The sequence below is a fragment of the Priestia sp. P5_B4 genome (genome assembly GCF_056400385.1).
Window position 1 is genome coordinate 1 of sequence record NZ_JBFULJ010000004.1, and the last position, 52042, is coordinate 52042.

44 protein-coding genes and 1 pseudogene are annotated in these 52042 nt (G+C 37.9%); 22 read left to right on the forward strand and 23 right to left on the reverse strand.

Annotation, left to right across the window (positions count from 1 at the left end):
- Positions 1-19 precede the first annotated feature (19 nt).
- Both AC1DRF_RS01135 and AC1DRF_RS01140 read left to right on the forward strand, forming a co-directional pair.
- Positions 20-1219: a class I SAM-dependent rRNA methyltransferase gene (locus tag AC1DRF_RS01135; RefSeq protein ID WP_043977586.1), complete on the forward strand. Its 1200-nt coding sequence runs from the start codon at positions 20-22 to the stop codon at positions 1217-1219.
- Between the two features lie 279 nt (positions 1220-1498).
- Positions 1499-2932, forward strand: a complete 1434-nt coding sequence (locus tag AC1DRF_RS01140; protein ID WP_427076654.1) for an anion permease — start codon at positions 1499-1501, stop codon at positions 2930-2932.
- A gap of 29 nt (positions 2933-2961) precedes the next feature.
- Here the strand turns inward: AC1DRF_RS01140 and AC1DRF_RS01145 are convergent, their stop codons facing one another.
- Complete coding sequence (locus AC1DRF_RS01145) at positions 2962-4413, reverse strand: alpha-amylase (RefSeq protein ID WP_014457695.1); 1452 nt, start codon at positions 4411-4413, stop codon at positions 2962-2964.
- A 250-nt stretch (positions 4414-4663) separates the two neighbouring features.
- Here AC1DRF_RS01145 and AC1DRF_RS01150 point away from each other — a divergent pair, with 250 nt between their 5' ends.
- A complete protein-coding gene (locus AC1DRF_RS01150; protein ID WP_477740252.1) occupies positions 4664-5353 on the forward strand; it encodes a response regulator transcription factor in 690 nt (229 codons plus the stop codon).
- Entirely contained in the window at positions 5331-7580 is a 2250-nt protein-coding gene (locus AC1DRF_RS01155; RefSeq protein ID WP_427076652.1) for a sensor histidine kinase, read from the forward strand. The genes AC1DRF_RS01150 and AC1DRF_RS01155 overlap by 23 nt, the downstream gene beginning before the upstream one ends.
- A 325-nt stretch (positions 7581-7905) precedes the next feature.
- On the opposite strand, the gene katA is transcribed toward AC1DRF_RS01155, so the two are convergent.
- On the reverse strand, positions 7906-9366 hold the full coding sequence (gene katA / locus AC1DRF_RS01160; RefSeq protein ID WP_427076651.1) for a catalase KatA: 1461 nt from the start codon (positions 9364-9366) through the stop codon (positions 7906-7908).
- A 279-nt stretch (positions 9367-9645) separates the two neighbouring features.
- On the reverse strand, positions 9646-11454 hold the full coding sequence (cstA, locus tag AC1DRF_RS01165; RefSeq protein WP_477740253.1) for a carbon starvation protein CstA: 1809 nt from the start codon (positions 11452-11454) through the stop codon (positions 9646-9648).
- A 243-nt stretch (positions 11455-11697) separates the two neighbouring features.
- Here cstA and proB point away from each other — a divergent pair, with 243 nt between their 5' ends.
- From proB to AC1DRF_RS01220, 11 genes are all read left to right on the forward strand, one after another.
- Positions 11698-12531 (forward strand): glutamate 5-kinase, encoded by an 834-nt coding sequence (gene proB, locus AC1DRF_RS01170; RefSeq protein WP_043977576.1) that lies wholly within the window; start codon positions 11698-11700, stop codon positions 12529-12531.
- Positions 12528-13772: a glutamate-5-semialdehyde dehydrogenase gene (locus tag AC1DRF_RS01175; protein ID WP_230184056.1), complete on the forward strand. Its 1245-nt coding sequence runs from the start codon at positions 12528-12530 to the stop codon at positions 13770-13772. The genes proB and AC1DRF_RS01175 overlap by 4 nt, the downstream gene beginning before the upstream one ends.
- A gap of 290 nt (positions 13773-14062) precedes the next feature.
- Positions 14063-14839 (forward strand): alpha/beta hydrolase, encoded by a 777-nt coding sequence (locus AC1DRF_RS01180; protein ID WP_230184055.1) that lies wholly within the window; start codon positions 14063-14065, stop codon positions 14837-14839.
- Positions 14840-14934: 95 nt separating this feature from the next.
- Entirely contained in the window at positions 14935-15945 is a 1011-nt protein-coding gene (locus tag AC1DRF_RS01185; protein ID WP_427076650.1) for a LacI family DNA-binding transcriptional regulator, read from the forward strand.
- 144 nt (positions 15946-16089) lie between these two features.
- A complete protein-coding gene (locus AC1DRF_RS01190; RefSeq protein ID WP_013085528.1) occupies positions 16090-16851 on the forward strand; it encodes a threonine/serine exporter family protein in 762 nt (253 codons plus the stop codon).
- A gap of 14 nt (positions 16852-16865) precedes the next feature.
- Positions 16866-17321 carry a threonine/serine exporter family protein gene (locus AC1DRF_RS01195; RefSeq protein WP_013059882.1) on the forward strand — a complete coding sequence of 152 codons (456 nt, stop codon included), beginning with the start codon at positions 16866-16868 and terminating at the stop codon, positions 17319-17321.
- 324 nt (positions 17322-17645) lie between these two features.
- On the forward strand, positions 17646-19052 hold the full coding sequence (locus AC1DRF_RS01200; RefSeq protein ID WP_025752440.1) for a cytochrome ubiquinol oxidase subunit I: 1407 nt from the start codon (positions 17646-17648) through the stop codon (positions 19050-19052).
- Positions 19039-20055, forward strand: a complete 1017-nt coding sequence (gene cydB, locus AC1DRF_RS01205; protein WP_328244218.1) for a cytochrome d ubiquinol oxidase subunit II — start codon at positions 19039-19041, stop codon at positions 20053-20055. Before AC1DRF_RS01200 ends, cydB begins: the two co-directional genes overlap by 14 nt.
- Complete coding sequence (gene cydD / locus AC1DRF_RS01210; RefSeq protein WP_427076649.1) at positions 20055-21767, forward strand: thiol reductant ABC exporter subunit CydD; 1713 nt, start codon at positions 20055-20057, stop codon at positions 21765-21767. Before cydB ends, cydD begins: the two co-directional genes overlap by 1 nt.
- Entirely contained in the window at positions 21767-23512 is a 1746-nt protein-coding gene (gene cydC / locus AC1DRF_RS01215; protein ID WP_477740254.1) for a thiol reductant ABC exporter subunit CydC, read from the forward strand. The genes cydD and cydC overlap by 1 nt, the downstream gene beginning before the upstream one ends.
- A gap of 226 nt (positions 23513-23738) precedes the next feature.
- Positions 23739-25538, forward strand: coding sequence for a cation:proton antiporter (locus AC1DRF_RS01220; protein ID WP_097824939.1), 1800 nt, complete (start codon positions 23739-23741; stop codon positions 25536-25538).
- Between the two features lie 28 nt (positions 25539-25566).
- Here the strand turns inward: AC1DRF_RS01220 and AC1DRF_RS01225 are convergent, their stop codons facing one another.
- From AC1DRF_RS01225 to AC1DRF_RS01265, 9 genes are all read right to left on the reverse strand, one after another.
- On the reverse strand, positions 25567-26937 hold the full coding sequence (locus tag AC1DRF_RS01225; protein WP_477740255.1) for an O-antigen ligase family protein: 1371 nt from the start codon (positions 26935-26937) through the stop codon (positions 25567-25569).
- A 25-nt stretch (positions 26938-26962) separates the two neighbouring features.
- A complete protein-coding gene (murJ, locus tag AC1DRF_RS01230) occupies positions 26963-28465 on the reverse strand; it encodes a murein biosynthesis integral membrane protein MurJ (RefSeq protein WP_016765962.1) in 1503 nt (500 codons plus the stop codon).
- 30 nt (positions 28466-28495) lie between these two features.
- On the reverse strand, positions 28496-28828 hold the full coding sequence (locus tag AC1DRF_RS01235; RefSeq protein ID WP_016765961.1) for an EamA family transporter: 333 nt from the start codon (positions 28826-28828) through the stop codon (positions 28496-28498).
- Entirely contained in the window at positions 28821-29156 is a 336-nt protein-coding gene (locus AC1DRF_RS01240; RefSeq protein WP_013059873.1) for an EamA family transporter, read from the reverse strand. The genes AC1DRF_RS01235 and AC1DRF_RS01240 overlap by 8 nt, the downstream gene beginning before the upstream one ends.
- A complete protein-coding gene (locus AC1DRF_RS01245) occupies positions 29156-30871 on the reverse strand; it encodes a DUF6020 family protein (protein WP_427076646.1) in 1716 nt (571 codons plus the stop codon). Before AC1DRF_RS01245 ends, AC1DRF_RS01240 begins: the two co-directional genes overlap by 1 nt.
- 5 nt (positions 30872-30876) lie before the next feature.
- Positions 30877-31815 carry a glycosyltransferase family 2 protein gene (locus AC1DRF_RS01250; protein ID WP_013059871.1) on the reverse strand — a complete coding sequence of 313 codons (939 nt, stop codon included), beginning with the start codon at positions 31813-31815 and terminating at the stop codon, positions 30877-30879.
- A complete protein-coding gene (locus AC1DRF_RS01255) occupies positions 31812-32912 on the reverse strand; it encodes a glycosyltransferase family 4 protein (protein WP_477740256.1) in 1101 nt (366 codons plus the stop codon). The genes AC1DRF_RS01250 and AC1DRF_RS01255 overlap by 4 nt, the downstream gene beginning before the upstream one ends.
- Positions 32913-33203: 291 nt before the next feature.
- Positions 33204-33989, reverse strand: a complete 786-nt coding sequence (locus AC1DRF_RS01260; protein ID WP_013059869.1) for an endonuclease/exonuclease/phosphatase family protein — start codon at positions 33987-33989, stop codon at positions 33204-33206.
- Between the two features lie 4 nt (positions 33990-33993).
- Entirely contained in the window at positions 33994-35631 is a 1638-nt protein-coding gene (locus tag AC1DRF_RS01265) for a PTS transporter subunit IIBC (RefSeq protein ID WP_427076645.1), read from the reverse strand.
- A 275-nt stretch (positions 35632-35906) separates the two neighbouring features.
- Here AC1DRF_RS01265 and pgmB point away from each other — a divergent pair, with 275 nt between their 5' ends.
- Together pgmB and AC1DRF_RS01275 are read left to right on the forward strand one after the other, a co-directional pair.
- A complete protein-coding gene (gene pgmB, locus AC1DRF_RS01270; RefSeq protein WP_043977541.1) occupies positions 35907-36614 on the forward strand; it encodes a beta-phosphoglucomutase in 708 nt (235 codons plus the stop codon).
- Between the two features lie 88 nt (positions 36615-36702).
- Entirely contained in the window at positions 36703-37572 is an 870-nt protein-coding gene (locus AC1DRF_RS01275; protein ID WP_427076644.1) for a Cof-type HAD-IIB family hydrolase, read from the forward strand.
- Positions 37573-37605: 33 nt separating this feature from the next.
- Here AC1DRF_RS01275 and pdxK read toward each other — a convergent pair whose 3' ends face one another.
- Positions 37606-38430 carry a pyridoxine/pyridoxal/pyridoxamine kinase gene (pdxK, locus tag AC1DRF_RS01280; RefSeq protein ID WP_013085513.1) on the reverse strand — a complete coding sequence of 275 codons (825 nt, stop codon included), beginning with the start codon at positions 38428-38430 and terminating at the stop codon, positions 37606-37608.
- A 364-nt stretch (positions 38431-38794) separates the two neighbouring features.
- On the opposite strand from pdxK, the gene AC1DRF_RS01285 reads away from it, so the two are divergent.
- On the forward strand, positions 38795-39484 hold the full coding sequence (locus AC1DRF_RS01285) for a hypothetical protein (protein WP_427076643.1): 690 nt from the start codon (positions 38795-38797) through the stop codon (positions 39482-39484).
- A 62-nt stretch (positions 39485-39546) separates the two neighbouring features.
- Here the strand turns inward: AC1DRF_RS01285 and ald are convergent, their stop codons facing one another.
- Together ald and AC1DRF_RS01295 are read right to left on the reverse strand one after the other, a co-directional pair.
- A complete protein-coding gene (gene ald / locus AC1DRF_RS01290; protein WP_013059863.1) occupies positions 39547-40680 on the reverse strand; it encodes an alanine dehydrogenase in 1134 nt (377 codons plus the stop codon).
- Between the two features lie 251 nt (positions 40681-40931).
- The gene (locus AC1DRF_RS01295; protein ID WP_028409727.1) at positions 40932-42167 is read right to left on the reverse strand and encodes a PucR family transcriptional regulator; all 1236 of its coding nucleotides are present in this window, start codon (positions 42165-42167) and stop codon (positions 40932-40934) included.
- A 395-nt stretch (positions 42168-42562) separates the two neighbouring features.
- Here AC1DRF_RS01295 and gndA point away from each other — a divergent pair, with 395 nt between their 5' ends.
- Positions 42563-43975, forward strand: a complete 1413-nt coding sequence (gene gndA, locus AC1DRF_RS01300) for an NADP-dependent phosphogluconate dehydrogenase (RefSeq protein ID WP_013059861.1) — start codon at positions 42563-42565, stop codon at positions 43973-43975.
- Between the two features lie 42 nt (positions 43976-44017).
- Here gndA and zwf read toward each other — a convergent pair whose 3' ends face one another.
- Entirely contained in the window at positions 44018-45520 is a 1503-nt protein-coding gene (gene zwf, locus AC1DRF_RS01305; RefSeq protein ID WP_013059860.1) for a glucose-6-phosphate dehydrogenase, read from the reverse strand.
- 305 nt (positions 45521-45825) lie between these two features.
- Entirely contained in the window at positions 45826-46272 is a 447-nt protein-coding gene (locus AC1DRF_RS01310; RefSeq protein ID WP_025752460.1) for a staygreen family protein, read from the reverse strand.
- Positions 46273-46449: 177 nt separating this feature from the next.
- On the opposite strand from AC1DRF_RS01310, the gene AC1DRF_RS01315 reads away from it, so the two are divergent.
- From AC1DRF_RS01315 to AC1DRF_RS01325, 3 genes are all read left to right on the forward strand, one after another.
- A complete protein-coding gene (locus tag AC1DRF_RS01315; RefSeq protein WP_097824932.1) occupies positions 46450-47124 on the forward strand; it encodes a uracil-DNA glycosylase in 675 nt (224 codons plus the stop codon).
- Between the two features lie 103 nt (positions 47125-47227).
- Positions 47228-47545, forward strand: a complete 318-nt coding sequence (locus AC1DRF_RS01320) for a YwdI family protein (protein ID WP_043977526.1) — start codon at positions 47228-47230, stop codon at positions 47543-47545.
- Between the two features lie 15 nt (positions 47546-47560).
- Entirely contained in the window at positions 47561-47932 is a 372-nt protein-coding gene (locus tag AC1DRF_RS01325) for a DUF423 domain-containing protein (RefSeq protein WP_013059856.1), read from the forward strand.
- Between the two features lie 24 nt (positions 47933-47956).
- Here the strand turns inward: AC1DRF_RS01325 and gerQ are convergent, their stop codons facing one another.
- The 6 genes and pseudogenes from gerQ to AC1DRF_RS01355 all read right to left on the reverse strand — a co-directional run.
- Entirely contained in the window at positions 47957-48436 is a 480-nt protein-coding gene (gene gerQ, locus AC1DRF_RS01330) for a spore coat protein GerQ (RefSeq protein ID WP_097824931.1), read from the reverse strand.
- 26 nt (positions 48437-48462) lie between these two features.
- A pseudogene (locus AC1DRF_RS01335) lies at positions 48463-48558 on the reverse strand (cell wall hydrolase); the annotation flags it as partial.
- 153 nt (positions 48559-48711) lie between these two features.
- A complete protein-coding gene (locus AC1DRF_RS01340; protein ID WP_427076479.1) occupies positions 48712-49707 on the reverse strand; it encodes a 5-oxoprolinase subunit C family protein in 996 nt (331 codons plus the stop codon).
- Positions 49704-50459 carry a 5-oxoprolinase subunit PxpB gene (gene pxpB, locus AC1DRF_RS01345; RefSeq protein WP_427076478.1) on the reverse strand — a complete coding sequence of 252 codons (756 nt, stop codon included), beginning with the start codon at positions 50457-50459 and terminating at the stop codon, positions 49704-49706. The genes AC1DRF_RS01340 and pxpB overlap by 4 nt, the downstream gene beginning before the upstream one ends.
- Positions 50460-50476: 17 nt before the next feature.
- Positions 50477-51268 (reverse strand): putative hydro-lyase, encoded by a 792-nt coding sequence (locus tag AC1DRF_RS01350; protein WP_274156720.1) that lies wholly within the window; start codon positions 51266-51268, stop codon positions 50477-50479.
- 52 nt (positions 51269-51320) lie between these two features.
- A partial coding sequence (locus AC1DRF_RS01355) for an NRAMP family divalent metal transporter (RefSeq protein WP_477740257.1) occupies positions 51321-52042 on the reverse strand: 722 nt, incomplete at its 5' end.

Below are 52042 nucleotides of genomic sequence, written 5' to 3' on the forward strand. Positions count from 1 at the left end.
AAATAGATAGGGTGTACACATGAGAAAAGAAGTACAAGTTATAGCCAAAGAAGCTTTTATTAAAAAAGTGAACAAGGGTTATCCACTCATTGAAAAAGATGCGCTTGTTGATGGTCATAAACTGCAAGAAGAAGGGGTTATTATTAACTTAGTCACTCCCAAGAATCAATTTTTAGCCAAAGGCTATTATGGAAAACAAAACAAAGGCTACGGATGGATTCTTACGAAGAAGAAAAATGAGCAAATTGACGCGGCGTTTTTTGCTAGAAAAATTCAGCAAGCTATTTCATCTCGTCATGACTTTTATGCGTCTGAAGACACAACTGCTTTTCGCGTATTTAATAGTGAAGGTGACGGAATCGGCGGCTTGATTATTGATTATTATGACGGATATTACGTCATGAGTTGGTATAGTGAAGGAATTTATCAATTTAAAGAATACGTCATTGAAGCCTTAAAGTCTGCGCCTAACTTTAAAGGGCTGTACCAGAAAAAACGTTTTAACGTAAAGGGTCAGTATATTGAAGAAGATGATTTTGTAGCAGGGGATAAAGGTGAATTCCCTTTAATTGTAAAAGAAAATGGTATTCGTTTTGCCGTTTACTTAAATGACGGAGCGATGGTGGGAGTCTTTTTAGATCAGCGAGACGTCCGTAAAACGATTCGAGATAAATATGCAAAAGGAAAGACCGTGCTAAATATGTTTTCGTATACAGGAGCATTTTCAGTGGCGGCCGCTCTTGGAGGAGCTGCGAAAACAACAAGTGTCGATTTAGCCAATCGCAGCTTGGCTAAAACAATTGAGCAATTTAGTGTAAATGGAATTGATCACGAAGCACAGGACATTATCGTAGAAGATGTTTTCAAGTATTTTAAATATGCGGTCAAGAAGAACATGACCTTCGATCTTGTGGTGCTAGATCCGCCGAGCTTTGCCAAGTCGAAAAAGCATACGTTCAGCGCGGCAAAAGACTACAAAGATTTATTAAAAGAAGCTATTGCTCTTACAAAGCCAAATGGTGTCATTGTAGCATCTACAAACGCAAGCAATTTTGATATGAAAAAATTCCATTCGTTTATTGAAAAAGCTTTTAATGAAAAAGGGGAACAGTACAAAATGATGGAGCAGTTCGCTCTTCCAGCTGATTTTAAAACAATAAAAGAATTTAAGTCAGGTAATTATTTAAAAGTCGTGTTTATTCAAAAAGTAAATCGCTAAATGCAAGGCTGCATGATGAATTCATGCAGTTTATTTATTTTCAAAAAAATAACGCTTACAAGCTATTTTGAAGGGAATAAAATGAAGGTAAGAGATAAATATTGTCAATATATATGATAAAATAATAAAGGAATTATGCTCAACACTTCACAATTTTACAATATCATCCTTACGAAACGTATTTTTACAATTATTTTATTTTAAATGGGATAAGTATTGAGTACGAAGTGGAAAGAGCATACTATTACTATTATTTAAAAACATGAAAGGAGAAAGATTATGGCTGAAACAACAAAAAAGCCTGCCGGCGAAGTGAAATTTATTCCTTTATTAATTTGTCTGGCAATCGGACTTATTTTATGGTTTATTACACCTCCGTCCGGACTTGATTTGAAGGCTTGGCACTTATTCGCTATTTTTGTGGCTACTATCGTAGGGCTTATCATTAAACCATTGCCATTGGGCAGTGTAGCTATTTTATCTTTAACCACTATTGTATTAACTAATACATTAACGCTTGAACAATCGCTCAGCGGTTTTCAAAATACGACGATTTGGTTAATCGTTATTGCATTCTTTATTTCTAGAGGTTTTATTAAGACTGGTCTAGGAACAAGGGTTGCCTATATCTTCGTTCGTTTGTTCGGTAAAAAGACGTTGGGACTATCGTATTCTCTTATCGTAAGTGACTTACTTTTATCACCTGCAATGCCGTCTAATACAGCACGGGCTGGAGGAATTATTCTTCCAATCATTCGTTCTTTATCCGAAACATACGGATCGAGAACTGGTGACGGTACGGAGCGCAGAGTCGGTGCTTTCTTAACAAAAGTATCGTTTCAAGGAGATATGATCACATCCGCTATGTTCGTAACAGCAATGGCGGCCAATCCTCTTGCGGTTAAAATGACGGAACAAATTACAGGCAAAACTATTTCATGGGTTGGCTGGGCAGCGGCTGCAATCGTACCTGGAATTATTAGTTTAATCGTTATTCCGCTCGTTATTTATAAGCTGTATCCGCCAGAATTAAAAGAAACGCCGGAAGCATCTGAAATTGCAGCAAAAAAACTAAATGAAATGGGTCCGCTAAAGAAAGAAGAATGGTACATGATTGGCGTATTTTTACTTCTTCTTGTGCTGTGGATTTTTGGCGCTAATTTAAATATTAATGCAACAACAACTGCTTTTATTGGTCTATGTGCGCTGCTTTTAACGCAAGTGTTAAGCTGGTCGGACATCAAAAAAGAACAGGGAGCATGGGATACATTAGTCTGGTTTGCTGTTTTGGTTATGATGGCAACTTTCTTAAATGATCTAGGCATGATTCCTTGGTTCAGTGATCTGATGAAAGGCACTGTTAGCCATATGTCTTGGATGACGGCGTTGATTGTATTAGCTATTGCATATTTTTATTCTCACTACTTTTTTGCGAGTAACACGGCTCACGTCAGCGCTATGTACGCAGCATTTTTATCTGTCATCGTGGCCGCTGGTGCGCCTCCGTTACTGTCAGCATTAATTTTAGCGTTCTTTAGCAATTTATTTGGCTGTTTAACTCACTACGGAAGTGGACCGGCACCGGTGTTCTTCGGTAGTGGATATGTAACGCAGCAAAAATGGTGGTCGCTCGGCTTTTTAATTTCAATTATTCATATTATCATTTGGATTGGAATTGGCGGCTTGTGGTGGAAACTGCTAGGTCTATGGTAAAAAAACAGTGGCGCAGGCCACTGTTTTTTTTATGCTTCAGCCCAAACGGATACAGAGCCGCCATTTACAGGGAACTGTCCGTAGCCATCTTCTTCAATCACAACTTGGTCCTCTCGGTTGTTTGTGAAGTCAATCCACGTTTGTCCACTTCGGTGTTCACCGACGAACATTCTCTTTTCGCCATCTTCACCGTTTGACATCACCACAGCGCATCCAGACTTCTCAAATTCCTCTACACCATGCCTTACCCATCCAATAGTATTCGGGTGATCAAAATAATCGTCTTGCTGGCCGTATGCTTTGTCATAGCGTACATGCAAGAGAGCGGAAATATCTTTTTCTTTTCCTTCAATTGGGTGCTCTCCGCCTATTCCAAAATAGTCTCCGTAAAACACACAAGGATAACCGTCTTCACGAAGTAAAATTAGAGCGTAAGCACTCTGTTTGAACCAATCTTCTACCCAAGATTCTAAAGATTCATTTGGCTGAGAGTCATGGTTATCTACAAATGTGACAACATTCAAAGGGTGAGTCTTGACTAATGTATCATCAAAAATCGTGGTTAAATCAAAATCTCTTCCTTGCTGAGAGGCTTCATGCAGTTTATAGTGCAGCGATACGTCAAACAAATCGATTTGATAATCAATCACGTCTAGGAATTCCTGACAGGCTGTTAACTCTGGATTCCAAAACTCTCCCACAAAATAAAAGGGCTTTTCTTGAGAAGAGGACAATTCATGGGCAAACTCTTTAATAAAATCGTGGTTAATATGTTTAATGGCGTCTAATCGATAACCGTCGCACTGCAGAGTGTCTGCTAACCATTTTCCCCATTTGATCATTTCTTCTCGAACTTCAGGATGATCGTAATCAATATTCGCAAACATTAAATAATCGTAGTTGCCAAACTCTTGATCCACATTTTCGTTCCAGCTTTTGTTTTCTCCGGCAATACGAAAAACGCCTTCTTTTCCATTTTTATCATCGTAATCAGTGCCGTTAAAATGATTAAAGTTCCATTTGAAAGAAGAATATTGATCGCCGCGCCCTTCAAATGTAAACTTTGTCCACCCTTCAATTTCAAAAGGTTCAGAAATTTCTTCTGTTCGGTTCATGGGGTCCACTTCAATGACGTGAAACGTTTCTTTTTCATCTGCTGCAGCTTTATGGTTCATTACAATATCCACATAGACATTAATTCCATGATTATGACAGGCATCAATCGCTTCATGCAGCTCTTGCTTGGTTCCATACTTTGTACGAACGGTTCCTTTTTGATCAAATTCGCCGAGATCGTATAAGTCGTAAACGCCGTAGCCATTATCCTCTGATGAAACACCTTTTGTAACCGGGGGAATCCACACGGAATCAATTCCTTGTTCTTTTAGTTGAGGAGCGAGCTCTTTAAGGCGTTGCCAATGCTCGCCATCAGCTGGCACATGCCATTCGAAAAATTGCATAATTGTATGATTCCGTTCCAAGTTAAATCATCCTCCTTTTAAATAAAAAGATATAATCGCTCACGGATAGTTCTTTAGAATCAAATGAGGAATTGATTATATTTTTTCTTTTAACGTTCCTGTTATCCCTATTCTTTAAACCTTTTTCAACATATGAAGCTTAAGAAAATCTTAAGATTTCCCCTTCCTTTTTCTTAAGAAATGCAGTTTACAATAAAATCCATAGACGAAATGACCCATGATATACTTTTGAAAGGAGGGTGAGAAATCAATGAACGAATATGTGGTTTTAGTCGTAGACGATGAGCAAGAAATCTGTAATGGCATTGCTATTTATTTAAAAAATGAAGGTATTAAAGTCTTTACGGCCAAAGATGGAATCGAMGCCATAGAGATACTAAATAAAGAAAAAGTTCACTTAATTATTCTTGATATTATGATGCCAAGGCAAGACGGCATTTCAACGACGTTTAAAATCCGAGAACAAAAAAATATCCCGATTATTATGCTGAGCGCTAAAAGCGAAGATGCAGATAAAGTGCTCGGTCTGCAGGTAGGAGCAGATGATTATGTGACAAAGCCTTTTAATCCATTAGAACTGATAGCGAGAGTTAAATCACAGTTAAGAAGATATGTAACATTAGGTACATATCAGGAAACAAAGACGATTGATATCCGAGGTCTCGTACTTGATATTGAGGCTAAGTCCGTCACTCTTGACGGGGTGTTCATTAAGCTGACTCCCATTGAGTATAAAATTGTAGAGTTATTAATGAAAAATGCAGGGAGAGTTTTTTCTATACATGATATTTATGAACGCGTATGGAATGAACCAGGCTACAACGCAGAAAATACAGTAGCGGTACACATTAGAAAAATAAGAGAAAAAATTGAGATTGAACCAAAAAATCCGAGGTATGTAAAGGTTGTGTGGGGACTTGGATACAAAATGGAAAAGTAGCGTCATTTCAGCTATAGGGATTATCTTGTTTTTATTTGGTTTAGGAGCAACTATTTCTTCAATTAGCAACGTGCATAATCTATTAAAAACAAACTATTTACAAAAAAGCAGCTATGTAAAATCAGAAGACTTCAAAAAGCAAATAAGTCGTTTTACAAATGATCTCTACCTTTTAGAATTGACACAAAAAGATAAGAATACCGTTAATGCAAATAAGATAACAGGAGAAGAGATTGAGTCGTATCGATATACGGAAGGAACATTAACAGAACAAATAAAAAACGTGCACGATAAATATGAAGAAAAAATAGAAGACGCTAAGCAGGCAAAGAGTAAAAACGTTGAAGATGCCTATATAAAGCAGCAGGATCTAGAAGTTAAAAACATTCAAAAAAAGTTTCAAGATGATCAATTCGTTCGAGAAGAAATAGAGAAAAACAAAAAACTCGAAATGAAGAAACTATATGACGAAGCTTTTGATCGACAAGAAACATTATCTCAATATAAAAAAGACATCGTGTATTATTTAAAAGATAGGAACACAAACAAAATATACACGAACATCCAAAACGCAGGCAAAGAAGATGTTAATCAATTAGTAAAAAAGAAAAATATATTGTATAAACATACTTATTCAGCTCAATCACCGCTTGTGTTCCAAGCAGATGAATATAAAAATTCATCGTTAAGCAGTGAGGTAGACTCAGAGATCCCAACCTGGTATTTAAAGCAGAAGTTTACGGGTATAATTGCTGTTCCTGAAAAAGAAACCTTCATTAGTCCTTTATTTGATGAATATAACTATTATCATCATCAAAATGTAGCGTTTCTCGTGTATGCATTTTCAGGGATACTAGCTCTGTTAATAGATTACTTTATTTACAAAAAAACAATAACTGGACATTTAAAAGAAATAACAAGACAAACTGCAGTACAGAGAGTTTATAAAAAAATACCTTTAGATATTTGTATAATTGTTTTTCTTTTATACTCATTTTTTACATTAAGTCTAGTTCTGAACGGCTATCCTGCTTCTGTATTAGAATCATATAAGCATGTTGCTACGTTCTTCTTTTATATGATAGCAATATCTATAACTATTTCTCTATGGGCACTTCAATTATTTCTACTGTTTCAGCGTATACGTACAATAGATGATATAAAAGAAGAATATAAAAGAACGTGTGTTTATCAAGTAATTTATTTTCTTCAATCTATTTTTATTATCAGACATATTGGCATGCATATAATGGTTGTAGTGCTGCTTTTAGTGTTTGCCGTGTTTGCTGTTGCAGCTCTATTGACTAGTGGATCTATGTTTGCAGAACAAGTATCCATACTGTACTTAGCTATAGGCAGTGTTGTAGGAGTGGTTACTTTGATACTGCTTATGCTACGAGTTAATTATTTAAATAAAATTATTATCTCAATTGATCAAATTGCCACAGCCGAGTGGAAAGAGCCGTTACCTATCAAAGGAAAATCAGCTTTGACTCAAGCAGCACTAAACATAAATCATATCCAGCAGCAGATTCAAACATCTCAGCATGTTCAAGTTAAAAGTGAACGCTTGAAAACAGAGTTAATTACCAACGTCAGTCACGATTTAAGAACACCATTGACTTCTATTATGACATATACAGCGTTGCTAAAGTCACAAGATCTTACTTCGGACGAACAACATGCTTACGTTGAAATTATTGACCGTAAATCAAAACGTTTACAGACACTTATTGATGATTTATTTGAAGTGTCAAAAATGGCAAGTGGAAATGTAGAATTGCATAAAGACAAAATTGATATTAACCAGCTTCTTCATCAGGCTTTAGCTGAATATAATGAAGCAATTGAAGATTCAACTCTGCAATTTCGTATTCAATCTCTCGAAAAGCCGATATTTGCTACTGTAGATGGTCAAAAATTATGGAGAGTATTTGACAATTTGATAGAGAATATATTGAAATATTCACTTGAACAAACGCGTGTCTATATTTCTGTTCAAGAAATAAACGAACAAGTGAAACTAACCTTTAAAAATGTAAGTAAATATGAACTAAATGAGCAGGCAGATGAGCTGTTTGAACGATTTAAAAGAGGAGACACTTCAAGACAAACCGATGGCTCCGGACTTGGGTTAGCTATTGCTAAGTCAATTATTGATTTGCACGGAGGAGAACTGAATATTGAAATTGACGGAGATTTATTTAAAGTAACGATTACTCTTTAATGTCAGTGAATATAAACAGCATATCTAGTAAAAAAGAGAAGCAACCTCATTATGCTGGTGGCTTCTCTTTTTTTAGCGTTCGTAATTTTATTCCGCAACCGCAAAGTGTACTGTGTTTTAGTACTTTTATTTCTCTATCACACTGATTACATCTTATTTCTTGTCCAATCATTTCTTCATCCCTTCCTCTTTTTACAAGAATTTAAATAAGTATCCATAAAATATGGATACTTATTTATTGATAAAATGTTAACCTAATTGAGAATAAATGATAATCTAAAATGAGAAAAATATTCTTATTTTTTCATTTAGAAAACAGATAAATTTATTTTACTTGCTGCGGAACAGATAATCCTAAACCGTCTGCAATGCGTGTTCCATACTCTGAATCCGCTTTGTAGAAGTGTTGAATTTGACGCAGTTTAATCTCTTCTTTTTCTACAGGTTTCATAGCTTCAACGATATTTGCAACTAGTCGTGTACGCTCGTCTTTGCTTAGAAGGCGGTATAAGTCACCAGCTTGCGTGTAATGGTCGTTATGATCATATGCAACACTATCGGCAACGCCTGAAACAGGGTATGCTGCTTGTTTGTTTTCCTGTGATTCTGTCGGGCCGCCAAAGCTGTTTGGCTCATAATAAACAGAACGGCCGCCGTTATCGTCAAAGCGCATTTGGCCGTCACGCTGATAGTTATTTACTTCGCTGCGCGGACGGTTAATCGGTAGCGCTTGATGGTTAGCACCCACGCGGTAGCGATGTGCATCGCTGTATGCGAATAGTCGACCTTGCAGCATTTTATCAGGTGATACGTCAATTCCCGGCACAAGCGTTCCAGGTGAGAATGTAGCTTGCTCCACTTCGGCAAAATAATTTTCTGGATTGCGGTCCAAGACCATGCGACCTACTTCAATTAACGGGTAGTCTTTTTGTGACCAAACCTTTGTTACGTCAAACGGATCAAAGCGATACGTATCAGCGTCTTCTAATGGCATAATCTGAACGTACAGCTTCCATGAAGGGAAATCGCCTTTTTCAATGGCATTAAATAAATCTTCAGTATGATAATCTGGATTTTCACCAGCTAGCTTTGCAGCTACGTCTGGAGACAGATTTTTTACGCCTTGCTCTGTTTTGAAGTGATATTTTACCCAAACGCCATCTCCTTCGGCATTAACCCATTTAAATGTGTGGCTGCCAAATCCATGCATATGGCGTAAAGTTGCGGGGATACCGCGGTCAGACATTAAAATAGAAACTTGATGCAAAGATTCAGGAGATAAAGACCAGAAATCCCAAACGGCCGTCGGGTTTTTTAAATGTGTGCGTGGATCGCGTTTTTGTGTATGAATAAAGTCAGGGAATTTAATCGCATCTCGGATGAAAAATACAGGTGTATTATTTCCGACTAAGTCGTAGTTTCCTTCTTCTGTATAAAATTTAACAGCAAATCCGCGAGGGTCGCGAACGGTATCTGCTGACCCGTTTTCACCAGCTACTGTTGAAAAACGAGCAAATAGAGGCGTTCGTTTTCCTACTTCAGAAAGGAAAGCTGCTTTTGTATAGGCTGAAACATCATTTGTCACTTCAAAATAGCCGTGGGCACCGGCGCCTTTTGCGTGTACGACGCGTTCAGGAACTCGCTCTCGGTTAAAATGGGCTAATTTCTCTAAAAGGTGAACATCTTGAATTAAAGTAGGTCCGCGTGAACCAGCGGTCATTGAATTTTGATTATCTCCAACCGGAGCTCCCCAACTAGTCGTCAGGTTATTCTTGTTTGTTGTCATCTTAGAACCACCTCTTATTTGAATTTTATTATGTTAGAAATAATAATAACATTTTTAAATAAAAAATCAATACTAAATTATAATTATTATAATTTAAATTGTTAATTTTGAGATGTAGTCAATGGGGTATATAACATATGAAGTGTACGAACTATTTTAAAAATTTTCTGTATAGTATATTTAGTTTAATAATAAAAATGCCTGGTGTGCAATTATTTTGACCGGCTATTACCATATCAAAAACACGCTTGCTTATTTAAATAAGCAAGCGTGTTCGTTTTATATATTTTGTGATAAGTTTGCTTTCGCTGCCAGTTCAGCCTGAGGCGTGCGCCAAAGCTGCGTCCATTTTTGAATCGCAGCAATCATAATAATGAGACCGAGTATAAGCATGATGATTGAAAGAGTTGCATTTAATATGCTGTAACCTGCCGCAGCTTCATTTAAATAGACATTCTTAACCATCCAATAACCTGCGTAGTTAACCGTTACGTAAAGGTAGGCTAGCGGAATAAGGCAAGTAAGCATATAGGAGCGTTTATCTGCAATTCTAAGAATAACGGTTGCCCCAATAATTAAACCAATAGAGGCCATTAACTGATTCGATACGCCGAACAGCGCCCAAACTGAGCCAATATCTCCTGAGAACAATAAATACCCCCACATAAAACAGGCTAGGGCGCTTGCAAAAATGGACCCCGGAAGCCAGTCTACTCGCTTCAATGGCTTATAAAATTCACCAAAAAAGTCTTGAATTAAATAGCGGGAAACGCGTGTACCCGCGTCGATAGCAGTTAAAATAAACACTGCTTCAAACATAATGACGAATTGGAAAAAGTAAGAAGACAGGTGGCTGAACCAAGGAATTTCTGTGAAGATATATGTCATTCCTACGGCCAGTGTAACAGCCCCGCCTGTACGGCCTTCTAAGTTTAGACCAATCTCTTGGCTAAGCTGAGGAAGAGCTGTCACGTTCATGCCGAGCGTTTTGAACACTTCAGGTGTAGAGTTGATTGCAAAATAGTCTCCAGGATGTAAAGCTGTTGCTGCAATTAATGCCATAATTCCTACCAAGCATTCGACTAACATCGCCCCGAAGCCTACAACTTTAATGTCACTCCAACGGTCGAGCATCTTAGGGGTTGTCCCTGAACCAACAAATGCATGGAAGCCGGAAATAGCACCGCAGGCGATCGTAATGGAAATGAACGGCCACACGGGTCCTGCTAAAATAGGGCCGCCTCCGTGAATAAATTCAGTAACTGCAGGAAATGGAATTGCTGGATTTACGAAAAACACGCCTACAATCAGCGCGATAAAGACACCAATTTTCATAAAGCTGCTTAAATAATCTCGAGGTGCTAAAAGCAGYCAAACGGGCAAGGCCGCTGCGAAAAATGCATAAACGGGAAGAATAATTGAAAGTGTTTTAATATCTAGCGTTAAAAAATCTCCTAAAGCTGTTCCTTGAATATAAGGACCGCTAAATACGGCGATTAAAATTAAAATGAAGCCGACGGTAGAAGCCGCTTTTAAATTACCGGTTTTTTTGTGGTAAATACCTACCCCCATTGCGATCGGAATCGTAATTCCAACAGCGAATGTACCCCAAGGGTTTTTCTCAAGTGCGTGTAGCACGACCATAGATAAACCGGCCATTGTGATGGTAATGATAAAAAGCATAGCTAAGCCTGTACAAAAACCAGCGACAGGTCCTAGCTCTTTTTTAGCCACTTCGGAAAGCGACTGGCCTTTTTGGCGCATAGATGCAAATAACACAACCGCATCGTGAACGGCTCCTCCGATTACAGCTCCTATTAAAAGCCAGAGCAGTCCGGGCAAATAGCCAAACTGAGCTGCTAAAATAGGTCCAACAAGCGGACCAGCAGCTGCAATAGCTGCAAAGTGATGACCAAATGTTACCCATCGGTTGGTTGGCACATAATCTTTCCCATCTTCAAGTTCATGTGCTGGTGTTTTTTGCGAATCGTTTAGTTTCAAGACCTTAACAGCCATGAATGTTCCGTATAGCCGATACGCAATCATTAAAATACAGATAGATCCAATAACAATCGTAACCGCATTCATTACAAATCCCCCTATCCCTTAGTTGTCTGACGTTTGTACTACTACACAACGTTATGTAATTGTGTGTTCCCCTTACAACTTTCATTATAAAAGAAGAAAGCGCTTTTATCACCAGTTTTTCCCTTAATTATTTAAAAAATTAGAAAGTTCAAATTCCCTTTGAAAAACTATAAGACTTTTCGCATAATCTCTGCTATAATTTTTAAAAAAATTAGTACGCATTTAGGTGTTTTAGTTAGGGAGATGAAAAGAGTGAACCATCGTCAAGAGTTACAAAATAGCAAGCGTATCGTAGTCAAAGTAGGGACATCTACGTTGACCTATGATAATGGAGATATTAACTTAGCACGCATTGAAAAACTAGCGCGTGTTTTATCCGATTTAATGAATGCAGGAAAAGAAGTTGTGCTTGTTACATCAGGTGCCGTTCAAGTGGGAGTAAAAAAACTAAAGTTAAAGGAAAAGCCAACTTCTATTCGAGAAAAACAAGCAGCGGCCTCTGTCGGGCAATGTGAGCTTATGCATATCTATAGTAAATTCTTTGGTGAGTACAGCCACATCGTTGGTCAAGTACTGTTAACGAAGGATGTAATCGAAGATGAACATGTGCGCAATAACGTTGTGAATACGTTTGAAAAATTAATTGAAGACAAAGTAATTCCTATTGTGAATGAAAACGATACGGTTGCAATCGATGAAATTGAAAACATCGTGCGCTTCGGCGATAACGATAATTTATCTGCCATTGTTTCAGTTTTGATTCACGCAGATTTACTTGTTATTTTATCTGATATTGACGGTTTCTTTGATTCAGATCCCACAAAAAACCCTAACTCTAAATTAATGAAAGTAATAGATGGCATCACACCGGAGCTTGAGAATTTTGCTGGAGATAGCGGAACGGATGTTGGAACAGGCGGAATGGTCACAAAGCTTACCGCTGCTAAAACAGCTACAAGTGCAGGCGTGAGCTTAATCCTAGCAAATGGTAAAGAACCAAATATTTTGCGAGATATTATTGAGGGCCAAGAAATTGGAACGTTATTCTTAAAACAAGCTGAAGGAGTAATGAAATGAGTGAATTGCAGCTTAAAGGAAAGCAGGCAAAAGATGCCTCTTATTTCTTAGGAAATGTAACGAGCGAACAAAAACAGCAGGCACTTTATAAAATGGCGGCTGCTTTATTGAATCAGCAAGAAGCGATTTTAAAAGCCAATGAATTAGACATAGAAAAAGCCGTTCAAAAAGGCACATCAAAAGCGATGTTGGATCGCCTATCTTTAAATAAAGAGCGGATTCACGGAATGGCAGACGGCCTGCGCCAAGTAGCTGCGCTTGCGGATCCAGTAGGAGAAGTGCTGTCTATGGCGAAGCGACCAAATGGCTTACAAATTGGGCAGCAGCGTGTACCTATTGGTGTCATAGGAATTATTTATGAAGCGCGTCCAAACGTTACGTGTGATGCAGCAGGCTTATGCTTAAAAGCAGGAAATGCAGTTATCTTGCGCGGAGGCAGCGAGGCGTTTTATTCGAATCAAGCGATTGTTTCTGTATTATCTCAAGCTGCGGCAAGTGCAGGGTTGCCTGAGCATAGCGTACAGCTTATTGAAGATACGTCGAGAGAAACAGCACTGGAGTTAATGAAATTAAATGAATATATCGATGTATTAATTCCTCGAGGCGGTGCTGGTTTAATTGAAGCAGTGGTAAAAAATGCAACGGTTCCCGTTATTGAGACAGGAACTGGGAACTGCCACATTTATGTCGATGAAGAATATGACGGTGACATGGCGGCCAATATTGTCATTAATGCAAAAACATCTCGTCCAGCGGTGTGTAACTCAGCCGAAAAGCTGATTATCCATAAACGAGCGGCTCATGAATTTTTGCCGATTATTGTTCAAGCGCTACGAGAGAAAGATGTAGAAGTACGCGGTGATGAACGTGCGGTAACAATCGTTCCAGATCTTGTTCCCGCAGGGGATGAGGATTGGAAAAAAGAATACTTGGATTTCATCATGGCGGTTAAAATCGTAGATGATATCGATGAAGCGGTTTCTCATATTAATGTTCATAGTTCACATCACTCTGAAGCGATTGTAACAACAAATTATGCTCATGCTCAGCGTTTTTTACAGCGCGTTAATTCAGCCGCTGTTTATGTGAATGCTTCAACGAGATTTACGGACGGAGAAGAGTTTGGTTTCGGGGCAGAAATCGGAATTAGTACACAAAAGCTTCATGCGCGTGGACCGATGGGATTAAAGGAATTAACAACGCTAAAATATATTATTTACGGAGATGGACAAATTCGATAAAAAGAAGAGGCTGGGACGAAAGTATTTCAGACAAAGTAAAAACGAACCACTGATCAAAATTTTTGATCAGTGGTTCGTTTTTTTTTGTTAGGGTGAACATAGTTTTCACTTTCTTTAAATCACCGTCACTATTTCAATTTAAAAAACGTTATACGTAAAACGTTTTCATAAAAGATGTTTTTATGTTAAACTAAAAATTGTAAATAATCAAACTATTTTTCAACTTTTATATGAATGATGTACGTTTTGTTATCAACCGATAGGGAAGAAAAAATAGGGGGAAGAGAAATATGGCGTTTATGCAATGTGATTTTTTTTCAGAAGTATTGCAAATAAGTACTTCAATGAACGTTTTGATACCGCAGCACACAAAATCTCAAATTGGTTTACAAACCAATACAAGAAGTGAGAAACACCCTACGCTCTATTTATTACACGGTCTTTCTGATGATCATACGATATGGATGAGAAGAACTTCGATTGAACGCTATGCATCAGAATTAGGACTTGCAGTTGTAATGCCAAATGTAGATCGCAGCTTTTATAGAGATATGGCTTATGGAAAGAAGTATTGGACGTTTGTAACAGAAGAGCTTCCTCACTTGGCTAGATCATTCTTTCCGTTATCGGAAAAAAGAGAAGATAATTTTGTAGCTGGCCTTTCTATGGGAGGGTACGGCGCTTTAAAATGGGCGTTTCGCAAACCACATCAATTTTCTGCAGCTGCCAGTTTATCAGGAGTGATGGAAGTTGAAGGGCTTGGAGGGCGAGGAGAAGTTCAGTTCTTAGATTATCCTTTGATTTTTGGCATGCCCCCTGTTATTAGACCTGAGGATGATCTTTTCTGGCTGCTTGAAAATCGCCGGCGCTACGGAGAAGTGACTCCGCGTATTTATCAATGCTGTGGAACGGAAGATTTTTTATATCAGGAAAATAAACGTTTTTCCGAGCGTTGTAAGCAAGAGCCTATTTGTTTTACATATGAAGAAGGAAAAGGAAGTCACGACTGGGCATATTGGGATCAAAAAATTCAAGATGTGTTAAAGTGGCTGTTTAGTGAAAAGTAGAGAAGGTAGTTTTCAGTGGTGCCGGCTTCTAGTAGTATAATAAAGAAAAATGTTTACTTGGTCGATAGACTAAAAGGAAATGGGAGTCGGTACGAATGGGGAGAAAAAAAGTCACGATTACAGAAGTAGCAAAAGAAGCGGGTGTTTCATTAGCTACGGTATCAAGAATCTTCAATAATAAAGAAGGTAAAATTAAAATTAGTGAAACAACTAAACAAAAAGTGCTAAAAGCAGCAGCTCATTTGGGGTATCAGACGAATCCATTTGCGGCAGCTCTTCGGGCCCAAAAAACAGGGATTATCGGGATATTAATTAGAGATTTAAAAGATCCGTTTCTAATTGAACTATTAAAAAAGGTACAGCAACAAGTCCAAAGTCGAGGGATGGACGTTCTTATTGGACACACGGATTACGAAGAAACAACGGCTGAGCGTCAATTAAATGTTATGATGAACCATTGGTTTGATGGAGTCATTTTATTAGACTATGTAGTTGCTCAGCATCCGTTTGTAGATGTATTAAAACAATATCAAACGCCTTACGTTTCTCTTACAGGAGACGCCTCTTCTGCACTTTGGCCGATTGTACATGTAGATGATGCGGTGGGAATGCAATTAGCTGTTGCTCACTTAACGGACCTTGGTCATAAGAATATAGGGTTCGTTGGAAAAGCTGTAAGCGGAGTCGAGCACCGTCTGTCCCTTTTTTATCAGTATGTACCGTCAGCAAACGCAAAGTTTGTGAAAGAAGATATGAATAACTCAGATGAACTATATCAGTTTATAAATGAGCTAGCTCATCATCCAGAGCCTCCAACTGCGCTTATTTGTGCTACAGATTACATTGCTCTGAAAGTGATACACTGTGCGTGGCAAAACGGGCTTCACGTTCCAGCAGATTTATCTGTTATAGGGTTTGATGATATTACAGAAGCTAGTGAAGCGCATCCTCCACTAACAACTATCCGTCAACCGATGGAAAAAATGGCTGAAAAAGCAGTAAACCTCTTACTTCAACAAATTCAGGATCAGCAAGAAATAGATCAGATACAGTATAAAATGGCACCTTTATTAGTAGAGCGCGAGACCACAAAACGTATGAATTGATAAGGAATGTATATACTATTCCTGAAAGTGTGAGACAAAAAGTCCACACTTTTTTGCATTAACCATTGCGTCCACTTCCCTCTTTCTTATACACTGTATGCTGTAGGGGAAAAAACCAAGCTTTAATATGTTTGGAGCGATTTGATGACACAACAAAAATTAGATAAATATGAAATTATGGACGTTAGCTTACTAGCAGGTAAAATTATGTTAGAAAGCGGAGCAGAAACGTATCGAGTAGAAGACACAATGATGCGGATTGCAGCGTCTTACGGTATAAAAAAATCCCACAGCTATGTGACGCCAACAGGGATTATGTTTTCACTTGAAACGAAAGAACCGACGAAAACGAAGTTAATTCGTATTTCCGAACGAACGACAGATTTAAAAAAAGTAACCATGGTAAATAGCGTCTCAAGAACAATCAGTCAAGGAAACATCTCCTTGGAGGAAGCGTATGAAATGCTACAAGAAATTGAAGCAACAAACGTAGCTTTTCCACTATGGGTTCAACTTGCAGCTGCATCCATTTCTAGCGGATGCTTTTTAATCATGTTTCAAGGTTTATGGACGGACTTTATTCCAGCTATGTTTTCAGGAGGTCTCGGATTTTTAACCGTGGTGTATTTCCACCGTCTTATTCCGATTCGCTTCTTTGCTGAGTTTACCGCTTCGTTAGTTATTGGACTTTTATCAGCTCTTTTAGTCGCTTCAGGACTAGGCACGCAAATCGATAAAATTATTATTGGATCCGTTATGCCACTCGTTCCTGGCTTATCCATTACCAATGCAGTGCGAGATTTAATGGCGGGACATTTACTGTCTGGATTATCAAAAGGAGCAGAAGCGTTTCTGACGGCATTCGCTATCGGTGCAGGTATTGCCATTGTATTTACACTTCTATAGAAGGGAGGCATCATATGCATATCGTAGAGCAGATAATTACAAGTTTTATTGCTTCAGCAGCATTTGGGATCATCTTTAATGTTCCACGTGAATCATTATTAAAAAGTGGCTTTGTCGGAATGATTGGCTGGCTCATTTACTATTTGCTAACGTTCTATGGCGTAGATGAAATTCCAAGCACAGTTGCATCGGCCTTCTTTATTGCTATTATTAGTCAAATTTACGCAAAAATTTATCGAACGCCGATCATTATTTTCACAGTAGCAGGTATTATTCCGCTGGTTCCGGGAGGAACAGCATACGATGCCATGCGTAACTTTGTAGAAAATAACTATAATGAAGCGATTAGTCTTGCAGCAAAAGCCTTTATGATTTCAGGTTCAATTGCCATTGGTATTGTGTTTTCTGAAGTTATCAACCAAATCATTCGTCAGTCTAAATTAAATGCCAAAGCAAAATATCGACCATAGAGAAGCAAGCTCAAATCAGAGCGTGCTTTTTTTATGAAAAAAATAAGGAGATCCTTCACTTTCTTGTCACAAGAAAGTCACGTTTTAGTCTAAAAACGTTCAAAAAATGTACGTGCACAGCTAAAAAAATAGACTATACTATGTAAATAGAAAGGACTATACTATGTAAATAGAAAGAGAGATATTACATATGTATGTGAAACATTGAGCATATCTCTCGGATTATTATGCTCAATGTTTCACAATGTAAGTAAAAGATGCTCAGAAATGAGCAAAGTATCTATGGAAATGATGAATGTTCTTATATATGAAAGGAGAAAGAAGATGGATACAGTTATACTATCACGTATTCAATTTGCATCAACGACGCTGTTTCATTTTATCTTTGTACCGCTATCTATCGGTCTTGTCTTTTTAGTAGCGATCATGGAAACGATGTACGTAGTAAAAAAAGATGAACAGTATAAAAAGATGGCAAAGTTTTGGGGGCACTTATTCCTGATTAACTTTGCTGTCGGAGTCGTAACAGGTATTTTACAAGAATTTCAGTTTGGCATGAACTGGTCAGAGTACTCAAGGTTTGTAGGAGATGTATTCGGTGCGCCGCTTGCTATTGAAGCACTGCTCGCGTTTTTTATGGAGTCCACTTTCCTTGGACTGTGGATTTTCGGGTGGGATCGTTTGCCTAAATGGCTGCACTGTCTATGTATTTGGCTTGTTAGTCTAGGTACTATTTTTTCGGCGTTCTTCATTTTAACGGCTAATTCTTTTATGCAGCATCCGGTTGGAATGGAGCTGAATAATGGCCGTTTAGAAATGAATGACTTCTTTAAATTGTTAACAAACGGTCAGCTGTGGGTTGAATTCCCTCATACCATTTTAGGTTCGTTTGCAACAGGCGCTTTTTTTATCACGGGTGTCAGTGCCATTATGCTCTTGAAGAAAAAACATTTGGCTTTTGCCAAAAAATCATTTCAAGTTGCCATTATTGTAGGGTTAGTTTCAGGTGTGGGAATTGCGTTATCTGGTCATGAACAGGCTGGATACTTAGTTAAAACACAGCCGATGAAAATGGCCGCAAGTGAAGGATTATGGGAAAACAGCGGAAGTCCAGGCGCTTGGACGGTGACAGCAAATATTCACCCCGATGAAAAGAAAAATACGGGGGAAATCAAAATACCTTATTTATTAAGCTTCTTATCATACGGGAAATTTTCAGGTTCTGTTCCTGGGATGAACGAGCTGCAGGAGCAGTACACGGCGAAATATGGAGCAGGAAATTATATTCCACCCGTTCGGACAACATTTTGGAGTTTCCGCATTATGGCTGGTCTAGGTGGCGTATTATGTGCATTAGGGATTTGGGGCACGTACTTGCTTTCTCGTAAAAAACTTCAAGAAAGCAAACTATTTTTGCGTATTATGACGATTGCCATTGCCTTTCCGTTCCTTGGAAGCTCAGCAGGTTGGATTATGACAGAGATTGGCCGTCAGCCTTGGGTTGTATTTGGCTATATGAAAACGGAAGATGCTGTGTCTCCTGGTGTAACAGCAGGTGAATTGCTGTTTTCTATTATCTCGTTTTCATTCTTTTATTTAATTTTAGCTGTGATTATGGTGTTCTTGTTCGTTAAAGAAATTAAAAAAGGTCCAGATCACGATCACGAAGCACATACAAAAGTAGTATCAACTGATCCGTTTACCAAGGAGGGATACAATGTTTTCTCTTAATGAATTCTGGTATTTACTAGTATCCATTCTGTTTGTTGGTTTTATCTTTTTAGAAGGCTTTGATTTTGGGATTGGAATGGTGTCTCGTTTTTTAGGAAGAAACGACTTAGAGCGACGAGCTTTTATTAATACAATCGGTCCTTTTTGGGATGCAAATGAAGTTTGGCTAATTTCAGCAATCGGTGCTATGTTTGCCGCTTTTCCAAACTGGTATGCAACGCTATTAAGCGGGTCATATGTTCTTTTTGTTCTTCTTTTACTTTCGCTTATTGGCCGCGGTGTAGCATTTGAATTTCGAGGGAAAGTTGAAAAACAAGCGTGGAAAAATGCATGGGATTGGGTTATCTTCTTTGGAAGTCTTTTTCCACCGCTCATTTTTGGTATCTTATTTTCAGCGCTAATGAAAGGACTGCCTGTTGAGCGCAATATGCAAATGAATGCCGGCTTTTCGGATATTGTTAATCTATATACCATCACAGGCGGCGTTACGTTAACAATGCTTTGCTTATGGCACGGACTTATTTTTGCCACGATCCGTACGATGGACGATATTAGAGATCGTTCACGGAAGGTCGCTATGAAGCTTTTGCCTATAAATGCTTTATTACTTCTTATCTTTTCAGGCATGACGTTTTTTGAAACAGATTTATTCAGTAATCATAGCCGCTTGATGCTATATACATTTTTCATCGGTATTTTCGTGTATTTACTAGCAGGATTTTTCCTTGCACGCAAAAAAGACGGATGGGCATTTGCTATGTCTGGCTTAATTTTAATTTTATCAATTTCCTCTATATTTGCAGGATTGTTTCCAACCGTTTTGGTTAGTTCAATCAATGAAAGCTATAGTTTAACGATTCATAATGCAGCATCAGGGAACTATTCCTTAAAAATTATGTCTTACGCTGCTATTGCATTACTGCCTTTTGTGTTAGGTTATCAAATTTGGAGCTACTACGTTTTCAGAAAACGTGTAGATCATAAGGAGCATATGGAGTATTAATGGGTAGAAATTTAATGGTTTACAACGGAATAAAAATGGTTCTTGCCATGTTAATAGGGCTTATTACTATTCAAAGTGTAGCCATTATTTTTCAAGCTAAGTGGCTCGCCGAAGTAATTACCGCTCTTTTTCATGGTGAAAGTTTAACTTCGCAGACAAAAGCAATCGGATTGTTTTTGTCTGCCTTTATGATTCGTCAGATCGTAGGTTTCATAGTAAAAAAAACAGCATATCAATTTGGAGTCAAAACGACTCAGGAACTTCGTTTGATAGTCATGCAAAGCATTTTTTCATTAGGACCGCGTTTTATCAAAGATGAAGGAACAGGAAACTTGGTGACGCTCATCACCACAGGCCTACAGAAGCTTCGTGCTTATCTGGAGCTGTTTTTGCCTAAACTGGCTGCCATTAGCGTAACACCTTGGCTGGTGCTTGCTTTCGTTTGGTACCATGATCGGCTTTCAGGCATTATTTTACTTGTGACCATGCCAATTTTAATTTTATTTATGATTTTGCTTGGATTGGCTGCACAGAAAAAAATAGACAGCCAATGGGAGACATATCACGTGTTGTCCAACCACTTTGTAGATTCGCTTCGAGGGTTAGAAACTTTAACATTTCTCGGGAAAAGTAAGGAGCATGCTGAAACGATTGAAAGAGTCAGTGACCGTTATCGAAAAGCGACAATGGGAACGCTCCGAATTGCTTTTTTATCTACGTTTGCTTTAGATTTCTTTACGATGTTATCTGTAGCCATCGTGGCTGTTGTGCTTGGTTTGCGGCTCGTAAACGGGTCTATGACATTAGAGCCTGCACTTATGATTTTATTGCTGGCGCCTGAATATTTCCTGCCGATACGAGAAGTCGGAAATGATTACCATGCAACATTAGACGGAAAAGAATCCGGAGATGTATTACTTAAGATTGTGAAGCAGGCTGAAAAATCGCCGTCTAAAAAAGAAGATGTTCCTAGTTGGACTGAAAATAGTGAACTTCAATTAAGGCATATCACTGTAAAATATGACGAAGAGCATCCACCTTCTCTTGAAGATGTGTCACTGCATGTTAAAGGAATGAAGAAAATTGGAATCATCGGAAAAAGCGGAGCTGGAAAATCGACGCTTATTGATATACTAAGCGGCTTTGTACAATCTACAGAAGGCTCTGCTGAAGTAAACGGAGTGCCAATTGATTTACGCTCAGATGCTTGGCAAAAGCAGATTACGTATATCCCTCAGCACCCATTTATTTTTAATGGAACAGTAAAAGAAAATATTGAATTTTATCAAGACAGAGGCGGCTCATATGATTATGAAGATGCTTTAACGAAAGCAGGGCTTTTATCAACGGTTCAACAGATGCCTAAGAAGGAAAATGAAATGATAGGGGATGGGGGACGACAGCTTAGCGGCGGCCAAGCTCAAAGGATTGCTCTAGCAAGGGCTTTTCTAAGCGACCGTCCTATTATTATGCTTGATGAACCAACGGCACAAGTCGATATTGAAACGGAATATGAAATAAAGCAAGATATTTTAACGATGTTCCAGGACAAGTTATTTATTTTAGCTACGCACCGTCTGCATTGGATGAAAGACATGGATCTCATTGTTGTAATAGAGGACGGAAAGGTTGCAGAAATCGGTAATCATCAAGAACTGATTCAAAAAAAAGGAGCTTACTATCAATTTTTACATCAAGAGGAGGAGATATGATGAAATATAAAAGTTGGATATGGCCCTACTTTAAAACATATAAATATCGTATCTTTTCTATCTTATTACTAAGCTTGTTAACGATTGGTTCTGCTTGCGCGCTAATGTTCACGTCAGGTTATTTGATTTCAGCTTCTTCCTTACGGCCAGAAACGATTTTATTGGTGTATGTTCCAATTGTACTTGTGCGTACATTTGGTTTAAGCCGAGCCGCTTTCCGTTATGCGGAGCGTCTTGTCAGTCACGATTTTATTCTTCGCATTTTAGCTAAAATGCGTACGCGTCTTTATCATTTGATTGAACCGTTAATTGCTACATCTCGCTATCAAACAGGAGATGTTTTAGGAGTTCTCGCGGAAGATATTGAAAGTTTACAAGACTTGTTCTTGCGTACCATTCTTCCAACAATTTCAGCTGTTATTTTATACGTTATTTCGATTGTAGCTTTAGGATTCTTTAGCCTAAAGTTTGCATGTTTGATTGCCATCTATTTATTTTTATTAGTAGTAGTAATGCCGCTTTTTTCCCTTTGGCATATGAAGGCAGCCAATCAGCGATATAAATCAAGCAAAGCAYAGTTATATGCCAAGGTCACAGATGGCTTTTTAGGAGTTGCTGATTGGGTGTTAAGCGGTCAGCAGCAGTCATTTTTTCGTTCGTATGACAAAACAGAAAATGAGTTAGACGGCATGGATCGTAAGCTTAAACTATGGACGTATTACCGAGAATTGTTTGGACAACTTATTGTAGCAGGTTTAATTGTCACAATGATTTGGTTTGGAGCTTCTCTTTTTGCAGATAAAGAGCTTGCAGGTGTGTTTATTGCTGCTTTTATTTTAGTAGTATTTCCTTTATCTGAAGCCCTGCTGCCAGTATCCAATGCAATAGAAAAGATTCCTCAGTTTGAAGAATCATTAAATAGAGTACAGGCAATGGAAAAGAACTGGGAAGATGTGAACGAAAAGAAAAAACATACTCTTTCTCTACCTTATGAAGGTTCATGGAATTCGGTTAGATTAAAAGTTGAGCATGTAAGCTTTCGCTATAGTAATGAGGAGGAGTCAGTCATTCATGATCTTTCATTTCAAGTCGAGCAAGGGAAAAAAATTGCGATTCTTGGCAAGAGTGGAGCTGGAAAATCGACTCTATTAAAGTTGCTGCAAGGCTCCTTAGTACCTACAGAAGGCACAGTTCAACTAAACGGTCAGTCTGTTGCTGAAGTTCGTGAAGATGTACCAAAACTCATCTCTGTATTAAATCAAAATCCTTATTTATTTAATACAAGCGTAGCCAACAATTTATTACTAGCTAATGAAAAGGCTACAAAAGAAGAAGTAATTGAGGCCATGAAGCAAGTGAATATGCACTCCCTTGTGGAAGCTTTGCACCAAGGATATCAAACGCCGATGCTCGAAACAGGTCAGCGCTTCTCGGGAGGAGAACGTCAGCGGATTGCGTTAGCACGCGTTCTGCTTCAGCATACGCCAATTGTTATGCTAGATGAGCCAACTGCAGGGTTGGATGCTATGACTGAAAAGCGTCTATTATCCACTATTTTTGAAACTCTTCAAGATAGAACCTTAATTTGGGTTACGCACAATTTAGTTGGGATGGAAAAAATGGATGAAATCTTATTTTTACAAGATGGTAAGATAGCCATTCGAGGAACGCATGATGAATTACTTGCGACGAACAGTCACTATCAAAAGCTATATGAATTGGATCATCCGGCAAAAAGCCTTTAGCAGGAGCTAAAGGCTTTTTATTATTTGATCACAAAGTGAAATTCGACAAACACGAGTAAAATATGTGTCGAATGAAAGAAAACAGCTTGGATTCAAAGAAAAGAGTATGCGTTTAGCATTTTTGAAAAAGTGGTAAAACAAGGTAGTGTTTGTTTCTTCCTGTATAACATCGGTTTATTTTAGGGAAAATATATACACATTATGCGAACGAGAGAAGGAAGATACAATGGAACCTATGCTTATACATATCACGCTCGTAGTGGGACTAGGAGTTCTATCTCAGTGGCTGGCTTGGAGATTTAAGTTACCAGCAATTGTCGTGATGTCAATTATCGGACTGCTAACAGGCCCTATTTTAGGTTTAATTGACCCTAAAGCACAATTTGCTCAGCTTTTTGATCCTTTTGTATCGATTGCTGTAGCTGTTATTTTATTTGAAGGCAGCTTGAACTTAGACATGAGAGAGGTAAGGGGAATCGAAAAGCCCGTGTTTCGCATTGTGACGCTCGGAGCCATGCTAGCTTGGATTTTAGGCTCTTTAGCTGCTCATTATATAGCGGATTTATCATGGGCGGTGGCAATTGTTATCGGAGGGCTTTTTATTGTGACGGGTCCAACCGTGATTTTACCTCTTTTACGACAAGCTAAATTAAAACCAAAACCAGCAGCGATTTTAAAATGGGAAGGTATTATTGTTGATCCATTTGGTGCACTCCTGGCCGTTTTTTCGTTTGAAATTGTTCAATTTTTAGTGCTGAGAGAAGTCAGTGGAAAAACAATTCTCTTTTTCTTTGTAGCCTCTATTATTGCTGTTTTAATAGGATGGCTTCTTGGCCGTGGAATAGGATGGATGTTTCAAAAGGGGCATATTCCAGAGTATTTAAAATCTCCGGTCGTATTTATTGTTGTTATTGCCTGCTTTACGATAGCTGATGAAATTAAGCATGAAACAGGTCTTCTAGCAGTGACAGCGATGGGGATTACCCTTGCTAATATGCATATTTCATCTATTAGTGATATGCGACATTTTAAAGAGAACATTTCGGTTCTGTTGACTTCTACTATTTTTATCATGTTAACGGCTGGACTGACGATGAAGACCATTACTGAAATTTTTCATTGGAATATTATTTTGTTTGTTTTACTTATGCTGTTTATTGTCAGACCTGTCTCCATCTTTTTATCAACGGTAGGGACAGATTTATCTATAAAAGAAAAAATACTGATTGGCTGGATTGCCCCGCGTGGCATTGTGGCGTTAACGGTCTCAAGTTACTTTGCGAAAGTACTAATCGATGAAGGATTTAAAGATGCTTCCATCCTAACAACACTGACATTTGCTTTAGTATTTGCTACGGTTTGTGCACACGGTTTTTCCCTTTCCTGGCTAGCTAAGAAGCTTGATTTATCAATTGGAGAAGAACCTGGTATTTTGCTTGTAGGAAGCAATGATTTTACGGTTGCCTTTGCTTCCAAGTTAAAGCAACTGGGCTATCCAGTGTTAGTTGCTGATTCTTCGTGGGAGCGGTTAAGAGTTGCGCGCAGAGCGGAAGTAGATGTGTATCACGGAGAAGTTCTAGCTGAGCAAACGGAATATCATCTAGATTTAACTCCTTATGAATACGTGATTGCTGCAACTGAGTTAGATGCATATAATGCACTTGTTTGTACTGCTTTTCTTCAAGATATGGGACGGAACAATGTTTTTCAATTGAGTATTCGTGATCAAGAAGATTCAAGAGAAGATGTCGATGAAATTATGCACACGGTAAGAGGACGCATGCTATTTAAGAAAGGAATTACGTGGGAGTTTCTACATCATAAAATGGAGCATGGACATACGATTTACAATACAAAAATTACGGATGAATATACGTATGAAACATATCTTGAGGAGAAAAGCGATGATTCTCTTTTACTAGCAGTGAGCAAGCAAGGAAAGGCATTGAGTTTTTTTGCTCATGATCAAGAAATAAACGTTAATGCGGGTGATACGGTGTTAAGCCTTCAGCCGTTAAAAAGATAAAAAAACAGGCCACTGAAGGCCTGTTTTTTTATGCTTGTCTTTGTTTAAAATGAATGACGAACAGATAAGCAGCAGCTGCTGCAAAATAGATAGTAACGGCTGGTGCGGTGAAGACATGCCCAGCTACAAAAGCAATTCCAAGAGCTAATACAATTGCTGTACTATACATCATAAAGCTTTCATCAAGAAGCTGTGACGGGTTTTTAAATAATCGAACCAGTACGGTTAAACCAACTACTAGAAGTGGAAGAACCCATAGTAAAAATCCGATGATACCTAAAGAGAAAAACAGGTCATAAAAATCCATTTCAATCATCTTTGGCGGAAGCTGTTTTGTATAGTCACCAGAAAAGCCCATACCTATCATTTTTCTTGCAATAGGTGCTTTTGCATACTCTTCCTTATGATGAGCTAAAAATTGCTCACGGCTGCTTAGAATCAGATTTTGAATATCTTTGTCATCTAAATTTGATTCCTTTTTCTTTTTAGCCGGCTTTTCTTTTTCTTTCTTTTCCGGCTTTTCTTGCTTTGTTTTCTCTTTTTTAGCCTCTAACATATCGATGTGCGTATATGTGTTTTTATAAGCTGGAGAAATCGGAGTGGTTGCTCCGGTTACAATTAAAAGCAGAATTGAGATTACTAAGTTGGCTTTAATTAAGCTGCGTTTATTCGTAAATAATTTTGCAAATAAGACAACTGTTGCTACAACTAAAGAAAGAATAACGGCACCTAAGCCTACTTTCGTTCCAAGCATGATGGACGAAACAGCTAACAATATAAAAGGAATCCAGTAATAAGCTTTTGAAAATGAACGTACTTTATCTAAAGCTAAAAGCAGTGTGAGAGGGAGCAAAATAGCAATGGTTGCCCCTAGCTCATTCGCTGCATAAAACCAGCCTTTGAATCCGATTTTATTATACTGATAACTCTCTAGTGCTGTACCTGTTAGCATTGTACCGATAAAAACAATACTGATGATGAGTGAAGCAGTCAATAAGTTTTTGCTCAGTATTCTTTTTACATCCAAAGACGATCGATAATGTAAAAACATCACAATCATTCCAAGTAATGTAACGTTCATATAAACAACCTTATTGAAAAATTTAATTTCTTGCCCAATATAATAAGGATCTTTCCATTGATGATTTAAGTAGATATTGAGTCCAAGAAAGAGTGCAAAAACAATAAGGTAGATAATCGAATATCTAGCCCATTTTGATTGTTTAGCAAACACTAAAAGTAGGACACCTGCAAAAATCATATATAGAAAGCGAATAACAACCCCAATTGAGAGACCACTATCCATGTTCAAAACCATGTACGTCGTTAGCATATCAATAATTGGCTGAATTGAAATAAAACCAACGAACAGAAAAAATAACCAGTATGTGTTCTTCATATAGTACTCTCCTGTTTTACGTGAATTAACGTTTTCTTTTAACTAAAAGCATAACACCTTCTACTCTGCATAATAGCGTCGACATTAAGTATACTAAACCACCTGCAAGACAGACAATACCAAATCGTAAGATAACATGTAATGAATTCAAAAATGCGATGTCCTTCAAGAAGAACATGAGGATAGCAACAGGTACAGAAGCTAAAAGAATTTTTCCTGTTTCTTTCACTAGATATCCGTAATGAAAGTGATTGATTTGTTTTGCCAGCATAACGAATACGATGGCCGTATAGAAAAAGGCAACCACTGACATGGAAAGTGCTAATCCTTGGTATCCCATAAATTTAGTGAAAATCATGTTAAAGATGATGTTTAACACAATGGATAATAAGCCTGCTCTCATAATAAGATAACCTTTTTGAAGAGAATAAAATCCTTTTGCAAGAACAGCTTGCAGCGAATAGAAAAACACCGAACCTAGGTAATAATAAGATACATCCGTTGTTTTTAACGTCGAATTTGCGTCAAATGCACCGCGCTGATAAGCAATCATTACAATGTCTTTCATGTAAAAGATCATAATAACAATCGTCGGAATCAGCAGCATCAGCATAAACGTAATCCCTTTTTCAATTCCGGATTTAAAGCGTTCTTCATCTTTTTCAGAAATGGCTCTGGCAATCAGCGGATAAATAATGGTTGCGACCGTAACCCCGAATATTGCCTGGGGAATACTTACAAGTCTGAAGGCGTAATTTAAGTATGAAATAACACCTTCACCAAAGGAGCCAGCAAAGAAGAAGTTTACAGTTAAATTAATTTGACCGACCATAATGGTCACACCGACAGGGATGAATACTTTATAAAAAGCCACCACTTCATCACGGTCAATTTTTTGCTTCCATAACAGCAGATGCTGCGGTTTAAAATAGACAACTTTAATTAAGAAAGAAGCAATTGTTCCTACAAAATAGCCAAGAGCAATTGCATAGCCGCCCATAATTGAATGTAATAGGATTGTACTTAAAATCGTAAATAGTACAACAACCGTTTGAGAAAACACAGAGAAAGAATATTGACTTCGTGCATCAAATACACCTTCGTATACGGCATTCACTCCAACTAGTGAAAGAGATAAGAAGTACATAACGCCCGTATAAATTCCTAGTTCAATTGCTGCTTTGGAAAAATTAGAATACGAAGCGGGAAAGTAAAAGAAAGCGGCAATTGATCCGAGAACCGAAATAATGAAACAAATAAGAAAGGTTGATTTAACAATATTAGTCAAATGAACCTTTCCTTTATTTTCTTTTTCATAACGTAAATAACTAGGAATAAACGCATCCTTCATCCCCGTTAGCATAAATAAAATAAAAGCGTTTGGAATGATCATTGCTGCGTTGTATGAATCGACAATATAACTTGTACCGAAATAGTTAGCAATAACTAAATCACGAATCATACTAGAAAATTTCAAAAATAATGTTGATATGAGCAGTAAAATGCTCGCGAATTTTAAGTTTTTCATGCGAAACTCCTACCTTTTCAAGTTATCTCATCAACTATTAGCAATAAAGAAGCATCCGACAATTAGAAGAATACAGCCGATAACTTGTTTTGTTGTAACTTTTTCTTTAATTAAAAAGTAACCGAATGTTAATGTCCAAATATACGTAATAGACGTGAGCGGAAATACAATAGAATAAGGTAACAGCGTTAAAACATACACATTAAGCAGAGCTGCCGCCCCGTAAAAAAGGCCGCCACCCACAAAGCAAATAAGCGCTAGCTTTATCTTTTTTTCATTTAAATACGTAGAAATATACTTGAAAAAGACAGCTCCAACTGAACCTAAAAGAGTCATAATAAGTAAAAGCGGGATACTATTCATCTTGGCCACCTACTAAAATTACACCTACGATAATAATAAGAGTACCGACCAGCTTCATAGGGCTAATGGTTTCATTTAATAGAAAGAAACCAAGAGCAATGCTGATTACGTATCCTAGGCTTAAAAATGGATGAAGCAAGGAAACTCTTTCAAATTTAAAAGCGGCAATCATAAAAACCGCTCCTAATCCATAAAGAAAAAAACCAATAATTAAATTTAAGTTAAATGAAGCTTCGGACAACTTCCAAAAAAGTTGTCCAACAGCTGTAAACAGGGAAGCCACGATAATGAGTGTGATTCCTAGCTTTTTGTTGTAATTGCTCTCCATCAGGAGGTCACATCCCTTTCTTTCTGATCAAATCGGATAAAAGGAAGACCAATAAAGAAGAAAGACACAAATACGCTTGCTAATAAATATCGAAAATCTTGAGCCGGCAATGCCGCAAGAACAGAAAGCGTGTTAAGAGCCCAAGGAATGACGATAATAAGTGACGTAATTCCTCTTCGAATCACTAGCATTAATGAAAATAATAAAATGACACAGTGATAAAAAGCTGGTTTCCATAAGAATGTAAAAACAGGGTGCTTAAAAATAGCTAAGTAAGCATTGGCAGTATGCGTAATAAACGGCTCGATTACTTTATTTTTAAGACCTAAATCATTGCCGTAATAAATGTTGGTTACATACGTATCTGTGTAGCCATCTTTAAAAGGATTGATTTGCCATACCAAAGCCGTTTGTTTGAGAAAGCCTTCCGTTGCTAGATAAGGATTTTTGATGACAATGCTAGCATAATTCTTAAAGTAAAGACCTAGATCATTAAAAATAAACTCGCGGTCGTAGTATTTCCAAGTGAATTTAATAGGATCGCTTTTATATGGATTGTACTTTTCTTTCCACAATTCAATAGGAAGCACTTTATTAAAATATTCGCGCTCTTCTTTTGACATCTCCCCATCATTTGAAATGATGTTTGCAATTTGTTGAGTTGGGATAGACAAAGCTTCATTTGGATCCGAAGGCTGTACATCAAGCCACGTGAACACAGGGCCTGTAACAATCTTTTGTAAAATAAAGACAACTAAGAAAATCGTGACAAGAGGTTTCCAATTTTTTCTGAATAAGACGATCATTAAAAGGAAAGTCAAAACAAATACAGGAAAACCATTATGTCTAAAGAAAGCTACTCCAAATGCAGAAAGTAAAAGTAAGAAGAAGCCTGCTTTACTTTTAATCCAAGCACCTTTTGACAAATAGATTTTTGCAATATTCACCGTAAAAAACAGCAGAAAAGCACTGTATAAAATATCTTTCCAAATAATAATTGAAAAGATTAAAAAGCTTGGAATAATGACAATAATAGCTGTTAAAAGTCCAATCATAACAGGATGTGCTTTGCGTTTAATGAAAAAATCGAACGTATAGGCGTATATGCTTACTACAACAACAATTTGCGTGAATGCTACAATTCCTGGGTTATCCCATATTTTTGTCAGCAGCATAATCAGCCACGTAATCATAATAGGGTGCCAATCGTTAAATTCTCCGTTATGTGCCTGTCTCCACTGTGCTAATGAATCGGGAGTCATGGCCGCTGGGAAAAAGGCGAACCAGTAATATAGACTAACAGCTAGAATAAGAATTGTAACAATTCCTAGGTAACGCTTTGGGTGTGCAGATGTATAGTGAAAATCGTTTATCTGTTTGATAGCGCTGAGTACAGCGGCCGTTAGCAGCATTGCCAATAAAGTACGGCTGACGGCATACAAAACGAGTAAGAAAATAGTTGAGCTCGTCATATGTAAGTTATCTAAAAGAGAAAACTGTACGATAAACGAAAAAACAATCAGCAATAGCCATTCTAGCGGTTTAAATGAAGCATAAGCTCTATTTTTATAAATAAAAATAGAGCTTATGATGGTAAATACAAGTGCAGCAAAAAGGGAAAGATAGTGAACACCGTCTGGATTACCAATACTTAAACCGATAAGAATAATTAAAGCTGTTACTGTAAGCAGCAAAATACTTTTTTTATTCTTCATCATTGTTATTCTCCTACTTGTTCAATCTGTTCAATTTTTTTATTTAGTTCTAATTCATATTGCTTGCGATTTAATGAAGCGATTGTATCTAGAATTAATCCACAGACGAAAGATAAAACACCTAACACCATCAATCCAGTTGCTAAGATAGATGAAGGTACTTTGGTAATAAAGCCTGTATCAAAAAATTCATAAAGTACTGGAGCACCAACAGCTAATCCTGCGACAATAAATAACACTGTCCAAATGGAGAAGAACTGAAGCGGCTTGTACTCTTTAAATAACGTAAAAATCATTCGTAACACTTTAAATCCATCAGAGAACGTATTAAGTTTCGATTCGCTGCCTTCAGGTCGATCGCGATAATCGATCGCGATTTCTTTTAGGCGGAAGCGTTTATCTAACGCGTGAAGACTCATTTCTGTTTCAATTTCAAATCCCGGGCTCATCACAGGTATTGATTTTACAAATAATTTATCGTACGCACGATAACCTGTCATGATATCTTTAATGTTGCTTTTGTACAGGCCGTTAATTAAAGAACGTACTAAGTTGTTTCCGAAATTATGGAAAGCACGTTTGTTTTCTTCGAGATACGTTCCGTTTGATAAACGATCTCCAATGACCATGTTAGCTTCTCGATTTCTAATAGGCTCAATTAATTGATGAACAAATTCTGCAGGATACGTATCATCCCCATCTACCATAACATAACAATCTGCATCAATTTCTTGAAACATCGAACGTACAACGTTTCCTTTTCCTTGCTTGAATTCTTTTTTGACGATTGCCCCGTGTTCAAGTGCAATTTCACTTGTCCGATCTTTTGAATTGTTATCGTACACATAAATATCTGCACTAGGCAGTTCGCGTTTGAAATCGTCAATTACTTTTCCAATTGTTACTTCCTCGTTATAACAAGGAATTAAAACTGCGACTTTCATTTTTCCACCTCATCAAAAAAAATTGTTGGGAGTTGTTCAGCAATTACATCTACTGTGTAGCGGTTTGCTGTTTGTAACGCCTGTTGAGACATTTGCTGTTTCACATCTTCAGGAAGATTAATAAAAGCCTGTAGCTGTGAAGCTAGTTCGTCTACATTTTTAGGCTCAAAGAATAGACCATTCTTTCCGTCTATAATGTAATCTTTTAGACCACCAATCTGACTCCCAATTACGGGTGCTCCGCAAGCCATAGCTTCGAGGCCGACTAAGCCCAAACTTTCTCCTTTTCTTACGGTCGGAAACACGAATGCTTCAATTGCATTATATACGTAAGCAAGAGAGGACTGAGGAAGGAGAGGGAAATGGATGACTTTTTCCTCTAGGCCCAGAGTCTTGATCATTTCCTTAAATGCAGCTTCGTCTTTTCCGCTTCCAACGTATAGGTATTTGTAAGAAGTGGGCATTTGTTGTTCAGCTTTTGCAATTGCTTGCAGGTAGTATTCCCATCCTTTACCCACATCAATGCGGCTTACACATCCAAGATAACGGATAGTAGGGTCCAAGTTTAGTTCTTGATAAGCTTTGCTTTTATCTGCATAAGGGTGAAACAGATCTTTATTCACTCCTCCGCTTGGAAAAATATAAATTGGGTTATGAACCTTATATTTCTCTTCAACGAGCCCTTTATAATAAGGAGAAGGAGTAATAATTTTAGTAGAATGGTGCAATAAATCATTTACTCTAGGCTGATACTTTTCCTGTGAAGGTACTTCAGGTACAACGTCTGAACCATGCACGTTTGTCACAATCTTCACATTCTTCTTCAGCTTTTTAAGAACCAGCAGCGGAAGAGCATTATGAGATGCATAATGTACGTAAAGGTAGTCGTAGTTTTTTGTCAAGCCCGTCAAGACGACATTAGCATAATGAGAAGCATAGCTAAAAAGCTTGCTTAATTTGCTTGTCTTTTTTTGCATGACAATTTTATCAACTTGAATACCATTTTGAACTAAAATTTTTTCAGTGTTTTGAACAAATACACCATAGCTCGGGAATTGTTCCGAAGGATACATATTTGAAATCAACAAAATTTTCATGATTGTTTCACACCTATTTTTCTTTATTAGTTTATGATAATGACAACGGGTGTTCATTTAAATAGAGCTTACATGTATCATCTTACTATTAAGTTGAGCGATTTCATTGATAAACATGCAAAAATGGGTTGCATATCGCCAACATCACAATATTATAGCACACCTACTTTTTAAAATGCGAAAGTTTATCGGACACTTCCAAAACGATAGATAAAGCAGTAAAGAAGATGATTTTCACATCATCATAATCACACGAAAAAAAGCGAACGTTATTCGTTCGCTTTATGTCACTTATTTCACTTCAACACTTACCCCAAAATGGTCGGAAACAACGGGATAATGTATGCCGTTAAACACCACAGTTGATGACTGAATGTCCTGCGCATGACTCGATAGAATTAGATCAAGGCGCAGTGCCCGTTCATTATCATCCCATCCAGCAATGTTGCCTTTAACTGTAATACCGCTGTCTTTTTTGTTCGATAGAGTATACGTATCATAGAGGCCTTGGCTCAACAGGTAGTCGTAACCTTCATTTCGTCTATGAGCGTCATTATTAAAGTCTCCGAGTAGGAAAAATGGGTTATCTTTGTGTACATGAGCTAGCAGCGTATCAACTTGCTGCTTGAACGGCTCTTCCTCGTCATCCCACCAGCCAAGATGACAAGAATAAAACGTAAGGAGTTCTTTTTCATATTCGATTGTGGCTCCAACAATTCTTCTCGTTTTCCAATAGTCAATGTTTGACGTTTGTGAAACAAAAAATGAATGCTCTTCAATAATCGGGTGTTTCGTTAAAATGGCAATTCCTTCTTCATACACTTCATAGCCTATATGAGATAAATCCCATACTAATTGATAGTCTTCACCTTGCTTACCCAGTTCTTTTGCTAGAAGCCAAGCGTAATTATCGCTGCGAATGTAGTCATATACATAAGGTGCGTCTACTTTTTGGCTTACTTCCTGTAAAGCAATGACATCATATTTTTCTTTTTTAATTACTTCAGCTAGACAAGATAACTTGTCTAGCTGATTTTCCTCTTGCCAAGAGTGGCAATTTAACGTTAATAGCTTCATTATGTTAAGCTCCTAACAAATCTTGAATGTCGGATTTCAAAACATCCGCTTTAGGTCCATAAATAGCTTGTACCCCTTTATCTTTCAAGATTAAACCAAGGGCTCCGTTTTGTTTCCACTCACTTTCTCCTGCAACGGCATGTATATCTTTTACCGTTACACGTAAGCGAGTCATACAAGCATCAACGTCTTCAATATTGTTTTCTCCGCCAAGCAGTCCAATAATGACTGGGGCAAGCGAATCATTTTTCACCTGCTTGCTGCTTGTTGCAGTTGTTTCTTCATCGATATAGTTTCCGTTACGTCCCGGCGTTGGGAAGTTAAAACGTTTGATTAAGAAGTTTGCCACTCCAAAATTTAAGCCAAAGAATACAAGGCAGGCGATGACAAAGTTCATTAAGTCAGCCCATAGTCCGGCTTTGATAATCATTGGTATACGTGTTAATAGTTCAATTACGCCAAAGGAGTGTACGCGAACATGAACAATATCAACAATGGCAAAAGCCAGTCCAGTCATAATTGCATATACGACATATAAAAGAGGTGCTGCGAACATGAACATAAATTCGATTGGTTCTGTTACGCCTGTTAAGAAAACAGCTAGTCCAGCTGAAAAGAACATTGAACGATATTTTGAACGTTTGTCAGGATCTACGTTACGATACATTGCTAAAGCGATTCCAATTAATGACGCACAAGATAAAATCATCTGTCCTACTTTAAATCGTGCAGGTGTAACGTCATGTAAGAGCTGTTTGTAGCTGTCCATATCTCCTGCAGCGCGGAAATTATTTAAATCTGCAATCCAAGCAAGCCACAAAGGATCTTGACCGGCAACAGTGGAACCTGCTCCAGAACCTGTTAAAATTTTGTACGTTCCGCCTAGCTCCGTGTAGTTCATAGGAACTGTCAGCATATGATGAAGACCAAATGGAAGAAGCAGGCGCTCCAATGCTCCGAAAATAAATGGTGCTAGAATAGGAGCTGTGTCTCTAGATGTTGCAATCCACTGTCCGAAGCTGTTTAATGAACCTTGGATGAACGGCCATACAATGGATAAAAGCAGTGCCGTTACAACTGAACCACCGATGACCACAAATGGTACGAAGCGTTTGCCGTTAAAAAACGAAAGGGCTTCAGGCAATTTATCATAGTTGTAATATTTATTGAATAAATTCGCACCTAAAAACCCGGCGATAATTCCTACGAACACTCCCATGTTAAGAGCAGGAGATCCTAAAATAGATGTGAAGTAGTCTTTTACAACTAATTCTTGTCCAAACAGTGATTGAACCGTTGCTTTTGAATCTGAGAGCATTTCTGCTTTAACTCCGAAAATGGCTCCTGTAATTCGATTAATAAGAATGAATGCGATGAGTGCAGCAAATGCACCTCCAGCACGTTCTTTTGCCCAAGAGCCCCCGATGGCAACAGCGAACAAAATATGAAGATTTGTAATGATACCCCAGCCTATGTCTTCCATCACGCGTGCAATTGTTTGTACAGCAGTGACGTCTCCTCCAGTCATTGCAACTAGTTTTCCAAGTGAAATCATAATACCAGCTGCGGGCATAACCGCTACTACTACTAATAAAGCCTTACCAAATTTCTGCCAAAAATCAAATGAAAAGAACTTCTTCATAGTTTTTCCCCTTCCCCTATGTATGGGTTTTCATTTTATTTTTTGATAAACTATATTTCAAAGATAGTGCAACCGTTTGCATAACCTTATTGTAATAAAAGGGCTTTCATAATGCAAGACTGTAATTTCTCTTTTTTTGAAAAATTTATTCATGAATCATAAATGATGAAAAAAATTTTATGATAAAGTGAACAGTATTACCGGTATTTTAACACGATAGAATGTAATCAAAGCATTCAAGTAATGGCATAAAGACAAGTACAGAGGAGGATAATATGAAAAAAGAAGGGCTACAAGCGATTATTTTTGATTTAGACGGTGTTATTGCAGATACGGTACATTTATATTATAGAGCAAATAAAAAAGTAGCAGATCAACTTAACGTTTCATTTTCTGAAGAACTGAATCAGCAGCTGCAGGGGATCAGCCGAGTGAAAACTGTAGAGCTCATTGCTGCACAAGGCAACGTACGTCTTACAGTGGAAAAAAAAGAACAGCTTGCTGATGAAAAGAATAAGCATTACCAAGCATTAATAAGGGAAATGACAAAGGATCATCTACTTCCAGGAATACAATTGTTGTTAGAGGATTGCAAAAAGCAAGGCATTAAAATGGGAATTGCTTCTTCTAGTTCAAATGCAAATACTGTAATAGATTCGCTAGGAATACGTTCTTTTTTTGATTGCATTGTGGATGTGAGAAAAATAAAGAAGGGAAAACCAGATCCAGAAATATTTTTGACAGCTGCCGATCAATTACAAGTAAAACCCTATGCATGTGTGGGCATAGAAGATGGAGAGGCCGGTATAAAAGCTATTAATCAAACAGATATGGTTTCTATCGGCGTTGGTAAGCATCTGAAGGAAGAGGATGTGAGTTTTCACGTATATTCAACAGCTGATTTGCATTTAAAGACGATCAAAGAGGTTTTCGAAAAAGCAAGAAAAGGAACAGATTATAACAGCGCGTATACAAAAAATTAGTAAATCTTTTACATGCAAGTAGCAAAGCGCAAAAAAACATATGCTAGAATAAAATAAGAGAGCAAAGATGCATAGGAAGGGGTACATCATGATTAAATGTATTGCGATCGATATGGATGGAACTTTAGTAAATAGTGAACAAGTTGTAAGTAAAGAAAATGCCCAAGCGATTAAGACAGCTCAAAAGGCAGGGGTGGAAGTTGTTGTTGCTACGGGACGTTCTTATGAAGAGGCCCGTTATGTTTTAGAAGAAGCAGGACTTCATACATATTTAATTTGTGCAAACGGAGCAGAGCTTCGGAATCCACAAGGAGAAAAACAATATTCAGTAGGCATGACGATGGAATCTATTCGCGAAGTAGAGGATATTTTTAAGAAGTTTCAGCTGTACTTTGAAGTCTATACAAGTAAAGGCACGTATTCAAATGACTATGAAAAAGCTTTGTCGGTATTAATGGATATTTATTTAAGCGCTAGCTTAAAAGATAATTATGAAAAATCGTTAGAAGCGGCAAAAGAGCGTTTCAATAGCGGCAGAGTAAAGCTTATTGAAGAGTATGAAGCGTTATTTCAAGATCCAAACAAGGACATTTATAAGCTGCTTGCTTTCTCTTTTGACGAAGAAAAGTTAGAACAGGCAAAAATAGAACTTGTGAAGTTAGATTCGATTGCAGTCAGTGCATCTGGTAAAGAAAATATTGAAATAAATGATGAAAATGCTCAAAAAGGAATTGCAGTTACATCATTTGTTCAAGAACGCCATATTTCTCTAGAAGAAACGATGGCCATTGGAGACAATTATAACGACGTATCGATGTTTCAGCGAGTTGGACGTGCTGTAGCGATGGGGAATGCCCCTCAAGAAATTAAAGAATTTGCTCATATCGTAACAGGAACAAATGACGAGCACGGCGTAGCTCAAGCTATTTTGAATGCGCTTGAAACAGTTAAACAATAAGCAAACTAAAAAGCATGCCTTTAGGCATGCTTTTTAGTTTGTTACTTTCTCCTTGTTACGACGGTATGCACCGTGATTTGTCGGTCCAACATATTGATTTAAAGCAAATGAATGACGAATTGCTTCTGTAATAAATTCTTTTGCTGTATAAATAGCTTGTTTGACGTCACTGCCTTTTGCCAATTCAGCAGCAATCGCAGCTGAGTATGTGCATCCAGCACCGTGCGTGAATGTTGTTTCAATACGTTCAGACTCTAAGATCTCAAACGTTTTTCCATCATAAAGCAAATCAATTGCTTTTTCATGCGCCAATTTACTTCCGCCTTTAATCAATACATATTCGGCACCAAGGTCAAAAATCTTGACGGCTGCTTCTTTCATTTTATCGACCGTTTTGATAGGACCAAGTCCACTTAATTGACTAGCTTCAAATAAATTAGGGGTTACGACTGTTGCTTTTGGAACTAGTACATCACGCAAGCTGACAGTTGTTTCCGGGTGAAGCGCTTCGTCTTCTCCTTTACATACCATCACAGGATCTACTACGACATTTTTTAAACCATATTCTTCAATTGTTTTTGCGGCTAGTTCAATAATTTCCACTGAGCCAAGCATACCTGTTTTTAGAGCTTGTACGCCTACGCCTTTTACAATTGTTTTCAACTGCTGTTCAACAGTTGAAACTTCTTGCGGAAATACGTTATGAGACCAGCTGTTATCGGGATCCATTGTTACAATTGTTGTTAAAGCTGTCATTCCGTAAACACCCAGTTCTTGGAATGTTTTTAAATCCGCTTGAATGCCAGCTCCGCCGCTGCTGTCAGAACCCGCAATGGTTAATGCTTTATTCATTGTCATAAAAAATCCTCCCGTATTTTAAGTTCATAGAGAAAATAGAGTAAAACTTCCACCGGTCGGTTTTTAGCTGCCCAATGTGTTTTAGATAAATTTCTTCCATTCACTTTTCACTTTTTCTTTTATTTTATCGCTTTTAATGTAGATATTCAATTTCTAAAAACTGTATGAATCCTAAATGTATACTTTTGTCTTAGCCTCTTTTACCTTATGGTACAAGCACTCTTTCTTTTCATGAATAAAATAAAGAGAAACTTAAGAAAGGGTGATTCACATAAAAAAACATTCTAATCATGACAGTTATAAAGACGATTCGTATGCTTTCAATAAATCACAACCTCGCAGAAAAAACCACAAAGATTATTATATGAATTCAAATTTAACAAATGATCACTTCAGAACTGTTAAGGCAGGCACTTTAAATGTTTGTATAATTGTATTACCAGGAGCTAAAGTTGATCGAAACTCCACAGATAATCAGTCTATAGTTCCCAATCGTGTAAAAAGAGACATAGCCGCTGCTAATAAAATATGGAAACAATATGAGAAAAACCGATTAATCCAAGGTGTTACATTTACTATTACACGTTCAGTTGTTTTTTTGGAAAACATCAGTGGCATTGTTAATAATGCGGAAGATTTTCCAATTGGAGGGGCTAGTCATCTTACAATGGTACAAGCAATGCTTAAAACTGGCCGAAAAGTTTGTCAAAATGCTGATGTGTATGTATTTTACATGAATGGAAATAGATTTGGGCCTGTTAATTTTGATTATTCATCTACTCTCGCTGTAACTTATAATTCTTTTCCGCTTATTATTATGACAAATGCAAGTACAGATGAGTATCTTCTCGCACATGAATTAGGTCATTTTATGTTTATTACGAATCGTTTTAACGAGACGGATGATCCAGAACCTTTTCATGAACTAGATGGAAATCATAATAGAACGCCTAGTAACCTTATGTTTCCTACTCCTGAATTCTGGCCAATAGTACCGGAGATTACCAGTGAACAGATACACAAAGCTTTAAATAGTCGTGTTTTTTATAGCTAATTGTTGTTCATGTAAAATAAAAACGCCCTTAACAGCGGGTTAAGGACGTTTTTCACTATTTATTAGATAGAAGCTAATTCTTTTTCAAGAGCTACGTCTACTGATACATAATCATAACCTAAATCATGTGCAACTGCTTCGTACGTAATGGCTCCGTTTGCAACGTTCACTCCTAATTTTAACGCTTCGTTTTGAGCGATTGCTTTGTGAACACCTTTAGAAGCAATTTGAAGTGCGTAAGGTACGGTTACGTTTGTTAAAGCAATTGTTGATGTGCGAGGAACTGCTCCCGGCATGTTTGCAACTGCATAGTGTACAACCCCATGCTTTTCATAAGTCGGCTGATCGTGTGTTGTAATGTGGTCGATTGTTTCAACAATACCACCTTGGTCGATTGCTACGTCAACAATAACAGAACCTGGCTTCATTGTTTTCACCATTTCTTCCGTTACTAGTTTTGGAGCTTTTGCACCTGGAATTAATACTGCGCCAATCACTAAATCTGACTCTGCTACTGCATCCGCAATATTGTAAGGGTTTGACACTAGCGTATTGATTTGGTTGCCAAAGATATCGTCTAATTGACGTAGGCGTTCAGGACTTAAATCAATAATTGTTACATCAGCACCGAGACCGATTGCGATTTTTGCAGCATTTGTACCAACACCGCCGCCTCCGATAATCGTTACTTTTCCGCGGCTAACTCCAGGAACACCCGCTAATAAAATTCCTTTTCCACCGTTTGATTTTTGAAGGAATTGTGCACCGATTTGAGCAGCCATACGTCCTGCTACTTCACTCATAGGTGTTAATAGAGGCAATGTACGATTTACTGCTACTGTTTCATAAGCAATGGCTGTTACGCCGCTATCTTTTAATGCTTTTGCTAGTGCTGGTTCAGCTGCTAAGTGAAGGTATGTGAATAAGATAAGACCTGGTCTAAAATAGCCGTATTCACTTGCTAATGGTTCTTTTACTTTCATAACCATTTCAGCTTGTGCCCAAACGTCAGCTGCTGTCTCAACGATTTCAGCTCCAGCTTTTACATAATCTTCGTTTGTGAAGTTACTTCCAATACCCGCTTCATTTTCAATTAATACACGATGACCTGTACCAACAAATGATGCTACGCCTGCTGGTGTAATCGCTACTCGGTTTTCGTTGTTTTTGATTTCTTTTGGTACGCCAATAATCATGATTAATTTCCCCCTTGGTCGTTTGTGTACCTTTAGTATAAAGAAAGTTTTATGAAATTTCTTTGTCTAGAAAGAAGAATTGAAGAAGTGATTTTTGTTTAAACACACAAATGTAAACGCTTACTTATCAGAATTTTTAATTTTTATGTAAGGTCATCTAACATCATAAGGAAATAAAAAGTAAAAAAAGAGCTATTTGTTTATTAGAAAATAAACGAATAGCTCAATGTTAAAAGAAGTTACATTATCTGTTATTTTTTATATTTCATTAACTTAATATCAATATAAAGAGTCATTTTTTGATTAACGTCCTTTAAGTTAATATCACCAATCTCTGAAATTCGCTTTAATCGATAGCTAAGTGTATTCATATGCACATTTAATTCTTTTGCTGCTTCGTTAATGTTATTATCATTATTTAAAAATACTTCGAGAGTCTCCACCAAGTTGCTATTATGACGAAGATCGTAATCAGTTAGCTTCTTTAAAGAATGGTTTTCAAATTGATCTTGCACGCGCTTTTCTAAAATAACATCAAGAAATTGATAAATACCTAATTCCTGATAGTTAATAATCTCTTTCGTTTCTTCTGGAAACTTACTTTTCATATCTAATACGTTCAAGGCTTCTTTATAACTTTTTTCGATATGATCGTGCGATGAATAAATACTGCTGCAGCTGGCTTTAATTTGAGTAACATCAAAGCGTTCATACATGTTGCCTCTAAAATAGTCTACAAAATCTCGCTGTTCATCAAGAGGGTTTTCAACCGCATCCAAAGAAAGCAGTAAGATTAAGTCATTGCAATCAATCGTATAAAGAACGATTTTCAAGCGATGCATCGTTTTTAACATATACGAGATTTGACGTTCAGCTTCAGGCGTAATATCTTCTTGGAAGCGAAAGATAGCAATGGAAAACGTTGATGGAGCTGTAATTTGAGCTTCATAAAACGCTTCTGAAATTTCTTGGCGAGACTTAATGTGACCAGTTAATAATTTCCAGAAAAATTCTTGTGAACGTTCCTCTCGTTTATACTTTCGAATTTGAAGCTGTAGCAATTTATTTTTTAATACATTCGCAGCTTTTTTTAATAGCTCTACTTCTTCGTCGCCTAAGGCTTTCTCAATTTCAACAGCCCAGATGAATCCTAGAACTTCTTCATTTTTCCAGATGGAAATAGCTATGCGATCTCCAAGCCCAATTTCATTTATATTTTTCACACGCACAGGTTCATTTGTCTCAAGCAGTTTAGGAATAATGCCTTCTTTCCATAAGTTGTTGATGACTTTTTCCGGAACTCTTCTTCCAATAATTGTGGCAATACGCGCCTGGTCCGTTCTTTCGTCATGGGTGCTATAAGCTAATAAGCGATGATTAGCATCTTCAATGGTAATAGGACAGTTCAATACTTCGCTAATGCGATCAGCGAATTCTTCAAGCGTATCAAAATTTTCCTTGAACGGATCTTTGATTGGTTTCGTCATATATAAAATCCCTCTTCATAAAACAAAATAAGTACTAGTACAGCTTTTTAGCTACAATAAATATAGTAAAACGGTAACAACCGTGTTGATCATCAATTCATTGAAATGATTAACTGCTTAATATTTTAACAAAAGTAATTGTTTAAGAAAATGTTAAAATGCGTCTAAAGGTAGTTAAGAATGTACGGATGATTAGTAACTGCGTTCATTTCGCTTATTTTATCGAAATTTTCTTCAAAATAATCAATGTTCGGTGAGCATGATTCTTTTCAAATGTGTATAATAAAACGTATGATTATGGTTATATCAAACTTGAATCTGTAACTTTCTTTATGATATGTTCAGTTACGATTAGGTTGACCAATTCATATTACACATGAAGGGAAGAATTTAACATGGCAAAACAACAAATCGGTGTTATCGGTTTAGCGGTTATGGGGAAAAACTTGGCGCTAAACATTGAGAGCAGAGGCTATTCTGTTTCAGTTTATAACCGCTCTCCTGAAAAGACAGAAGAGTTCCTAAAAACAGAAGCAGAAGGTAAAAATTTTGCAGGTACATACAGTGTGGAAGAGTTTATTAATTCTCTTGAAAAACCGCGTAAAATTTTATTAATGGTTAAAGCTGGTGCTGCTACAGATGCAACAATTGATTCGTTAAAACCATACTTAGAAAAAGGCGACATTTTAATCGATGGCGGAAATACATTCTTCCAGGATACAATTCGTCGTAACAAAGAGCTAGAAGAATTAGGTATCCATTTCATCGGTACAGGCGTATCCGGCGGAGAAGAAGGCGCATTAAAAGGACCTTCAATCATGCCTGGCGGACAAAAAGAAGCATATGAACTTGTAAAACCAATCTTAACAGCTATTTCAGCGAAAGTTGAAGGCGATGATTGCTGCACATACATTGGACCAAATGGTGCAGGTCACTACGTGAAAATGGTTCATAACGGCATCGAGTATGGCGATATGCAGTTAATTTGTGAAGCATACTTCATTATGAAAAACGTATTAGGTTTAGAAACAGATGAACTACATGAAGTATTTGCTGAATGGAATAAAGGCGAGCTAGATAGCTACTTAATTGAAATCACAGCTGATATCTTTACGAAAAAAGATGAAGAAACAGGTAAAGCACTTGTAGACGTTATTTTAGACACTGCAGGTCAAAAGGGTACAGGTAAATGGACAAGCCAAAGTGCGCTTGACTTAGGTGTACCACTACCAATCATTACGGAATCTGTATTTGCGCGCTTTATTTCAGCTATGAAAGAAGAACGTGTAAAAGCAAGCAAGGTATTGAGCGGTCCAAATGCAGCTGCATTTGAAGGTGATAAAACCGAATTAGTAGAAGCAATCCGTAAAGCATTGTACATGAGTAAAATTTGTTCATATGCGCAAGGGTTTGCTCAAATGAAAGCAGCTTCTGAAGAATATGACTGGAATTTACAGTACGGTGATATTGCAATGATCTTCCGTGGTGGTTGTATCATCCGTGCACAATTCTTACAAAAAATTAAAGAAGCTTACGATCGCGATGCAGATCTAACAAACTTATTATTAGACCCATACTTCAAGGATATCGTAGAAGGCTATCAGTCGGCTCTTCGTGAAGTTATTTCAATTGCGGTTAAACAAGGTATTCCTGTACCAAGTTTCTCAAGTGCATTAGCTTACTATGACAGCTACCGTACAGAAACGTTACCAGCGAACCTTTTACAAGCGCAACGTGACTACTTCGGAGCTCACACATATCAACGTGTTGATAAAGAGGGCGTATTCCATACTGAGTGGTTAAAATAAAAAACAAGAAAAGCAGCTGTATACTACAGCTGCTTTTTTTATTTACTCTTTAGGTGAGAAGTTGTCTTCTCCGACTGGCCACCAGTGGAAACCGTCTTCAGCAAGCAATGCGTCTGATTCTTTTGGTCCCATTGAACCTGATTCGTAGTTCGGGAAGTTTTGTGCTTTTGTGCTTTCCCATGCTTCTGAAATGGTATCAACAAACTTCCAAGAAAGGGCTACTTCATCCCAGTGAGTAAAGTTCGTTGCATCTCCAAGCATGCAATCATAAATAAGGCGCTCATAAGCTTCCGGTGTATTCATTTTATCTCCACAGTTATTGCAATAGTTCAAGTTAATTGGTGTGGACGATGTTGCACCCGGCGTTTTACGCGCGTTTAAGTGAAGCGTAATGCCTTCTTCCGGTTGGATATGAATGACAAGCAAGTTTGGATGAATTTCTTTATCTTTATTGAAGTACAGGTTCATTGGTAAGTCTTTGAACTGTACAACAATTGTCGTTGCTTTTTCTTTCATGCGTTTACCTGTACGGATATAAATTGGTACGCCAGCCCATCTGAAGTTATCGATCATAAGCTTACCAGAAACAAATGTAGCGGTGTTAGACTCAGGATCAACCGAGTTTCCTTCGCGGTAGCCGATCACTTCTTCTCCTTCAAGTACACCTTTGCCGTATTGGCCTCGTACAAAATAATCATCTACTTCATCTACTGATAAAGAGCGAAGAGCACGCAGTACTTTTACTTTTTCACTACGAATTTCTTCCGGTGTTAATTTAATTGGCGGTTCCATTGCAAGCAATGCTACCATTTGAAGCATATGATTTTGTACCATATCTCGAAGGGCACCTGAAGATTCATAGTAACGGCCACGATCTTCTACACCAAGCGTCTCGCTAGACGTAATTTGGATGTTTGAAATGTATTGGTTGTTCCACATCGGTTCAAATAGAGCATTTGCAAAACGGATAACTTCGATATTTTGCACCATTTCTTTACCGAGGTAGTGGTCGATACGATAAATTTGATCTTCCTTAAATGCATGGCGAATTTGTTCGTTTAGTTCTTTAGCGGAAGGATAATCATGACCAAACGGCTTTTCAATGACTAGGCGACTCCAACCGTCTGTTTGTGTTAAACCTTCATTTTTTAAATTCGAAGCAATTGTTCCGAAAAATTCAGGTGCCATTGCTAGATAGAAAATACGATTTCCAGGCACGTTGTATTGCTCATCAAGGCTTTCTGTTAGGCTTTTTAATTCTTGATAAGAAGCGACATCTGTTACGTCAAACGGTTGGTAATAAAAATGTGAAGCAAACTTTTCAATGTCAGCGTCACTGTTTTTGAAACTGCTCACTGATTTTTTTACATTTTCGCGTAATTCGTCATTAGTCCAAGGTCTTCTTGCGACACCAACAACAGCGAAATCTTCCGATAGTTTGTTCGCTTTATATAAGCGGAAAATAGAGGGGAATAACTTACGTTTTGCTAAATCACCTGTAGCGCCAAAAATTACGATAATGGATTTTGGTTGTACATTTGTCATTACTTCTAGGACCTCACTTTGTCGTAGTTACGTTCAATTTTTTTCCGCTTTAACAGACAACACTTAAATGAAATCTGGGGATTCATTGCCCGTTAAACTCGGCCTTTATAAACAAACGAATGATTGCTTGTTTACCTTTTCCTTTATGTATAGAACTACTAATAAATTGTAACGATTTTAAAGGGTTAACGCAAATAGATTAAAACAATTTGTAGTTATTATTCCATGTTTTTAACAAGTTTAAAAGTATTTTGTTTCGAATACGGAGAAAAAGCTACCGTTATTTTAACAGTAGCTTTTCTCATTTATTTATATTGATACAGGGAACCGATAGATTTTTTTGTTGAAAATGGCAAGTCAGGACTATCGGCGATGATAAAAATAGGACAGTGCATTAAAAGTGGATGTTTTTCGAAAAAAGAAGCATCAGCGTGATAGATGGACGATAGAATGACAGGGAGCTGTTCTAAAAAGTGAAGGTAGCGTGTAATGGTTTCATCTGTTGATGTATGCGCACCGATGTAATAATACACAGTAAGGGAATAAAAACCTTTATCAAAGACGAAGGATGCTAAATATTCGTTCCGCTCTTTTTGCATATGATCGTAGGCAAATTCAATGCCGATTTGAATGGAAGGAACAGAAGTGTGTTGACCTGGGAAAACGGTGTATTTTCTTGGTATCATTGGTTCAACGGGTGTAACACCCAGGCTGTAGGTTACATCTATTTGGTGGGGATTGCTAATGATCATATGGAATCCCTCCTTTAATATAAAAATACACTCTTTATAAGTGTATACAAAGTTTCATTGAACATGACAATATTAAAATATGCCCAGGCTCTTAGCATATTTAAAGCAGGCAACGTTTGAGCAGGGGGCAGAGTTTACGATAAAATAACAAAAAAGATTATTATGAGGTGATAAGCGATGAGTATTTTAAAAAATGACTGGGCTCCTTTATTAGAAGAAGAATTTCAAAAAGACTATTACATACAGCTTCGAGAGTTTTTAGTGGATGAATATAATCACCACACCATTTACCCTGATAAATATGATATTTTTAATGCTTTACACTATACAGATTATAAAAATGTAAAAGTGGTCATATTGGGACAAGATCCTTATCATGGACCAAATCAAGCGCATGGACTGAGCTTCTCTGTTCAACCAGGAGTAAAAACACCGCCTTCTTTAGTGAATATTTACAAAGAGCTGAAAAGTGAAATGGATTATCATATTCCAAATAATGGTTATTTGGTCAAATGGGCAGAACAAGGTGTTCTTTTGCTTAACACTGTTTTAACAGTTAGAAGAGGAGAAGCGAACTCTCACAAAGGAAAAGGGTGGGAACAGCTGACGGATCGTATTATTGAATTAGTGGCACAAAAAGAGGAGCCAGTCGTGTTTTTGCTGTGGGGCAAGCATGCACAAGCTAAAAAGGAGCTTATTCATCATTCGCACCATTTAATTTTGGAAAGCCCGCACCCTAGCCCATTTTCGGCTAATCGAGGCTTTTTTGGCAATAATCACTTTCAACGAGCAAATGAGTTTTTGCTCCAACAAGGACGTCAATCTATTGATTGGCAAATTGACGATGTGTAAAAGTGAGCATTTCATGAAGATTAGCTTCAGACATAGCCTCCTATTTCATCTTTTGATAAAATAGCTGTATAAAGTCATATTGAATGTAAGATGAGGTGTCTACATGGATATAAAAATGACGCAGCTCCTTGATAAAATTAGTGCAGAAGTACAAAAAGCAAAGCACCATTCGAATAGTGCGAACGTTCGAGATCAATTGGTTGCCATAAAAGCACTATGTGAGCTTGCATTAGATCAAAATGGAGAGGTTTCAGTATCGAAACCTGTCTCGGTTTCAAAACCTGTTGTAATGTCTTCACCGGAAATGATGCAATCGCCTGAGATTATGCAGCAACAGATTATTCAGTCATCCAAACCTAATTTTGAAGGAACGAAATTGAAATCAGATGATGCAAACGGCGATAGTCTGTTTGATTTCTAAAGTGAGGAGAAAAACATGAAACTATTTTTAATAATCGGTGCAATCAATGCAATGTTAGCGGTTGCTCTTGGTGCTTTTGGAGCACACGGGTTAGAAGGGAAAATTTCAGAGAAGTATTTAGAGGTATGGAAAACGGGAGTGCAGTACCAAATGTTCCATGCAATGGGGCTGTTTGTCATTGCATTTCTATTAAGCAAATTTCCTCAATCTTCTTTGTTAACAGCTTCGGGCTGGATTATGTTCGCGGGGATTGTGCTGTTTTCGGGCAGTCTCTATGTATTAAGTACGTCCGGTATTAAAGTTCTCGGCGCGATTACTCCGCTAGGTGGAGTTGCGTTTATTGTAGCTTGGATTTTAATTGTTGTTGCAGCTGTAAAATGGCTATAAAAAAACCCCTGAAAAGGGGTTTTTTTAACGCGGAGAATAATTGCTCAACTGCTGGCCTCCACCGCTAAACGGATAGTTATATTTGATTGGACCCTCAAAAGTGATGTAATCGAGATAAACCATAAGCAACACATAACGAGTGCCAGTTTGTGGATCACTTAAAATGATATGATCGCGTCCGGCTGCTTCAATTTCCCCTCTAAAGACCTTAGCGTTCCACTGTGTATTATTTTCAAACGTCATATATACAGTCGCTATTTTTCCTCGATTTAAACGTAAAATATTTTCAATATATGATTCTTCAATGGGCAGTTGATTTGGGTCTTGCGGGGCACCGCTGCCTCCAGAAGAGGTAGGGGGCGGACCTCCTTGTGTTTGCCCTTGAACCTGCTGGCCGCCTGGCTGGGGCTGCTGCGGCTGAGGCATATAATAAGGGTAGTTTGGACTCATATACGGATTTTGCATATATTGCTGTTGCGGTTGATTAGACTTTGGTTTTTTCATAGGAACCTCCTTCAAACAAAAAGAAATTAGTAAACTCCTGGACAATCAGCTTGAGTTGGTGCAAAGAAACAGTGAGATTTAAATCGTCCTGTGTTATTTTGGTTATACCATTGAGCAGGACAGCTGTGTCTTCTAAAGGAATTCCCGCTTTATCAATGACAACTTTTGTTCCTTCATGTTCAATATGAAGCTTTTGAATACCAGATTCATTCATTAATGAAACAACTTCTTGCAATTCACGTACGTTTATCATTTCTTGTCACTCCCGTTTTGTGTTATTTAGTTGACGCAAGGTTAATAGCAATCTTCAACTCTTGAAGCATCTGTTCTTTTTCTAAATAGATTTTTTCCGCTTCATGAAGCGGAATGTGAGAAAAATAAATGGATTCTCCGGGCTTTACTTGAGCTAAAAGCGGTAAATCCGCTGTGATGACTTGAGCAATTTTAGGGTATCCCCCCGTGGTTTGACGGTCTGCTAACAGGATGATGGGATTTCCATCCGGCGGGACTTGAACAGAACCTTGTGAAACGGCTTCAGACAATAACTCTTTTTTTTCTTGAAGCTGAAGAGAAGGTCCATCCATTCGATAGCCCATTCGGTCTGATTGATTCGATACTTTAAAAGGCCCTTTCGTAAAATAACTTTTGCTTTCAGGTGTAAATAAGTCGTATTGACTGCCATTAATAACACGGACACCTGGTTTCTTTGTAAAGTGAACAAGTTCCTTATAATTTACGGACCATGAAGAAGTATATACCCCGTTTATCAGTTCATTTGAAACAAAAGCAGGCTTTGAAGTAGCAGGAACTGATAGAGATAAAACATCGTCTGTTTGTAATGCTCTTCCTTTGTAGCCGCCAATTTCACCTCTTAAATACGTACTTTTACTATTTAACACTTCACTAATAGCAAATCCTCCTGCTACAGATAAATAGGAACGACACCCTGTTTTGCAAGGACCAAATGATAAAGTGCTTCCTTTTGGAATAAATAAAGGTTTCCACATAGGTACTGGCTTTGCGTTGATCGAAGGAGTTAAATCTCCCCCTGTAATCGCTACTAAACAATCGCTTTCTATTTCAAGGGTAGGCCCCATTAGCGTAACTTCAAGTCCCGCTTCATTTTCATCGTTACCAACTAGTAAATTAGCAATTCGGAGGGAATAAGAATCCATTGCACCGCTTACAATTACACCGTGCTGCTGAAACCCCCTTCTTCCTAAATCTTGAATGCTCGTTAATAACCCGGCTTTACTGACTCGCATACTCATTTTTCCCCCTCCTTTGCCTGTAGTTCTTGATACTCTTCTTTAGAGATAGGCTCGAATTTTACAATATCTCCAGCCTGCAGCAAACTTGGTGGGTTTTGTTCTGGTAAAAACAGTTTAATAGGCGTTTGCCCAATTAATTGCCATCCTCCGGGAGTGGAAATAGGATACACCCCTGTTTGCATTCCCGCAATACCAACCGATCCAGCAGGAATAGAGGTGCGAGGAGACGGCCGGCGAGGCGTAGCAATTCTTTCAGATAACCCTCCGAGAAATGGAAATCCAGGAGCAAATCCAATCATATATGCTAAGTATTCGCCTTCGGAATGAATACTAATTACCTCTTCAGTTGTTAAGTTATGGTGACGAGCGACATATTCAAGGTCAGGTCCATACTCTCCGCCGTAGCAAACTGGAATGGAAACCGTACGATGGTTTAACTCTTTTTCTGTCCGTTCATTCTCTAGTTTACTTTGAATGATAGAAGACACTACTTCAAAAGGAGAAACAAATTCTTTTTTCTCCTTCTTTTTCACAGCTGCTACAACTTCAAGGGGGTTATAAAAGATTGTCAGGTTCGTAAATGCCGGCACGCATTCGATAAATCCAGGAAAAGGATTTAATTCTATCGAATCTTTACACGTTTTAATTTGTTTATGAATGTCGTATTGAATGCTATCTCCAAACGTTATAACAAGCGCTGAGTCGCCAAGCGGAGAAATAACAGCTGACGCTTTTGTTACGGTTTGATTCATATCTACACCTCTTTCTTTTATAAAACACCTAGTTTTTCATCTCGAATATCTGTGATAAACATATGCCCCGGAGCATGTGTAATCATAATAGAAGGTTTTGTTTCCATTGCTACTGCTTGAGGGGTTACACCACAAGCCCAAAATACGGGCACTTCCCCTTCCTTAATCGGAACAGCATCGCCAAAATCCGGAGAGTGAAGGTCTTCAATGCCTATCGCAGCGGGATCTCCAATGTGAACAGGCCCCCCGTGCACAGCTGGAAAACGTGAAGTTACTTGGGCTGCCCGCACTACGTCTTGCTGAGGAATTGGACGCATACTAACTACCGTCGAGCCGTGGAATATTCCCGCTTCAGCGCATGAAATATTTGTTTTATACATAGGGACATTACAATTTTCTTCAATGTGACGAACAGGAATGTCGTTGTTTAAAAGCGCGTGTTCAAATGTAAAGCTGCAGCCGATAAGGAAAGCTACCATGTCTTCTGTCCAGTAATCTGTGATATCGGTTACTTCTTTTACTAGTTCCCCATTTTCATAGATTCGATACTTGGGAATGTCTGTACGAATATCTCCAGATGGAGCTGCAAATTTTGGCACCGGAGATCCAACGTCTGTGACATCTAAAAGAGGACACGATTTAGGGTTACGCTGACAGAACAATAGAAAGTCAAAAGCTTGTTGTTTTGGTAAAATAGCTAAATTAGCTTGAGCATAGCCATTTGCCATGCCTGCTGTTGGTTGAATAAGCTGGTTGTTACGGATTTGCTGACGAAGTTCAGCTGGATTTAGTTGCGAAAGGGTTGTCATGTTTCTCTCTCCCATCAGTGCCCCCACGCAACTTACGTGCGGGCACACTGTTTTATTTAAATAATTGAGGAAGTTGATCCATTAACGTATAGCCGCCCATTAAAGCCATTACAATAACGACAAGTACGCCAGAAATGGTAAGCCATAAAGGATGTTTATACTCGCCAACGATGCTTTTTTTGTATGCAGCAACCAGTAAAGTCCCAAGAGCGATCGGCAGAATTAATCCATTGATTGCTCCAACTAAAAGAAGAACTTTTACAGGTTTTCCAATTAAGACAAATGACAGAGTTGAAATAATAATAAATCCAATAATAATCCAGTTTGAGTTTTTATTAAGTTTTTCACTAAATGTTTGAATAAACGAAACAGAGGTATAAGCAGCTCCTACCACAGACGTAATAGCGGCTGACCACATAACAATACCAAAGATTTTATACCCGACGTTTCCTGCTGCGAGCTGAAACACGGATGCTGGAGGATTGGCTGGGTCAATTTGTAAACCTTTAGACACAACGCCAAGTACAGCTAAAAACAAAGCGATTCGCATAACGGAAGTGATAAGAATTCCTGTTACAGAACTTTTTGTTACTTGAGGTAAAGAATCGATGCCTTTTACGCCGGCATCTAAAAGACGATGTCCACCAGCAAAGGTGATATAACCACCGACTGTTCCTCCAACAAGCGTAACGATCGCAAGGATGTCGATTTTGTCAGGTGTAAAAGATTTTACTACAGCTTCTCCAACGGGAGGTGAAGTGGTAGTGGCTACAT

Bases quoted from the DNA above. Each gene is read 5' to 3' on its own strand.
- AC1DRF_RS01135 (WP_043977586.1), top strand. From the start codon at position 20: ATGAGAAAAGAAGTACAAGTTATAGCCAAAGAAGCTTTTATTAAAAAA.
- AC1DRF_RS01140 (WP_427076654.1), top strand. From the start codon at position 1,499: ATGGCTGAAACAACAAAAAAGCCTGCCGGCGAAGTGAAATTTATTCCT.
- katA (WP_427076651.1), bottom strand. From the start codon at position 9,366: ATGACAACAAACAAGAATAACCTGACGACTAGTTGGGGAGCTCCGGTT.
- proB (WP_043977576.1), top strand. From the start codon at position 11,698: ATGAAAAGAGTGAACCATCGTCAAGAGTTACAAAATAGCAAGCGTATC.
- AC1DRF_RS01175 (WP_230184056.1), top strand. From the start codon at position 12,528: ATGAGTGAATTGCAGCTTAAAGGAAAGCAGGCAAAAGATGCCTCTTAT.
- AC1DRF_RS01180 (WP_230184055.1), top strand. From the start codon at position 14,063: ATGGCGTTTATGCAATGTGATTTTTTTTCAGAAGTATTGCAAATAAGT.
- AC1DRF_RS01185 (WP_427076650.1), top strand. From the start codon at position 14,935: ATGGGGAGAAAAAAAGTCACGATTACAGAAGTAGCAAAAGAAGCGGGT.
- AC1DRF_RS01190 (WP_013085528.1), top strand. From the start codon at position 16,090: ATGACACAACAAAAATTAGATAAATATGAAATTATGGACGTTAGCTTA.
- AC1DRF_RS01195 (WP_013059882.1), top strand. From the start codon at position 16,866: ATGCATATCGTAGAGCAGATAATTACAAGTTTTATTGCTTCAGCAGCA.
- AC1DRF_RS01200 (WP_025752440.1), top strand. From the start codon at position 17,646: ATGGATACAGTTATACTATCACGTATTCAATTTGCATCAACGACGCTG.
- cydB (WP_328244218.1), top strand. From the start codon at position 19,039: ATGTTTTCTCTTAATGAATTCTGGTATTTACTAGTATCCATTCTGTTT.
- cydD (WP_427076649.1), top strand. From the start codon at position 20,055: ATGGGTAGAAATTTAATGGTTTACAACGGAATAAAAATGGTTCTTGCC.
- AC1DRF_RS01220 (WP_097824939.1), top strand. From the start codon at position 23,739: ATGGAACCTATGCTTATACATATCACGCTCGTAGTGGGACTAGGAGTT.
- AC1DRF_RS01225 (WP_477740255.1), bottom strand. From the start codon at position 26,937: ATGAAGAACACATACTGGTTATTTTTTCTGTTCGTTGGTTTTATTTCA.
- murJ (WP_016765962.1), bottom strand. From the start codon at position 28,465: ATGAAAAACTTAAAATTCGCGAGCATTTTACTGCTCATATCAACATTA.
- AC1DRF_RS01235 (WP_016765961.1), bottom strand. From the start codon at position 28,828: ATGAATAGTATCCCGCTTTTACTTATTATGACTCTTTTAGGTTCAGTT.
- AC1DRF_RS01240 (WP_013059873.1), bottom strand. From the start codon at position 29,156: ATGGAGAGCAATTACAACAAAAAGCTAGGAATCACACTCATTATCGTG.
- AC1DRF_RS01245 (WP_427076646.1), bottom strand. From the start codon at position 30,871: ATGAAGAATAAAAAAAGTATTTTGCTGCTTACAGTAACAGCTTTAATT.
- AC1DRF_RS01250 (WP_013059871.1), bottom strand. From the start codon at position 31,815: ATGAAAGTCGCAGTTTTAATTCCTTGTTATAACGAGGAAGTAACAATT.
- AC1DRF_RS01255 (WP_477740256.1), bottom strand. From the start codon at position 32,912: ATGAAAATTTTGTTGATTTCAAATATGTATCCTTCGGAACAATTCCCG.
- AC1DRF_RS01260 (WP_013059869.1), bottom strand. From the start codon at position 33,989: ATGAAGCTATTAACGTTAAATTGCCACTCTTGGCAAGAGGAAAATCAG.
- AC1DRF_RS01265 (WP_427076645.1), bottom strand. From the start codon at position 35,631: ATGAAGAAGTTCTTTTCATTTGATTTTTGGCAGAAATTTGGTAAGGCT.
- pgmB (WP_043977541.1), top strand. From the start codon at position 35,907: ATGAAAAAAGAAGGGCTACAAGCGATTATTTTTGATTTAGACGGTGTT.
- AC1DRF_RS01275 (WP_427076644.1), top strand. From the start codon at position 36,703: ATGATTAAATGTATTGCGATCGATATGGATGGAACTTTAGTAAATAGT.
- pdxK (WP_013085513.1), bottom strand. From the start codon at position 38,430: ATGACAATGAATAAAGCATTAACCATTGCGGGTTCTGACAGCAGCGGC.
- AC1DRF_RS01285 (WP_427076643.1), top strand. From the start codon at position 38,795: ATGAATTCAAATTTAACAAATGATCACTTCAGAACTGTTAAGGCAGGC.
- ald (WP_013059863.1), bottom strand. From the start codon at position 40,680: ATGATTATTGGCGTACCAAAAGAAATCAAAAACAACGAAAACCGAGTA.
- AC1DRF_RS01295 (WP_028409727.1), bottom strand. From the start codon at position 42,167: ATGACGAAACCAATCAAAGATCCGTTCAAGGAAAATTTTGATACGCTT.
- gndA (WP_013059861.1), top strand. From the start codon at position 42,563: ATGGCAAAACAACAAATCGGTGTTATCGGTTTAGCGGTTATGGGGAAA.
- zwf (WP_013059860.1), bottom strand. From the start codon at position 45,520: ATGACAAATGTACAACCAAAATCCATTATCGTAATTTTTGGCGCTACA.
- AC1DRF_RS01310 (WP_025752460.1), bottom strand. From the start codon at position 46,272: ATGATCATTAGCAATCCCCACCAAATAGATGTAACCTACAGCCTGGGT.
- AC1DRF_RS01315 (WP_097824932.1), top strand. From the start codon at position 46,450: ATGAGTATTTTAAAAAATGACTGGGCTCCTTTATTAGAAGAAGAATTT.
- AC1DRF_RS01320 (WP_043977526.1), top strand. From the start codon at position 47,228: ATGGATATAAAAATGACGCAGCTCCTTGATAAAATTAGTGCAGAAGTA.
- AC1DRF_RS01325 (WP_013059856.1), top strand. From the start codon at position 47,561: ATGAAACTATTTTTAATAATCGGTGCAATCAATGCAATGTTAGCGGTT.
- gerQ (WP_097824931.1), bottom strand. From the start codon at position 48,436: ATGAAAAAACCAAAGTCTAATCAACCGCAACAGCAATATATGCAAAAT.
- AC1DRF_RS01340 (WP_427076479.1), bottom strand. From the start codon at position 49,707: ATGAGTATGCGAGTCAGTAAAGCCGGGTTATTAACGAGCATTCAAGAT.
- pxpB (WP_427076478.1), bottom strand. From the start codon at position 50,459: ATGAATCAAACCGTAACAAAAGCGTCAGCTGTTATTTCTCCGCTTGGC.
- AC1DRF_RS01350 (WP_274156720.1), bottom strand. From the start codon at position 51,268: ATGACAACCCTTTCGCAACTAAATCCAGCTGAACTTCGTCAGCAAATC.